Origin of the sequence: Paenibacillus sp. MER 180 (assembly GCF_023713665.1) — a bacterium.
GTDB classification, from domain to species: domain Bacteria; phylum Bacillota; class Bacilli; order Paenibacillales; family Paenibacillaceae; genus Paenibacillus_B; species Paenibacillus_B suaedae.
This window is the reverse complement of sequence record NZ_JAMAVT010000031.1, coordinates 1-41,103: the sequence shown is the minus strand read 5'-3', so window position 1 is coordinate 41,103 and position 41,103 is coordinate 1. Positions and strand designations below refer to the sequence as shown.

Below are 41,103 nucleotides of genomic sequence, written 5' to 3'. Positions count from 1 at the left end.
TTCTCTTGCCTGTAGATTCATTCCAGTCGGACTGATCTGCATACTTCTTTGCCGTCCGCCAGTGGATGCCCATCTGTCTAGCAATATCTCTGACCGAACACCCTTCTGCTTCACGTAAAAATCTGATGAGGCATTTTCAGCATCCTTCCATCTCCTTTGTTAAGTTCTCAGCAAACCTAACGATAGGAGGATTTTAAGGGGCTGACAAGTGCCTTTTTGCATTCAGCTTGAGCATTTTTGCGCTGCAATTTTAGGCACTTTTAGTATGCAATAAACAGCCTTGTGCCTTCATGATACGGCCAATTCGTCTCCTGGATACGATAAGCCCACGATCATGAAGCTTAGCTTTAAGCTTTCTAGTGCCATATACTCTCCGATTTTTATCGAATATTTCAATGATGGGTTCTGTGATGTCGTCTTCCTGCTGCTTTGGTTTTACTTGCTTCTAGCGATTTGCAGGACGTCACACATTGCTGATACCGAGTATTTGTCAAGATTTCGTCTGATGACACTTACTTTCGTCCCATGATCAGCGCTGCCTGCTTTAAAATGTCAACCACCATTTTAAAGCGTTCATTTTCTTTACGTAATGCAATAAGTTCATTCTCTTCAGCAGAGCGATTGTCTTTCTCTAAGAATGAACCTGACTGCTGATATTGCTTGATCCAACGATCTAAGGCAGATCGCTTAGTTCGTACTCATCTATAATAGCTGCTCTTGGCTTTCCATTCTGGTATAACTGAACCATTTGTTTCTTAAACTCATGAGTAAAGGTACGTCTTTGTTTTGGCAAATAGATCCGCTCCTTGTCGTATTGCTCTTATTCTACTAGCCCTTATTTTTTCTGTCCAAGTAAGTGTAGCCGATCCAATACACAATTTGATGAGGTGTTTATGAGATCAATTAATTTTAATCCAATTTAAGAAAATCCGAACAAACATAGAAAAAGCCGCTGTAAGAGCACTAAATACGTGCCTTTAAATCAGCGGCTGCATATGATGAGGCCCCTTTTCGGGTAATATGCATTATTGCATAGGTAAAGAATATCTGCAAAAAGAGCGAAATTACCGACTGGATTTCGCTAGATGGCATATTTAGAGTCGGTTATCCATTAAGGCAGCATCTAATAAATTTTTCATGAGAACCATGTCTATTTTCACGCTGTTATGTTTTCAATTAAGGGATATATGAGTCGTAAGTATTTAACTAACGAATCTGGTGTTGATGCATATTGACTTAATTCCGAAATTAAATTCTTCTTACTTTGATTGATTTTTACTCCTACATGTTTTTTAATCAGAGGAGTCTCCGATGTAAATTCCATTTTTATTGACTCAATAAATTCAAAAAGAAAATCAATTTCAAATTTCCCACGAAATCTTTGTTGTGCTTTTAAACCAGTAACCTCTTTTTGTTTTAACAAATAATCGGCCTCTGGAATGTGCTCAGCTCTAGGAAAAATTTCCATTAATTTTGGAATGTCGTAATCAGCTGTAATTTCACGCAAAGAAATCGATTGGACTATTTTTTTCAAGTTAAAACTATCTAGATTTAGCCTATGAGCGGACCCTTCTTTAAAGCGGTCTCTTTGACACCACAACCAAATATTCAGGGCTGCTGTCTTTTTGTGAAACTCTTCTTGTCTTGAGATAAAAAGTGATAATAATACTTTATAATCTTCATTATCTTCTGTCATATTAAATTCATATTTTAATATTTTCTTGAAAGTTGTAAGTGTAGTATAGAAATTTTCTATAGAATAGCAAGGAGTTTGATATACCTTCGGGTGGAAGCGCTCTGGTATATCAGAGTCATAATCCCTATCTACAAAATAAGCGATTTTTACAGAGCTATAGTAGCTATCTTTATTTATCATTTCAAAAAGTTTGAGTACTTCACTTTTCCCTCCACAATTTAAGAAATGAACATTATCAATATCAATATTCAATATATGTTCTATCCTTAATCCATAATACTTTACATCATCACCTTCAAAACAACAAAATAAATCTGTATCATGTCTAGCTTTCAAACGTGTAAATGTGGTGAAAGCCACAGTTGCTCCTTTTCTACTCTCTTTTAGTCTTTCCATTCTCGTCATATATTCTATCCCTCACATATCTGTTCATATCTTCTGCTAATAAATCTAATTCATTTTCAAAGATAAAAGGTGAGTGGGTTACAGAAAGCAACATAGAGCACTTTCCAGATTTCAACACATCAGGCAGCAACATTCTTTGCCATTCAATAGAAAGAGAAAGCTCTGGTTCATCAAATAAAACTATTACATCATTCTCAGATTCCAAAAAGATTTTTGCGAATAGTGAAATTATTTGCTTCTCTCCTGAAGAAAGGTTCTTTAATCCTATTTCCTGCCCATTTTTTTGAACTACACTTATTTCAACCTTACTCTCATTGTAGTCAACTTTCTTTGCATTCAAATATCCGTTACAAACACTTGCAAATCCCTTAATGAGATTATCTAAATTCTTTTGCTGATCGTAACTTTTTATCAAATTAGATAAGAAATTAATTAAGTACTTGTATTGCTCCTCCTTATGGAAAATTTCCTTGGAGTTTACAAGATCAATTATTCGTTCCTTGTATGTTGGGTCAATATTTTTTCCTACACGTTCTAAGATAATTTTCAAAATATCTGGTTGGATTCTATTCTTAATTTCCTCATCAATTTCATTTAAGCCATCAACATACTGACTCAACATTTCCCCTGTTATAGACGAAAATCCATCAAGAGCAGAGTTTTTTATATTTAGTATCACTTTATTAAATGTTTCTTGAACATCTTCCATACCAAATTGGATTAGTCGCTTATCATCCTTATTGAGCTCAATTTTTCCGGTACCCAAATTATGTAGTTCTTCTTCAATTCTTCTATAGGTTGGAAAGTATAAAACGTCACTTTTTATTTCTTTTCTTATTTTTAGTTTAATTTCTTCTAGCTGGCGATTATTACTCTCAAACATTGAGAGCAGCGCTCGGTGAATCATGCTTGGCGCATATGGGGATTTCTCACTAATTCTATAAACTAACGTTTGGAATGTTTTTCTATGCTTAACATCTTCACTCTGGTAATGATAATGATTATATAGTGCCTCTTTCTCACCTTCAGATAGATGTTGCTCAATATAATCAATAACTCCATTGCTGTGAAATCGATCATTGATTTCACTATCCATATAATAAGATAGATTCTCCTTATTTATTTCTACTCTTTGTCCTGATGAAAATTCGATTCGAATTCTTTCAAACTGAATCGATCCCAGTCTATAAAATTTACAGGTTAGTGTATAATAGATTGCATTTAAAATTGTTGTTTTACCCAAGCCATTTTCGCCAATCAGAATATTAACGTTTGAGTTAAACGGGATTTCCACATCTCGCGAACCAAACAGCCCAAAAATTGAAAACCTTTTTATTGGTACCTTCTTGTCTTGTGTCAATCAATACACCACCCTTAAGAATTTTTAAAACTTACTATCTAAAAAACAATAACTTTCTTCCCCACCAGTTACACATATTAGAGATAAATCCCCCTATAAATTCCTTTTTTATAACCACACCATATCATGGAAGTCAGCGGTATTTCTAGTTAAAAAGAACTGCATCTGAGTCTTTGGAATTAAAAATTTTAATATCAAAAGTGATTAACCATATCAACAACAATATTTTTCGCACTACTTATGATACGGTTCAGTGCGAATGATCTTCATCTTTCCTGCCTTTTAGATTTAAATTAACTAAGAATGAATTGTTTTAAAATTTACAGATTCTACACTAATATCTTGTACAATATATTTACAAACTTCGCAATTCCCTCACCAATTATCTCTCTCACAGAACTATTTTTCCATGTAATTTATACCATTTATTTGACATACTTATAAAAATCATTATCTCCTTACCCTAAAATAGCCCCCATCTCCTATCCCAACACAAAAAGACACGCCAGCAGCTAGGGACATCCCCCTAACATCTAGCGTGTCTTTTGACTCATCCATAATTCTAACCTTTTATCTTATCTTCTATTTATCTTCTCTATATCTATTTATCTTTTAAACTTACTTATATCTAAACTGAAGCGATAGCCTCAGATAGTAACAATCACCTTACTTCTGATCACTAATCCCAACAACGCCTGTTGGATCAACGCCGAACTTGGCACCGAAGACGTCTTGCATGGAGTCGAGTGGCATGAAGAGCTTGCCGTTCTTCACGACTGGTGCTTCCTTCAGCTCGACGAACATTTTAGCAACAGAGGCTTTCTTGTCGCCTTCTTTCAGCGCAATCCATCTTGCTCCGCGCATGAACTCGTATGCGCCTGTCTTCTCGTTCTTTTCCACTTTGTAGCCCAGCGCCTTGCCGATCTCTTCGATTGGCACCATGACGTTGTGTTCAGTCGTGAACACTTCTTTCGATATTTCTCCAAGACCTTCACCGTTTACGACAAGCACCCAGTGCATGCCGCCGAAGGAGTCCTGTGGAGTTTGGTTTGGATCTTCTTTCCCTTCTGTTCCTTCACCAATCCCGATTACGCCAGTCGGGTCGATGCCGAACTTCACGCCGAATACGTCGCCAAGGGAATCAACTGGCATGTACAGCTTGCCATTCTTCACAGCTGCTGCTTCCTTCAATTCGACGAGCATTTTGCCTACAGATGCCTTCTTGTCGCCTTCCTTCAGCGCAATCCACTTGGCAGCGCGTGTGAACTCGTATGCGCCAGTCTTCTCGTTCTTCTCTATCTTGTAACCGAGTGCTTTGCCGATTTCTTCAACAGGTACCATGACGTTGTGTTCGGTTGTGTATATATCCTTCTTATCTACGCCCAGTCCTTCGCCATTCACGACGAGTACCCAATGCATGCCGCCGAAGGAATCCTGCGGAGTCTGGTTAATTTGAAGAATATCAATATGCCCATTGGCATCCATCGTCACACCTGCATGCAGCACATCTGTTACAAATTGCAGTGGAACATAGATTTGCTTATCCTTGAGCAATGCTGCTTTTCCCAGATGAAGGACATCCTTCGCTTGCCCATACTCATCCTTGTTCAACACGGCCGTAACCTTCTTGTCTCCCTTAACTGCAGTGATCGATTTGTCTTTGTTATTCCAATCCAGCTTGTAGCCCAGTCCTTCTGTTACCGTACGGATTGGTACGAGAATATGGTTGCCGTCCACCTTCACTTGGCTGGATACCTTTTTACCGTTAATGGTTACCGATGTTTGAGAGCTGACGTTATGTACCCATTTTTTATCCAGAGAAGCACCACGTGTTGTACCTACGATGTCGCCCTTCTCGTTATATACGAACTGCTTCACATATTTATCGTAGAAATTCGTGCCCAAGTCTTTCACTTCCATGTTCGTTGCAACAGCCTTCGTGTCGACTGGTTGTGTCGCTGGGGCTGCATACGCTTGTGCGCCCATCAATCCAAGAGCTAATGCTACGGTAGTTGCAATGGTTGTCTTCTTCATAGGTGTCTACTTCCTCTCGAATGGTTCGTTGTGTGGTGACGCATTGCGCAATGATATCTCAGCTGATTCACACACTCAGACGGGACACTCGATCGAAAGGTTGCACAGAAGGTTATCTCCATTTTTTACTAACTCATTTGTTCATACCCACATATATGCATGTACTAGACCATGGTTCATCCTAGCGATTTACGACAGCATGCCTTTCATCGCCCAAATCCAGATTCCAACGAATCCGAGCACAATTCCGATTAAAAACAACATAAACATCTCTGAACCTAAAAGCCTTTTCACCATACTCCCGACCAAGGCCACGATCCCGATAACGCAGCCGATAAACAACACGATCATGGACGGTCGAGTCAAGAACATATCCTGAACAGAGGGCTGCAGCAGCAAATAATAACTTCCCCCACCGACCAGTACTCCCACTGCGAAAAGGAATGCCAGCAGTACACAAACCGTTGATTTTCTCATGGCCGCTACTCTCTACTTATCCTGGCTAGGCCAGCTCTTCTTGAGCAATTTCCGTCTTGCGGCCGCGCGAGTTCACGATTGTGATACTGATCGCGTCGTATCCATTGCGCTTCGCCTCAGCGAAGTCGCACTTCTCTCCGCTTATCAGCTCCAGCTTGCCGTCCTCATCCACTTCTTCTTCGAATTCCTCGTCCCAGTCGACATTGTAATAGACGGTTACGAATACTTCGAATACATCCTCTCCGTCCCCATCGACATAAGGAAGCAGCGGCTTCCGTTCATTATGCTGCTCCACAGTATACGTATCGCACAGCATCGCATCATATCCATGCTTGCATCCATCGAACAGCACATAGCGCTTCCCCGTTGCTGGATCTTCAGCAAGAATGAGCGGTGGTGCAAAGTCCGTCGACGCTATCAGATCATCGATAAGCTCTCCATAATAGAAAATATGGAACCTCTTCGCTCCACCATCAATAGCCAGCCTTCCTGTCCATTCTACCTCATGCCATGCCGCAGGCTTCTCTGGGATTGCAATCCCGTCCAAATAAGCAGGGCCTTGTCTGCATTCATTCTGATTCGTCACTATCCTCACGTCCTGTCTCGTGTCATCACGATCGTTACAATACGATTATCATCGTCAACCTTTAGCTTTACCGTAATATCTAATTTATCCTTGAACAGCTTCGTCACATTGATGTAACGATCGACGGCCTCCGTAGTTCCCCCACCTGCCGATGTCCGCGACATGCCAGCATGAATAATATCCTTCACATAATCCGTGTCCATGGGAGCGGACGGATCATAGGTATATACATGATTTCCTTTGTCATCGAAAAATTCATACATATTCGTGTAGTCATTGGCATTTTCAAACTTCGGAACTGTTTTGATATACGCATGTACACGCTCGTTATCATACTTAATTTTGCCGTCTAAAAAGGGATTCTCCTCAGAGGACTTCACCTCATATTGGCCGTACGCCAGCATAAACAATTCATCCAAGTCTCCTGTATCTACCTGATAATAAAACTGCCGCTCTTCTCCCTTCTTATCCATTGCGGAATTAAAGTTAAGAAGAGGCCATGCATTATACCTTTTGCCGTCCTTCTCAATCGCTAACGCATACTTGCTTAAGACGACCTCGCCTTGAAACACACCAAATGATCGGCCAATAAAGTAAGCAGGAATGCTCAGAATAACAATAATGACTAGTGCAATGGTCAATTTAAGCTTGAGTTTACTCATGATGCCTCCTTATCCAATTACATATCTATACGCTGCAGCTTATGAAGCAGCTTCACGATAGCTTCTCGGTTCTTCGCTTCTTTCATATATTTGGGCACCGAGTGTGAAGCCGTGCGCTTGATGACAGCAGCTGGCTTCTCACGCAGTTCTGCCGATATGTAGCTGATCAAATAATTCAGATGCTCTCGGTTGGCCGCCCATACCGGTTTCCCACGGAAATAATCCAAGTAGTACAGCTCCAATTGAAAGATCGGATCCCGTTCATTTCGAAAATCCAAGTAGCAGCCTGAATAGGCCGCAATCTTACGTATAGGCACTTGATTCACAACTGAGCAATGCGGGCATGCGATACGCACTGCCTTATGTGTCTGCTGCTTGTGATCGGTAACCTCTTCATTGAACCATCTCTCGCACACCGTGCACATTCCGCTGGCTGTATACCGATGAGCTTCCGGTTCCTTCTCTTGATGGAAGCATGCCGTGCAGTTCACTACGACTCCCTGCTCTCCTCTAGAGATGTAGGCCAAGCCAGTGCATTTCGGGCACTTCACGGCAACCTGCTCTTTCCGACGCAATATCGCATAAAACCCAAAAGGAAGGCCAAGGGGATCTATAAAACGCTCCATGTTGTCGTTCTCCTCCCGCTTTTTTACCAAATCATTACCAAGTATAGGTATTATACGATGAACAATCAATGGACTACCTGATTATCATTACAGGTCTTACGTCCCATTTCTGTTCGATTACTCACAACTAGCTGCCCATACCCACACATGCGACATTTCATTTGCTAAATCTACTCATAAAAGCGAATCTTATGACCTACTGCTATTCAGGCCGGACATAGGCGTATCAAAGATCGCAATAAGGATTTACAAAATATACAAGCCTATTTAATTTTCCAATTACATTTATTTACACAATCGCTAACAATCCTTGACTACAATAAAAATGTAAATTACATACTTGGTTGGAGGGATTTCGGTTGAATAAAATGTTACGCAAGTCGCTGGTGACGACTCTGGCGCTTCTCATGCTGCCATTCGGAGCTATGCAATCCGATGCAGTACTCGCTAAGGGCGCAGCGAAGCCACAGCCCACTTCAAAAAATCTCATCGTCCTTATCGGTGACGGCATGGGACCTGCACAAGTATCTGCCGCACGAATCTACTCCAAGAACAAGCTGAAGCGTCCATCCTTATATATGGACAGCCTGTATGTGGGTCAAGCAACAACCTTCGCTGACAAGGGCGAAGACGGAGACACGATCGTATCCGGTGAAGTAACAGACTCTGCATCTGCGGGTACTGCATTTGCAACAGGCAACAAAACATACAACGCTGCAATCAGCGTATCGAATGAAGATATCTCGAAGCCATTCGCTTCCGTAATCGAAGCTTCCAAGGCTGTTGGCAAATCAACTGGTCTTGTAACGACAGCTCGTATTACACATGCGACACCTGCCGTCTATGCATCCCATGTTCGCAATCGCGACAATGAAAATGCTATCGCATCCCAATATTTAGAGTCAGGTGCAGTTGACGTTCTGCTCGGAGGCGGCAAGCGTCAATTCGTAAGCAAGCAGGAGAAGGGCAAGCGCGAAGACAAGACAATCATCCCTGATTTTGAGAAAAAAGGCTATAAAGTTGTTTACGACAAAAAGGGCCTGCAATCGTTAACTTCGAAAAACGGCAAGGTTCTTGGCCTCTTCCACGACTCCCATGTGGACTACGTGCTCGATCGCAAGCCTGAGACTCCAAGCCTTGCAGATATGACATCTGCAGCAATCAAGTCTCTCTCTACGAATCCGAAAGGCTTCACGATGATGATTGAGGGCGGACGTATTGACCATGCAGGCCACGCGAATGATCTGGGCGCTATGATTCAAGAGACGCTTGATTTCGATGCAGCTGTGAAGGTTGCTCTTGATTTCGCGAAGAAGGACGGCAACACTTCCATCGTAATTACAGCCGATCATGAGACAGGCGGATTCTCTCTGTCCCGTGACAACATCTATGAACTGAATGTAGATACTTGGGACAAGCAAAAGATCTCCTCCGAGCTTCTTGGGCCACAGCTTGCAAAAGCTGCATCCACCGACGAAGTGAAGGAATTAATCAAGAAACATACAGGTTTCACAGATATCACGGATGAAGAAGCTCAATACATCATGCAAGGCGACGGTTCCTCCTACAAGCAAGAAGGCGCATTCAATCAGGTGATGGCGAAGCGCTACTTGGTAGGCTGGTCTGGACACGGCCACTCTGCGGTAGATGTAGGCGTATGGGCATACGGTCCAATTGCGGAATATGTAAAAGGTCAAATTGATAACACAGCAATTGCGACAAGCATCGCGAAAGTGCAAGGCTTGGATCTCAAGAAAGCAACTGCCGGGCTGCAAAGCAAGCACTTGTATCCGAAATTCAAGGTAAGCCGTGACGGCAAGGTTCTCTTCCCTGCTGTGAAGCTGGCACAAGCATTGCAAATTAAAGTAACGAATGATAGCGCGTCGAAAACGACTACATTTACGAAGGACAAGGCGACGTTGAAGGTTCAAGACGGATCTTCCGTTACATTGAACGGCAAAGCGGTTTCGATTCCAGCAGAATTGGATCGCAATGTCCTCTACGTGGATCTTGACGCATTCAGCAAGCTGACTGGCAAAGCATTGAAGTGGGATTCCTTGTCTGAGCGCATCATTTTGAAATAATCAAATCGATACGAATGTGAACGGGTGGGGTGACAGTGTCATCCTGCCCTTTCCTTACTAAATGAGGTGATTCTATGATACAGCTTCATCAGGTCCGCAAGTCCTATCGGAATCAACAGCAGCTTCTTCCCATTCTCGATATTCCACATTGGCATGTTGCACAAGGAGATCGAATTGCGCTGCTAGGCCCTAGCGGCAGCGGCAAGAGCACTTTGTTGTACCTGCTGTGCGGCGTACTCGCTCCAGATGAAGGAACCTGTAAGGTCGGCAATGAGCCTCTGCACCAGATGACAGAACTGGAACGCGACCACTTTCGTGCGAAGCATGTGGGCATTATTTTTCAGGACTTCCATCTCATCTCTTCCCTATCTGCGAAGCAAAATATTGAGCTGGTTTACGATGGCAGCTTGCATGGACGGGCACGGCATTCGCATATTCAGCAATGGTTCGAGCGTGTCGGCTTGCAGGATCGGTTGAATCATCTTCCAGGGCAGCTGTCGAGAGGTCAACAGCAGCGGGTTGCAATTATTCGTGCCCTGATTAATCGCCCTTCCCTTCTCCTAGCGGATGAGCCAACCGGAAGTCTCGATTACGATACGGCACAGCTTACGATGAATCTCCTGCTCCAACTGGCGCAGGAAGAAGGTTCAACCTTGCTGACAGTCACCCATGACCAGCACTTGGCTTCACAGTACCCGAAGCAGCTTCATATCTCCGCCATTAACCGGCTTGCTGTACATCCTTTTTGGGCTTCTTGCTCTAGTCATTAGTTCATCACCACCACCCCCATTATTGGTTAGTGTTGTCTTGTAGCTACTCGTTACGTGCGATAGAGGCGTTAGCCCACATCATCGCTTGTTCTAGGTTAGTCATTGCTAATGACTTCTCCCGGCTGTTTGGACAAGTTCGTCAATCACGTTCGTCAATTCTTTTGCCTTCTCTCGGATAGCGTGTACTTTTCCGGTTGCCCTTCCTTTGGCGCGTGCTTTGGCGCGTGGTAATTGAGTTGCTCTCTATTACTGTCCTTTTTTGGCTGAAATGAAAAAACCGCCCCATAGGAGCGGCATTAAGTTTATTTGGTCGTATACTCATTCACTTCAAACGTTAAAATCTTATCGAAGATAACGTAGTCTTTACGGGCACTGAATGGCCCTTTGTTATTGTTGTGCTTGTTGATTGCATAGGAAGCTGTTCCCGAGCCAGCTTGTTTATTTTCATACCATGCGATAAAGGCATTAACCTCATCCATGCTTAGATCAAACTCTTTCTCCAAACCAGTTGTCATGGTAACTACTAATAATGCTCTGTCTCCATTAGTAGGCGTTGGATCTGGTTTTTGAGGTTTTTCTGGATCAGGTACTTCATTTAATTCGTATCCAAACGTAATTTCTTTAATAGCAACCCAAGAACTATAACCGTTAACAGTAATTTTTATTTTCTCATAATTGCCCGGAGTTACGCTGATAGGATCAGTGGCATTGTCACTTACCCATCTTTCTTCTTTCTTACTTATTGCTTCCCATGTTCCATTTTTATAAGCAAATATTTGATATGTTACATTATCCATTGGAGACGCATTTCCTGCAACTTGTACAAACTTCAATGTTAGTGCTTGAGGAAACGTGATTTCTAAACTTCCAGAAAAGAAGTCGGATGTGGGGCCCCATTGAGTGTTTAAATCACCATCAATCACTCTCATAGCTGTTTCATTATCAAGGTTATTACTATCTACTACCGTCGTACCTTTAGGCGGCATTAAACCTTCCATAGTGTCGACTTTACTGCTAGCAAATGCCGAGATTGGGAATACTACTAACAAGACCAATACCAATAAAACCGTTAGATGTTTTTTCACTTAATAATCTCTCCTTAATATCAACTGCTACGAGAATACAATGATTATGGATGAATGTCTAAACATATGTTTACTTATTATTTAATTTATTACAAATACTTCTATAAAAAAATAAAGTCGGCAATTAACCGACTTAAAAAAATCATTTGTAGACTATTATATTTAATGCCACAGCAACTCTTCTTACAGCGTTCCACCGTAACTTCCTATATGTTTTCTCGCTAATTGGTAGGTCAACAGGTTTTGCATGATGTGCTGAAAGAATCAGAGCTTACTCATGCGTATGCGATGACGGCTGGCGACTCCTATCAAGGATATCCAATCGTCGGCATTATACGAAGACCGGTGAAGCACTAGCACCGACAAAGCAAATGCAAACAACAGCACCACCGGCAGTAACGCCAATAAAGCGAATTCCAGCACCACTGCTTCAAAATCGAAACCTGCCTATTCGAGTACGCTGCAGTGGTCCGAATTTTTCGATAATGAGAAGCAAAACACGCCGTCGGACAAATTCTGGGATCTCTCCGGTCAGCAGGTTACGATTAAAGGATATATGGGAGAAGTGCTGTCATTCGATAAACACTGGTTCTTGCTCATCCCGGCACCAGGTGCAGAATGTCCCTTCGACAATGGCGACGAAACGTACTGGAACAAAATCATGATGGCATTCGTTCCTTCCGACACCAAACTTCGTTATACGTCCGGCGCATTGGAACTGACGGGTACGCTGGATGTTGGCATTAAGATCGATGAGTCCGGCTACAAGACGATGTTCCGGTTATACGATACCTCTTTCAAAGAAATCAAAAAATAATGAAACGTACTTGGACAGCTGCCCCAAAGCAAATGGTAGGTCATTCGACCTTGTCCGATGTAGTCGGCCAGATGGATTTCATGCTAAAATAGTCATGATCTTCCTACTGTTGAGGAGCCATGTGCATGAATGAAATGAACCAGCTGTTCGAACAGCATTTTGACAGCTTAGAAGCAGTTGCGGATTTGGTCAGTGATCTGCTTCATTGCCCTGTCACAATTGAAGATGCCGGACATAAGCTGCTTGCCTACAGCACGCATCAACCCGGCACGGATCCTGCAAGGATCGCAACAATTATCGGACGGCGCGTCCCTGAGCAAGTCATCAGCGCATTATGGAGAGACGGCACGATGCAGCGGCTCATGTCCAGTCTAGAACCGATACGTATCCAACATATCGACGAGGTTGGCCTCGGCAATCGCTTGGCGGTTGCCATCCGTCATCAACAGGACATTATCGGCTATATATGGGTGCTCGACAGTGAACAATCGCTGCCAGAAACAGCTCTCCAGACATTGTCACAAGCTGCTCAGGCTGCCAAGGCCAAGTTAATGCAGCATCAGCTGCACAGCAGACGCCAGGATCAGCATAAGCATGATTTCTTCTGGCAGCTCTTAACCGGACACCACACCTCAGAGCAAGCCATTCGGGAGCATGCGGCACGACTCGGCATTTCGTTCCCTCCTGAATATTTCATATGGATGATACAGTTCAGTACACCTATCCAAGAGAAGTTATATCGTCACATTCATTACACGCTCAAAACAACTCAGCATATGCGCATGCTGCTTCATGTCATTGATCATGATCGGCTTATTATGATGTCTGCGCCCGTGCTGTCATCACATGTAAATAGCTCTGCCAATCTGTACAAGGAACCGTGTCAACAGCTTATACTGCATATGAAGCAGCGATTCGGCGCCTCACCAGTTCGCAGCGGAGCAAGCACTCTATCCTCCTCGTTCCTGCTCGTATCACGGTGCTATGAAGAAGCCATGACAACGCTCAATCTAAAAAAAGCATTCTCCGATGAATTAGATTCTGTACATAGCTATGGCGAACTCGGTTATTACCGTCATTTGCCCTTATTGATCGAACAGCATACTGCACATTCTGCCGCACGAGGAACACAGCAGACATTTCAACATATAGGCTTAGAGAAGCTGCGCATGTATGATGCCGAGCATGTAAGCGGACTCGTGCATACCATTGAACAATTTCTTCGTTATGATTGCAATGTGAAGAAGACAGCGGAAGCCTTACATATTCATACGAATACCCTCATGTACCGATTAAAGCGCATTGCAGAAGTCGGCGGTGTCGATGTCGACAGCATGGATGAGAAGATGTCGCTATTTTTGGAATTAAAATTGCATCGATTGGCAACGATAAACAAGGACAACGAATCTACGTAACACGTCATCCGTTGCCAACCTTCCCTGCGATCGATTACCCGATACGCAATTGTCCCTGGCTTTGTGGGAATTACACAAGGACAGGGTATTTTTTTTGGAGCTGACGACAAAGCGCTGACGGGAGCTACGAATTATACTTTAATTGGATAACCAAACAGGTTCAGGATATTTGAGGAGGATAAGCAATGATTATCGGAGTTCCCATGGAGATCAAAAATAATGAAAATCGCGTTGCGCTCACCCCTGCTGGTGTAGCAGCATTCCATAAAGCTGGCCACCGTGTCATCATTGAACATGACGCTGGAATTGGAAGCGGTTTCGACAATGCCTCATATGAACAAGCAGGTGCTACTATCATTCCTAGTGCTGCTGAGGTATGGGCGCAGGCCGATATGATTATGAAGGTGAAGGAGCCCTTATCATCCGAGTACGGTTACTTCCGCCCGGGGCTTATCTTATTCACATATTTGCATCTGGCGGCTGAGCCTGAACTGGCTCGCGCATTAATCGAACATAAAGTTACTGCAATCGCCTATGAGACGGTTGAAGTCAATCGCACGCTGCCTCTGCTCACACCAATGAGTGAAGTGGCAGGCCGCATGTCAGCCCAAATTGGGGCACAATTCCTCGAGAAGCCGCATGGCGGCATCGGAATCCTGCTTGGCGGAGTACCTGGCGTACGACGCGGCAAGGTTACGGTTATTGGCGGCGGTGTTGTCGGAACGAACGCTGCCAAGATCGCAGTAGGTCTTGGAGCAGATGTTACCATTATCGATATGAACGCAGATCGCCTGCGCCAGCTGGATGATCTATTCGGCTCGAGTGTGAATACCTTAATGTCGAACCCACTCAATATTGCCGAAGCGGTAGCCGAATCCGACTTGGTCATCGGTGCAGTTCTTATACCGGGCGCTAAAGCGCCGAAGCTCGTAACGGAAGCGATGATTCGTTCCATGCAGCCTGGTTCTGTTGTCATCGATGTCGCCATCGATCAGGGCGGTATTTTCGAAACGGTTGATCGCATTACCACTCACGACGATCCGATATACGTCAAGCACGGTGTCGTTCATTATGCTGTAGCGAATATGCCAGGTGCTGTTCCACGCACATCAACGATGGCGCTCACGAATGTTACCGTACCTTACGCATTAAGCATCGCGAACCTCGGACTTGGCAGAGCATTGCAGAACAGCCAGCCGCTTATGCGCGGCGTCAATACTGCAGGCGGAGCGATCACATACGAAGCTGTAGCCCGCGACCTCGCACTTCCGTACGTGCCTGTCGAAGAGGCGCTCCATAATGCAAGTGTGATTTAATAGCAGGATTGTACGGCAACAAATGGGTTTCCTCTCCCCCTCAGGAGATATCATATTCCATGTTCTGTATGTGGGACGCTCAGCAATTGGGCGTCTATTTTTTTTGGAAATGAACAAGCCTATACAAGCTTAGAAAACACAAGAGATCAACAACCAATGCATAATTGGCATGTTGACCTCTTTCATTTACGTATTTCATATTTCATTCATTATGCATTACGCTAAGCCGAATCCATGCACCAGCCCAAAGCCTAGCAGGGACAACAGAATGGAACCAATGAATCCCGCCGCGAACGACTTCATCCCAAGTCTGCGGAACGAGACAAGATCGACATTCAAGCCGAGCCCCGCCATCGCCATGGCAATCAGCATGTAGGCCGCAATGACGATATATCCTGCAATCTGTTCTGGAACGATCCCTAGTGAATTAAACCCGCTGACGAGCAGGAATCCAAGGATGAACCATGGAATCGGTACTTTGGCTTTCTCCGTCCGAGCACCTGCTCCTGCTTCCTTGCGGCTCTCACGTGACGACCAGATGCCGATCAGAATAGCGACAGGAACTAGCAAGGCTACACGCGTAAGCTTAACAATGACCGCCATATCGACCGCTGCGCTGCCCCCTGGATCTGCTGCTGCAATGACATGAGCAATTTCATGCAATGTCGCACCGGCAAAGATCCCATATCCGTTATCCGACAAGCCAAGTACCGGAAACAAGAATGTATATGCTAATGTAAAAATAGTGCCCAGTATCGCAACCATCGCTGCACCGATTGCCGTTTCTTCGTCCTTGGCTTTAATTTGCGGCGCTATCGCTACCACAGCCGCCGCACCACAAATCGCGGTTCCACACGCTGTCAATATACCGAGCCTTTTATCAACCTTGAACAATCTCGTAAGTCCATATACGACCGACAAGGTAAATACAATGACGATTACCGCCATCATGAATACTTTAGGGCCTGCACGTACTATATCCATAAGGTCTAAGCGCATCCCGAGCAAGATAATGCCGAGGCGGAGCAGCTTTTTACTGGAGAAATTCGTTCCTGCAACAATCTCCTGCGGCACCCCGATGGCAGCACGCCACGCGATACCGATCAGAATGGCGATCACAAGCTGTCCCATGATACTAAGGAAAGGCAATCCCGCAAGCAGCTTCGCTGCAACCGCAATAATGAGCGTTAGCGCGATGCCGAGCGCAAATCCTCTATATTGTTTATTTCGCTTCGGCTTGGTGGCCAGAAGAACTTCCCCGTTATTCATATCCATCCCCCGTCTCTAAGCAGGTGTAACCTGATGCTTACGATGAATACTATATATGGCTTCGCTCGTGAGGGGAAATACGGATATGCAATCCCTAGCATAAGGAAAACTTATTGTCGGTATATTTATCTATAACATGAGGAGCAATTTGGTGCCTCTATGTGCCGTCCGACATTAACCATTCGCCAGGCATACTTAAGTTACATACAAAAATACCCCCAAGGCATTCTTTATATCATCCGATATAAGAACTTGTCCTTAGAGGTGCTTGAATGGTCTCATATTAAGGGTAGTCTAGACTACTGTGTTCGAATGAATGTTCAAATATATATTCTGACTGTAGCAAATTATGGTATGATACTTGAGTACAATTGATTCGGCATTAAGGGCGGTCGGCTAGTCTCCCTGACGGGAGGTGATCCCCTTGACAGTATTCGAAGCACTAACGCTAATGATTAGCTTTGGTACGCTTATCGTGATGCTGTTATCGTTTCATAAACGGAAATAGACCGCCCCATAGCAAGGTATCGGTCTATTTCATGTCCGCCTTTGCAGCCGACCGTTCTTACATGCGGCTGTTGTACAGGGATCGTGTTGGTAGCACGATCCCTGTATTCATTGTATCGCTGTTATTACATATTATACCTGATTGCTGCAGCTTAGCAACTTGAAATATAACACCTACCATTTAAGAACTGCTTCTGCCCAAACTTATGCTGTCAGGCTATGATCAGGTAAACGTATAACTTCGACATCAAGAATGGAGGATCATGAACTGAACATGAGCAAAGCAATCTTACATTTAGAAGGGTTGTCCGTATTGTTAGGATGCATCTATTTTTACGATTACTATCATTTTAGCTGGCTGTTGTTTTTTGTTTTGCTATTTGTTCCTGATGTATCCATGATCGGATATATACTAAGTAATAAAGCAGGGGCAATTATTTATAATGTATTTCATACCTACTGTGTGACGCTCGGAACCATGATGTGTGGAATCCTCTTATCCAGTCAGACTCTCTTAGCAGTGGGGATCATATGGACGGCCCATATTGGAATGGATCGCATGTTTGGATTTGGGTTAAAGTACACGACAACATTTAAAGATACTCATTTTAACCGACTATATAAGTAAAGAATCAACGGAGGATCGTTAGCCAAATGATCGTAGATACAATGAAGGTATATGTAACGGTCGTGGAGCAGCGTAATTTCTCGCGGGCCGCAGAACTGCTCCATCTCTCACAGCCTGGCGTCAGCCAGCATATCCGCAACTTGGAGCAGGAATTCGGAGTGCAGCTCATCCATCGCTCGCCTAAGCATGTTAAGTTGACCGAAGCTGGAGAGATATTATATAAGCATGCGAAGGAGATGATCGCCCGCTATGAAGCGGCACGCGAGGATATCGGGCTGCTGCGGGATGAGGTGACCGGATCGCTGCGCATCGGAGCCAGTTTCACAATCGGAGAATATATATTGCCACGCATCGTGGCTTCATTCGCACGCCAATACCCGAGCGTAGATGTTCAAGTAACCGTAGCCAATACGGAGCAAATTGCACAGTCCGTACGTGCGAATGAGCTGGACATCGGACTCGTAGAAGGCAAAATCGAATATACAGATCTTCAGCTCGGCACTCCGTTCATGGAGGATGAGATGGTGCTCGTTGTACCTCCAAACCATTCGTTTGCTTCCATGCCCACCATCGAGCCCCGCATGCTGCATGACGAGGTATGGGTGCTGCGTGAGCAAGGCTCGGGTACAAGGGCGTACAGTGATCAATTCATGAGCGATCTGAAGCTGCACATCAAGCGTTCCTATGTATTCAACAGCAGTCAAAGTGTCAAGGAAGCTGTCATGGCCGGACTCGGGATTGCAATGCTCTCTTATTGGGTCATTCGCAAAGAGCAAGAGCATGGTGATCTACGCTTGGTGCATGTAAAGGGCAAGAGCGTCAAGCGAGCGTTCCACATTCTTCAGGACAATAACGCTTCTGCCACGATGGCCATGACGATGTTCATCGACCAAGTAAGGCATTTCCAAATGCGGTAATCCGATCTTATCTGGCCGCTAATGCAGCTAAGCATGCTGGAAGCTCAATCATGCTGTGGATGACGAAATCAGGTCTAATTTGCGCCGGCAGTACTGTACACTCGTCATCCCCGAACAGCTCCTTGTGTAAGCTCTGACATTCCCGCTGAAGCTGCTGCCTGCATAGCGTCAAGAAGATCTGTTCATGCACGCGCTGTTCAGGAGCGAGCTGATGCAGTTCCTGTGGAAGCTTACGGTTTACCAGGATAGAAGCTGCTCCAGATTGATTCGCCATGTACACATCATGATCCAGCCGATCCCCAACATGTGCAGCGATTGCACCATGCTGACGGACAGCACGAAGCATATGCGCATCAGGTTTGCCGCCGCCCGCAATCTCCGGTGTAACGATAAGCTCGAAATATGCGGCAATGCCAAGCGCTTTGAGCACAGGATATTGATATTTATAGTATCCGTTCGTCGCAACCGCCAATCGATAGCCATCCTGTTTCAACTGCTCCAGAACGGTCTTCACCCCTTCTTCGAGCAAATAGATCTTCGTCGGCGGCTCTGCATGCTTGCGTACGAGTTGTTCTACTTGAATATCTATACTTGGAGACACACCGAGTTCAGCAAGGACTACTCTCACCATATCGTCCCAATCGTAGGCTGCAACTGTCTCACCAGCTTCCATTCGCTTCCGATGTTCCGCATGAATAAGCTTCCCCATATCGAAACTCGTGTCATCGTACGCTTCCAAATCCGTACGCAATTGCAATTGTTCCCGTACAACATTTGTAATCTCCGGAAAGATCCATGCAGCAAATGGATTCTGCATCAATGTCCCATCTAAATCAAAGGTAACCCAGCTGCTCATCCGCTCGCTCCTTCCCTATCCCTTGCCCAACAAGCATAACAAGCCCCAAATGCCAACACTTCGTTCACTCTACTGCTAGGTGCTAACACTAAGTTTACTCTACTGCTAGGTGCTAACACTAAGTTTACTCTACTGCTAATTGCTAATACAAAGCACACTAAGTTTACTCTACTGTGCTAGTATGCTAGCTGCTTTACAGCCCTCAGCCTTGCGCAAAGTAAATATGAATATAAGGATATAATGATTCCTTTGATAAAAAGGCAACCGCTAAACCATTATCCGAACCAAACCTTGCTCAGCCGCTCAACACCTTCTCTTATCTGGTGCAGACTGAGTCCACCGAAGCCAATGAGCAAGGAGGGCATCTCGTCTGCTTCTTGCTGAATTCGATAAGTCGAGGTCGGATACACCTTGACTCCAACAGTTCTTGCCGCATCAATTAATTGCTGCTCATGATGTTCGTGCTTCACTTGAAGCACGATGTGAAGTCCAGATTGCTGACCAATTACGCGGACTCGATCGCCCATTGCTTTTTTAAGGGCTGTCAGTAATGTGCTGTGCTTCTCTTGATACAGCTTGCGCATTTTCCGCAGATGCTTGTCCCAATGCCCTTCTGTCATGAATCGCTCCATTGTCATCTGATGCAGCTTCGAAGCCGTCTGCTCATAAGCAGAGAATTCAAGCTTATACCGCGTTAGCAGCCATGGAGGAAGCACCATATAGCTTAGGCGTATGGAAGGAAGCAGAGACTTGGAGAACGTTCCAACGTAGATGACCCGACCATGCCCATCCAGCCCTTGCAGTGAAGGGACAGGCTTCGCACCGTACTTGAACTCTCCATCATAATCATCTTCGATAATAATGCTTCCTCTCTCGTTCGCCCATTGCAGCAGCTGCATCCGCTTCGCAATAGACATCACCATGCCTTGTGGAAATTGATGCGACGGCGTGACATATACCGCACCAGCATTCCGTTTCCTTAGCTGCTGTACAGATATGCCTTCAGCCTCCAGAGCAATCGGGTCTATCTCGAAGCCATGATGATAGAATATGGCCCGCGCCCCGTCATATCCCGGCTCCTCCATCGCAATCGAACGCGTATCTTGACGAATCAGCTGACAGATAAGCATGAGCAGCTGCTGGATGCCGGCTCCCATCACAATCTGCTCCGGCGTGCAGCGCACTCCCCTTGATTGGTACAGATATTGAGCAATGGCCCTCCGCAATCCCGCTTCGCCCTGACGGTGTCCGTACTGCAGAGCTTCATCCTGCCTATGTCGAAACAAATCATTCGCTAACTTCCGCCATACGATTAACGGGAACTTATCCCTATCTACATTGCCATGGCGGAAATCAATCTCAATTTCTGCATCCTTATCAGATCCATCCCTGTCCTCCAGCGAAACAGAAGTTGGTAATGGCTGCGTCAGCTCTCGTTCAAGCGCTCCTGTGAACCCTCCTGCTAGCTCTCGGTCATATCCTCTATCCCTACACTCTGCATGCTTCACATCCCCTTCCATCGGCATGACAAACAAGCCAATTCGGGAGCGATTCTCCACATACCCTTCTGCTATCAACTGCTGATAGGCTGCCTCAACCGTATTGCGGCTCACCTGCAAATGAACAGCCAGTGTTCGGATCGAAGGCAGACGCGTACCTGCTACTAACGTTCCGTTCACTATTTGCTTCGCAATATAACTGTACAGCTGTGCATACTTCGGCTCTGTTGCATGATCATCGATATGCGGTGTCAGTTCAAGCATATACATTTCACCTCTGTCCCCATCCAAATCTATAAATCTGCCACTTATCAACAGGACAGATAGTCAGTACAATAATACCATTATTTCGTAATGACAGGAAGGAAGATCAGATGGCTAGCGTATGGTTCAGCTATGTATTACTCGGGCTGTCTCTCTCAGCCCCCGTCGGCCCAATCAGCATTGCACAGATTAAGGCTGGGTTAAAAAACGGATTCTGGAACGCTTGGTTCTTAGGTCTTGGCGCAATGAGCACAGATGTCATCTTCATGCTGCTTATCTATTATGGAGCCACCTCGTTCCTAACAACGCCGCTCGCCAAACTGATTCTATGGATTGCAGGGTTCATATTGCTGCTGTATCTTGGATATGAGAGTATTCGCGAGGCTAAATCTACAGTACAGATCACAGATTCTGATGCCAAGAAGGAGCATGTCGGTTCTTCTTTTTTATCGGGCTTCTTGCTGGCGTTATCCAACCCGCTTAACATCGTATTCTGGATTGGCATATACGGCTCGGTAATGGCATCGACCATAGATGTAATAGGCAAGCAGGATACCTTGCTGTACAGCAGTGCGATCATTATCGGTATTCTCATATGGGATCTGTTCGTCGCAATCGTGACTCATGTCAGCCGCAAAGCCGTCACGCCACGCCTTATGCAATACGTATCGATTGCCGCAGGGATTGTGTTTATTGGCTTCGGCATCTATTTCGGCTATTCCGCCGTCCAACAAGCCCTCTCATTCTTTTAAATGCTTATCACTTCCGCTAAATCAACTAGCGATTATCTTATACATACAAAGGAGACAATCACACATGCACTTCATTTTCGATATCGATGGTACAATTTCATTCAAAGGACAGCCGGTCTCTGCACCAATTATGGACTGCTTGGCACACATTCAAGAAGCTGGACATGTCGTCGGCTTCGCGTCTGCCCGCCCGTGTCGGGATATGCTGCCCGTGCTCGATGAACGCTTTCACCAAAACCTGCTCATCGGCGCCAACGGTGCCATGACCTATTTCAAGGGAGAGCGTCTGGCAAGCAGCCCGCTTCCCCAATTAGCTTCAGATACAATCATGAGCTTGCTGGAGCAATATGGGGCTTCATATCTCGTAGACGATGAGTGGAACTATGCACATAACTTGGAGGATTCACATCCCTTCCTGTTCAATGTCGATCCCCTGCGATTGGCAGCTCATGTACCGATGAACAAAATTCAAAGCACCATTAAAATTCTCGTTCTAGGCAGCAATCGCTTAGAGGAACTCACAGAAAAGCTTAAGTCATTGGAGACAACGCTTCACTATCACTCTGCGGAAGGCATTCTGGACATGACCAACGTTGGAGTTAACAAAATGGCTGCTCTGCGTTCATTCGGGATTAATCCTGGTCAATTCGTCTGCTTCGGCAACGATATGAACGATATTCCGATGTTCGAGCAAGCTGGATACGCTGTTGCCATTGGCAGCTTCGATAAGCTGCTTCCACACGCATCGTGCAGCATTCCAGTTGGCGGCGATACCGAAGATCGCATTATCGCTAAGCTCGAAGAGCTGGCGTTCGGGAATGGGATTCCTCTTCGCGTATAGCAAGGTATAGCTTGTGATTGATAAGTCGCGCTAGGAGTTCCCGCTATTCGAATAAAACAAATAAACAAAAGGCCGAGTCCAAGGAGAATTGGTTTTCCCCTTAACTCGACCTTTTTTTCATAACCAGAGCTATCTCACTATTCGTATAATAATCTCCTATAATGCACAATCCCATTTCTAATCCTTAGTTAATGTAACGTGCATTCCATCCTACTTCAACAAATAGGAGACATATTCCTTGACACTGTTCTGAATCACAGCTTCTTCTGCGCCCATCGCACCATGGAATACAAATGCCGGCAAGTATGTCGTGCCTAGTAAATTGCTCGTTGCTTGGAACGGCTTCAGCAGCTCACTCATGGAGTAATGATTGAAGCCGCCTGCTTGATACTTCTCTTGCGGACTTCCCGTCGATACAGCCAGCATCAGCTCTTTGCCACGCAAGCGACCGCCACCGGGGCCATATGCCCAGCCATATGTAAGCACACTGTCCAGCCATTGCTTCATCAATGGCGGCGAGCTGTACCAATAGAATGGGAACTGCCATACGATACGATCATGGCTTTCACACAATGCCTGCTCCTTCTCGACGTCGATCTGTCCATTTGGATACGCCTTATACAGCTCGTGTACGGTGATGTTATCATGCTTGCGAAGCTCTTCGGCCCAAGCACGGTTCACGTTGGATGCGTCCAAGTTGGGATGTGCAACAATGACAAGTACCTTCATGACATTCCTCTCCTTCTGACTCTAATATCACACTTATTTTATCATACATACGTCATTCATTACATAATCTGCGAGTGCCTAACATCCTTGTATTCCTCCTTGTTCTTCAGTTCGATTGATTTCGGAAAGATATCGGATGGCCATGCTCTGCTATCGGATGTGAATACCCCTTTTCGAGCAATTCATTATGGATGTCTTCATAACGACTGGCACATTGGCGATATCATATGAATTGCACTATACTAAATGAAGTGTACACACGAAGGGGGATATATATGTCAACTCCAGAGCAATCGACAACTATACCTTGCCAAGAGGGAACATTACAATCTACTGCCTCCCCAAACACTATACTAGATCACTTAGAACACGAATCTACTATAGGGACAACTCCAACCACTGCTTGTCCCATCGAACATACGATGGATATCATTGGAGGCAAGTGGACTTTTCTTATACTGCGTGAATTATTCTACGGTACGAAACGGTTCGGAGAGTTGGAGCGCTCGCTTCACGGCATTAGTCCGCGCACACTGTCACTCCGATTGAAGGAACTGGAACAGCGGCATATTATTCAACGAACTGTATACTCCGAGATCCCACCGCATGTTGAATACTCGTTAACCGAGAAGGGGCTAACGCTTCGTCCTATTTTCGATGCAATGAAAGACTGGGGAACCACATGGAATGTGATGAGAGATACTCACGAGTGAATGCTACCAATATCGCACATGACCAGAAAGCCTGCCTGTGTGGCCCTTGGGCATGTATCTCGTATCGATGCATCGGTTAACTAACGCACCATACATCCACAACCTTCCAATATACATATGGGAATGCGAAGGTGTGATCTTGTCCATGCGTTCGAGTATAATAGAGAGGCAGACATAGGATCTGTACAAATGAACATCAACACCATCATGCACACAGGAGGCGATAGCATGTTAGTCGTTACGAACACAATCCGAATTCAAGAGGGATTCGGCAAGCAAGTGGCAGAGCGATTCGCGCAAGCCAAGGGCGTTCAGCAAATGAGCGGATTCATTCGCATGGAGGTATGGCTTGGAGCGGGTCAAGAGGGCGAAGAGGAATTGAAGGTATGTACAGTGTGGGAGAACGAGGAGTCATTCCGCAACTGGACTTCTAGTGATACCTTCCGCGAATCTCACCGGGGTGCGAGCGACAGCAAGCAGTACATGCTCGGCGCTTCCTTGAACAAATATGAGCTTGTTGTTAGTCATAACGGACAAGCATAAACATCTGAAGGAGATTATTGAATATGAAATTACAAGATCTTACGAACAAAACCGCACTGATTACGGGAGCAGGCAAAGGAATTGGCAAAGCGTTGGCTGAATCGCTGGCACAAGAAGGTGTGCACCTTGGTCTCATCGCTCGAACTAGCGCTGACCTTGAAGCACTTCAAGCTGAACTGACTGCAAAATATGATATTCGCGTCGCAATCGCTACAGCTGACGTTGCGGTACAAGATGATGTAAACCGCGCTGTTGCCTCACTTACGGAGCAGTTGGGTGCCATTCACATCGTTGTCAATAATGCAGGCATTGCGAAATTCGGCAAACTTGTCGACATGGATCCACAAGAGTGGGAACGCATCATTCAAGTTAATCTGATGGGAACTTACTATGTAACTCGTACTGTGCTGCCTGCGATGATCGAGCAGAATGAAGGCAGTATTATTAACATCTCTTCAACAGCTGGCGAACGCGGCTTCGCTACTGGATCTGCTTACAACGCTTCTAAGTTCGCAGTGATGGGCTTAACCGAAGCGCTCATGCAGGAAGTGCGCAAGCACAACATCCGCGTAACTGCACTGACGCCAAGCACAGTGAATACAGATCTCGCAGTAAATGCAGGTCTTAACATTGGCGACGAAGATCGCATGATGCAGCCAGAGGACGTAGCGGAACTGGCCCTTGCGGCTCTTAAGCTTCCACAACGTGTATTCGTGAAGACTGCTGGCATTTGGACAACCAATCCACAGTAATTCGAATTATCCATTTTCTATTTCATTGCAGCACTTGCAGGCTGGTCGTGGAGAATACTCCTATGACCAGCCTTTGTTATGCATGAAGCCAGCATATCTGCGCCGCTTCCACTCGCCATTTAATCCCGCCCTGCCTCAACAAGCTTCTCCGCAACGAGATGCGGATGAACATGGAATGGAGTCATATGATCGCCATGCGCTGTAATAAGCCGGAACATCCCAAGTCGGCTTGACATATGAGGGTGCCAGCCATACTGTTCTCCTTGCGGAAGTGCGGTATCATCCGTCAAATACAAGTAGCTTTTGGGCATAGATAAACGATAGAATTCCGTCAGATCCAGCTTCTCGAATAATGGCCCCGCAGGCTCTGGTGTAACGGTACAATAAATTTGAAACGCTAATTCAATACTTGCATTGTTCATAAAGGTCTCTCTCCATACGGCGAAGGGCAGCATGATCGTATTATCAGATGACTGCTGCGCCAACTGAATCCACTCCTGCTTGCCTTGGGGAGGAATCTCATCTGCCGTGCTGTATCCATTGCGTACCACGAATGCATCCATATATACAAGGCGCCGAACACGGTCAGGCACAAGCTCCACTACCTTGCTAATCACCGTTCCACCGAAGCTGTGACCAACAAGAACAATATTCGTAAGCTGATGATGAATAATACATTGAATGACTGTGTCCACATACATGGCGTGGGTTACATTCTTGTTCCGATCCATTCCATGCCCTGGTAAATTCGGCGTATAGACGGTATGCCCCATGCCATGAAGAACTTCAGCCGTCTTCCACCAATAACTCGAGTCCCCCCACGAGCCATGAACGAGCACAAATGTTATGGATGGACTACACCAGTTCATATCCCTTGCACCATCGAATGCATACTTCGTCTGTATATTGGCATAAGATGACTGGCTCCCTGCCGCAACTCCCCCGTTCATCTCCTGATTCATTGCCGTTCCCCTCTCCCCTCGTTGATCAAACATCGATTCCTTACCTACAAAAGAACCCTATTTCCATATGTATGAGCAACAGAAGGTAATAAGCCTATATGCCGATACTTGAAGTTTAGCCCTTGTAACACCAACCTGTGATCGTATTAGAGATATGAAGAAGCTTCATAAATTCAGCACAAACCGAGGATGAACAAACAAAGACCGCGTTCAACAATCGTGAACGCGGCCTTCTCTGAACCTTGTATCCTATTTCGGAGAACCCACCAAAATAGTTCCGCCCTTGCCCGATACAATGAACTTCTTTCCGTTACTGTCCCATACAATGTTGGTGAGATCCACCGCAGTGGAAACCGATCTCTCTTCCCAGCGCACGCCATCCGTGGATTCCAGCAGTGTTCCTTTATCACACGCAATGAGAATTTTGCCACCTCCATAAGCAATTGCATTCATTCCATACGAATTGGAAGTCGATTTCCAATCAGCCCCGTTTTTCGATGTGATGATCTGACTGTCTGCAATGGCAATGAACTGGCGGCCATCCCATACAGCTCCCCGTACGATATTTGCAGTATGCTTGCTAGCTGCCCATTTGGAGCCATTATAGATCATAAGAACATTGCTGAAGCTCTCTGCATCAACCTGTCTGCCAATGGCGATTCGCCCATTGCTCGCGAGCTGTTCCACATATGGAGTCGATACCGATTTAGTCGACCATGTTGATCCATCTGTTGATACAGCGGTTCCTTCCAACAGCTTAACTACAAGCTGCTTATCCCCTGCGTACACTTCACGGGGCTTACTCGTAAACTCACCGCCAGAGTGCATCATCCATACACCATGCTGATTGGAGGAATAGATGAACGACTCCAACTTTCCATCGACATTATCAATTCCTCGTACCGCGAATACATTCTGCACAGCAGCAGTTGAATAAAAATAAGCTCGTTCAAGCTCTTTCGGGTTATGTACATCCCAATTCACTCCGCCATCCCGCGATTCCACAATTACACCTTCTCCAAATGCGACAATGCGGCTTCCCGATGCCTTTACAGAACTGAGATCCCTGACTTTTCCTTCAACAACTACCTTCCATTCCCGCATATCTGGCAGGGAGGTTCGAATGGTACCCAGACTACCTACTGTGACCACACGTTCTTGATCTGCATACAGTCCGTTACTATTCGCAAGCATGCCACCATATTTCTTTTTAAAAAAGGAACCGGTACTTGCATCTGATTCTGCTTGCTGATTCGTATCCACAAATGTCCATCCTAGACCATCCGTTGATTGGGCAAACCCGCCCTTTTCGATCCCTGCAATAAATCGATTGCCATCCCAGCTTACTGCGCCAACAGACAACCTGCTAAGGCCAAGCTTACCCGCAGCGGAGTTGCCTTTTGCATTAGGGTCTCGGTTCAACTCCTGCCAATGAAGTCCATCTGTTGAGGTGTAAATAATCCCTGTCATTCTCGGTTGCTTCACGTCACTGCCCTGCAGCCTTCCATCCCATCCGACGGCCACCAGTCTGGTACCATTCGTCGCAATTTTATGAACCGTTACCCCTATGCCGGACTTCTGCACATTCCATTTCTTATAGTCAGATGAATACGCAACGTATTTATCCTGCAAAATGAACGCGGTTCCCTTATGCACGAAGAGCTTTCCTGCCTCCAGTCCTCCGATCAATTCCGACTTCCATACCGGATACATGGACCAAGATACTCCATCTTGAGAGACGATAAGTACAGAAACAGGATAGGATATTTCCTCAACTTTCACACTCATGATCCCGTACGCGAGGAACTTGCTTCCGTCCCAGACCACACTTGTCAGCGCGACATCTTTCTGCGTATATTTGACCTTCATCGCTGCCCGATCCTTGCTGCTTCTAACGTTTTGACCGCGGAAGTCGCCAACCGTATAATCCAGCTTGATCTTGCCTGCTGTCCATTGCTTGCCATTCGTTGACGTAATAACTGCCCCTCTGTCGCCCACTGCTACATAGCGCTTCCCGTTCGCCGCAATCGCTCGTAAATTCGCAATAACTGGAGAGGGGGTATAGTTCCAATTATCACCGCTATCGCTATATGCGATCGTACTATCATCGCCTACAGCGACCAGGTTGCCCTTTCCACTTCGTACAATGTCATGAAAATCGCTAGATCTCAACTGCACCCGCTTCCAGTCTATCTGTGTTGCTGCTGCAGACGCTGGGCTCTGGTTACCGAGTACACTGCCCCATAATACGATTAACGCTACGAGTAGACCAAGCCTGCGCCGTGATGTGCTATTCATCCAAACAACTCCCCCACCTACAAGTATCTGCTCTTTACACACTGACCAGTTCCATGGAACTAGCATGAAAGAACTATTACTGTATTCTTTCTTTTGACATGAATTCCTTGTATTGAATCACAATATCAAAAAGAAATGTAGGGGAACCCTCTCATTACTTCTTATTACTACATAGAACAAGTTAATCTGACTCATTTAACGCTGCTCTCTTATAAAGATGGTACGGATACGATCGGCAAAAGGAGATGTGAGGGGAAAGCGTCGTAACGATACACGGTCTGAGTCGCAAGTGCTAGATCAGATATCGTCACATCCCCAGGCGGGATCATACTGTTTGGGTTCCGATCGTACGTTGGGAACAAGGAGCTCGTAATTTCTAACCGAATCGCATGCCCTTTTTGAAAAACGATAGCGGTTGGTCCGAGAGAAATGTCATATGCCACCACCTCTCCAGGAACTACTGGCTCTAGATGATCCAACGAATGTCGATAAGCTGTACGTACAATGCCTTCAGCAATGTTGTACGCCCTTCCATCTGGATAGACATCAATCAATTTAGCAACGAAGTCGGTATTGACTGCTGTCGTCGCCGCATACACCCTAGCGACAACTTCCCCAGCAACGGTTACTGATCTATCAAGAGGCTCTGTCGTATAGACAAGCACATCATTGCGGACTTCATTCGCTAGCTGCAGCTTTGGCCCCATCGGGGTTAGGTCGGGCACTGCACCCGATCGTCCTCCAAGCGCAGGAACAGGTATGAGAGGATCATAGATGTATGTATCTGCAAGCAGCGGGCCATCAGATGGCGATTCCTGCGACAGTCGACCGTCTCCATTTATGGAGTTGGCTCGATCTCCATGCAAATAATATTTCGTTAGCTCCACCTGAGGGGGCGGCCAAGTCTGAGTATGCTTCCACTGATTCGATCCCATCTCAAAGTAGCTAATCTTGTTCCACGATTGCAGTGCATGCTCATCCCCCTTCAGCCACCTATCAAACCATGTCAGTTGCCACTCATTTACTCGATTCGAAGCCTCAATGCCGAAGTCAAGCTCACTGACATATCGTGACCACGGCATGTGATACCACGGTGTGATTCGCAAGTATTGATTCTCCCTTGCTTCTTCACTCGCCCCCTGCTGCTGAACCCCTTTGTAATTGCGAATGGTTCCATCTACAAACGGATCATACCAACCACCGATATGCAGGACGGGCACTTCAATGCGGTCATACCGCTCTTCGATGGACAGTGCTCTCCAGTATTCATCTCGTGTCGGATGCTGCAGCCACTCCTGATAGAACGGTGCAAACTCACCATTCATGAGCGGCATATCCCGAAGCGGCAGCGTGCTGTACAAGCCGTGTATGACAGATCCCCCACGCGCCAGCTCCCGCTCCCATTCGGGACGTCCATGTCGTCTAGCCGTGTTCTGAGTAAGGAACATGATCCACGACTGATTGCAGGCGAGGGCAAATGCCCCATTGCGGTATACACCGCCCTGATAAGCGTCTGATCCAGTCATCGCGGGCGTCATACAAGCCAAGTGCGGAGGCCGTGCCGTTGCCGCATGCCACTGAGCCGCGCCTGCATAAGAAAAGCCGTACGTTCCTACTTTCGGGATCACATCGGGCAAGGCTGCTGCCCATTCGATCGTGTCATAGCCATCCCAAACTTCGTTGCGGTAAGGCTCAAACTCGCCTTCCGACTTCCATCTTCCTCGTACATCTTGGACAATCACCACATACCCATGCTGTGCATACCAGGATGGATGCGCATAATTCATCGTCTGTGCATCTTCCTTATTGTACGGGGTGCGCAATAGAAGTACGGGGTGGACTCCTACTTCTGGACGGTAAATATCGGCGTATAAGATCACCCCGTCTCGCATCGGGATCGGAACATCTCTTTCGACGATGACAGCGAGTCTTGTGGGGGTTGTTTGGGCTGTGGTTGTTTGGGCTGTGGTTGTATGGGCTGTGGTTGTATTGGCCGTGCTCATCGCAGCGCTGCCTCCCCTGAACCATTCCCCTTTCGCTCTTTCGCTAGAATGGCAGGATTTACATCTCTGCAAGCCAAATCTCTGTAAGCCAATACCCCTCCAGCACGAACCGCCGTGCGAACTCCCCGTGCAATGGCTTCTGCAACCACATCGGCGGCAAGTGTTCCGACGAGATCCACGGTGGCCTCAATTGAGCCTGTGGAGGCAGCAAAGGCAATATCTCCATCGTACATCGTATGAACCGGATAGATCGCTCGCGCGAACCCATCATGCGTCATTTCAGCTACCTTCTTCAACTCCGTCTTCGTCAGCCCTGCATTGGTGGCTACAATGGCTAATGTCGTATTTGTCCCTGTAAATGAAAATGGCTTCTCCTTCAGCCAATGCAGGCTTGCACCATCTTGAAGTTCACCTTCATCACTGAGCGGCCCCGCAAGCAGTTCTCTAGTGTCTGGATCTCGAATTTCCCCAAGCGCATTCACCGCTACGATCGCTCCTACAACCAGTCCATTTGGCAGCTTGATCGAAGCCGTTCCAATACCACCCTTCATCGCACGCTCGAATCCGCCGATCTTGCCTACAGAGGCTCCGCATCCCGCACCTACATTACCTTCGGCAACATCCCCCGATGACGCATCAGATGCTGCTGCGTATCCCATATCGCGATCTGGCCGAGCATTCGGACTGCCTACAGATAAATCAAATAGAACAGCCGCTGGCACAATCGGTACAATCCCGTAGCCTACATCGAATCCGATATTTCTCTCCACCAAATAGTCTGACACGCCAGATGCCGCATCGAGACCGAAACTCCCGCCACCACTCAATACGATGCCATGTATGTGATCCACGAGATTGGTGGGCTGGAGCAGATCGGTCTCTCGGGTTCCTGGTGCAGAGCCTCGTACATCAACGCTGCATACCGCGCCTTCTTCCCAGATCACCACTGTGCATCCTGTCATTCCTTCCTCATCATGTGCTTGGCCAACTCGTGTACCAGGTACATCCGTAATCTGCCCGGGCATTATCCCTCCACCTCCTCGCTCAGCAGCTTCGCCTTCTGCTTCCGACTCGGCGTGAGCTTCTTCCATCCAGCAACGACAGCAGTTGTAATAATGACGGAGACAATCGCCTCCGGAATTCCGTTGGTAAGCCCCACACTAACCGCCACTTCTAAGGACAAGTAGTTGCGAAGCACAGCCGCCGTCAGTACGAGTACCGTGTTCGTTATAGAACCTATAAACCCTGCCGCACCGATGGCAATGTACTCGTTCTTTCGCTTTAGCGCAGCATAGATCAAATAAGCAATTAGGCCAATAAACAAGCGCGGAACGATCGCGACAAGCGGATCTTTAAATAAAGGAATGGTAGACTCCAGTAAGGAGGTAACGCCGAAAATCAGACCAATGGCCGTGCCGACTCCCCAACCCTCCAATACGGCTCCAACGATGACAGGGATATGTACAATGGTTACCGTTCCCGCTGCGGTCGGAACAGGAATAAAGCCTAATTGGGTGACGCCAAGCAGGATGGCAATAGAGCCGAGAACACCAGCAATTACAATTTTGCGAATACCTGGATTTGAACTCATAGGGGTTCCTCCTTGTTCAGCTGTGTTAACAGTATGTGAGGCACTTCATCGTCCATTCCATTACAGCCAAATCAACAGATAGGCTGCTCCTACCGCCACAAACAGCAGCAGCACATCAGCAGTTCGAGCTTCAAACGAACGAAACGAGGTTCTGCCATGCGATCGGTATCCTCGCGACTCCATTGCTGCAATTAATTGCTCCGCACGTTGAAGGGCTAATTGAAATAACGGAATGATGAGAGGGAATACCGATTGTGTTCGCTTCATGATCCGCCACCATGGGATCGTACCGAAGGATGCGCCGCGAGCAGCCTGCGCCTTGCGAATCTTATCCATCTCCAGCGCGAACGTTGGGACGAAGCGAAGGGCAATCGTAATCATCATGCAGAAGGCATGAACAGGTACCTTCAACTTCTCCAGCGGGTGCAATAAGCTGTGCATGGCCCGTGCAAGCTGGGTTGTGGTGGTGGTCAGTGTCAGTACACTCACGAGGAGCATCATTTCTACGAACCTCATCGTGGATACAATGACAAGCCTTATCCCGCCTTCTGTCAGCCAGATGAATCCATACTGCCAGTACACCTGACCATTCGCATACACTTTCCCATTGAACAATAATTGAAGAAGGGCCAGAATTAGGAGAAAAGGAAGTGCAGGCTTCAATCCCTTCAAGGCATATCCGATTGGAATGCGCGCAAGGAAGACGATGAACAGACTTATTGCGAGTCCAGCTATATTACCTGCATAAGATTGACAGAAGGCTACGGCGCCTATATATAAGGTGAACGCCGCCAGCTTATACCGTGAATCCCATTGATGGATGAGTGAACGTCCCGGCATGTACTGCCCTATCGTAATATGACGAGCCGAATCAAATGCTTCTGCCATCGTTCTACCCCACCTCCTGATGAAGTAATTTACTTACTTCCGCTACCGTCTCCTCAACCCCGAATGTGCTGCTGTTCATGTCATATCCATTCGCAATCAACGTATGAACAAGCTCCACACTTTGCGGCGTTCCAATGCGATAGCGATGAATGAGCTCCCGTTTAGCAAAGATTTCACGTGTCGTTCCATCAGCGACATTGCTCCCATCCGCCAGTACATACACTCGATCGGCGAGCAGGGCTACTTCTTCCATACTGTGGGTGACAAATATGATGGTTCTCCCCTCATCTCGCGACAATCGCTTGATCTTGTACAGCAGTTCCTGACGAGACATCGGGTCAAGTCCCGCAGTCGGTTCATCAAGCACAAGGACTCGCGGATCCAGAGCTAGCAGTCCTGCAAGTGCGACCTTGCGTTTCTGTCCACCGCTAAGCGCATAGATAGGTCGGTTCCTCATTGTTTCGAACGGAAGCCCAACGAAATCCATCGCGTGCTTCACGCGTTGGATGACCTCCTTCTTCGACAATCCATATTGAAGCGGGCCGTAAGCGATATCATCAGCTACATATTTCTCGAACAATTGATCCTCTGGCTGCTGGAATAGAACCACAACTTGCCTCCGTATTTCGGACTGTAAGTGCTTCGATTTGGACAATTCGTAGCCAAGCACGTTGACTTGCCCGGTTTGGGGAAGCAGTAAGCCATTCAGATGCTGGATGAGCGTCGACTTGCCTGAGCCCGTATGTCCGATGATTGCCACACATTCCCCTGACCTAGCATGGAAATATACATCGTAAAGTGCATCATGCTGAAATGGCGTTCCCTTCATATACGTGTAGGATAACTGCTCAACCTGTACTGCAAATTCAGGCAGACTCATGAAGATAACGCCTCCTTCCGCTGCTGCCACCTCACCACATGCTCGAACTCTTCTACCATTTCAGCTACCGTTAACCGATCTGATCGGAACAATTCCTCATGCCGATGAACGCCCTCTGCTATTCGATTCATTTCTGGCGGCTCCAAATAATAGGCAGCAAGCTGCTCGTGATTCGTGAACAGCTGTCTCGGAGTGCATTCTCGTACAATACGGCCTTCTTGAAACACAATGACACGATCGAAATGAACGACCTCTTCCATATGGTGAGTAACCGATACGATGGACACCCCCTGATTGCGCATCTGCTGGATCACCTCCATCACTTCCCGCCGACCATAGGTGTCGAGCATACTCGTTGACTCGTCAAACACAATACACGAAGGCTCCATCGCCAGTACCCCTGCAATCGCAATGCGCTGCTTCTGGCCCCCTGACAAGCGATGTGGCGGTCGGTCTCGAAATGCCGACATTCCCACCACTTCCAACGCCTCATCTACACGGCGACGAATTTCATCTTGGGGCACACCGATATTTTCCGGCCCGAATGCAATGTCATCTTCTACAATCGTCTCCACCAACTGATTGTCTGGATGTTGAAACACAATGCCTACTGCCGAGCGGAGTCGCTCCCTTGCTTGCACATTTTTCGTATTCGTACCGGAAACCCATACCTCTCCACTTGAGGGCAGAAGCAATCCATTCAGCAGCTTGGCGAAGGTTGATTTGCCCGAACCGTTATGTCCGACGATGGCCACCGCTTCCCCCTGTGCCAGTTCGAAATCAACACCATAGAGAACTGGAATGCGCTCTTCACTTTCTCCATAATGAAAAGAAGCTCGTTCTACCCGAATGATCGGAACCACATAAATTCCCTCCTTCTCGAAGTATTTAACAACTGTGTCTCAGGAACGAAAAAAGACGTCATTCCCCATGAAGGGAATAACGTCTCCGGTCGTCCGGTCAACATCAACCTATAATTCCGATGTGATTATAATGATTTGAACAGAATCTTATCACCGCCGTATGTACCTGTCAACGATTGTTTTACGCTCTTTTCCATGTGAACGGGATTAATGTTGATAATTCCTATTGACATTTACGCATATAGTGGAATATGATACATCGTAACATACAGGCGAATACGCATCGGCGGTTCGACCAGTCAACTGGAGACACCCGATCCTTCTAACGGATTGGAGTGTCTCCTTTTTATTTTCCGATTAAAAAGGAGGCCTTCTACTTGTCTGTTCAAACCCATCATCATATTGATGAACAAACCCTTCAGGATTTGCTGCAATATCCACTGCTCGACGCCTTATTCGGACGACGCTCGCGCCGCTTCTTCAGAGGTGCTGAAATTCCAGACGGAGCTCTGGCCTATACGTCCAAGCATGAGTCGCTTCCCTTGGATGAAATAGAGAAAATTCTTATCCTCCTGGCAGTTGGCGGTGTCACCGGCTGGCATCATTCCGTCACCCGTCATGATCGATATAAGCCACATCTATCCAATTATTCAGGCTCAGCCTCAGGTCGAACGTTTCCATCAGCGGCTGGCTTCCATACCTCTCAGATTTTCTTTACCGACGACACAGGAACGTATCTGTTCGACACGCGAGACACACCTCCGCTTACGGAACGGAATTCAGAGGGCAACCATCGGCTCATTGACCTGATTCAAGCTTATTCCAGCAATATTCGCCGCATTTCCAATCAACGTCTACATATTCCGAATTATGAGCCTTATATGGAGGGGCATAATTCATGGGTTGCGAACAAGCCAGGTACGCTGCTCGTCTTTCCAGTAGGAGACTTGGCTCAGCATACAATTGCGAACCTATGCTTCTATGTCCAAAATGGGCTGTGCATTTACGATGATGTGAACAACCGACCTATTCCGGGCATTGAGCAGTTCCGTGACATTGTCGATGTTGACAATCCGCTTCCGCTTACATTCCTTGATCAATATTCATTGGCAGAACTATCGGCTGAGTTGTCGACCGCGACCTATGCCGGCATGCTCATGCAGCAGGCACTCGGATTAGGCGGCTGGATGTTCGACGGCATTGACCGACTTACTGTGCTTGGAGCTAGCGGGGATCCGAATGTACCTGGACTTGGATTCCGCTATGATACTGACAAGCGGTGGTCGCTCCCTAATCCAACCGGCCTTGAAGGCGTGTTCACTTCGTTTACACCGCCGCATTTTGCAGATATGCGCGCAGCTGTGGATGCGTTCTGTGATCGCAAGTTTGGCAAAAACGGCCCCTTCCATCCCGATACGCCAGGCCCATGGAAGGATAGCCGCAAAGTACGAGGCAGCGCACAAATCCACGATGAACAGTTCCGGGATGCAGTCAGCCATATGGCGCAATACGTTTATGACGCCTTCGGCAAATTTCCGGCTACGGTTCCATCCGTCTTTTCACTTATGTATTTGCAGACCCACCATTTGGATTTGGATTATTATGATCAATTTTTTGGCCCACATGCTTATTTGCGCTCTCATGCGGAGCACCTTGCCAAGTGGCATGGCATCAAGTAATCCGGACATTACAAAGAGGCTCTCCTTATCAAGGGGAGCCTTGTGGTGTTTCCGTTTATTTTAGCAGCTGATTACGCAGCATTGACATCTGCTCGTCCATTTGGAACGCGGATTTGGATAATTCATAGAGTTGGTTGCGCGCATCCTCAGGCACTTCGCCGCCTTCATATTTATAGTTCAGCTTATGTTCTGTCGCTGCCCAGAAATCCATGGAAGATGTGCGCAGCTGAATTTCAGCAGGTACCCACAATACTTCGTGCGAGAGAATGACCTGCGTCTTCACCACCATGTGCAAGCTTTTATAGCCGCTTGGCTTCGGGTTTTGGATGTAATCTTTTACTTGAAGCACTTGGATATCCTCGCGCTGCTCAATGTGCTCTTTCATCATATATACGTCATCCAAAAATGTGGTAACGATCCGCAGTCCCGCAATATCACGAATATTGTTCTGAACCGCATCCATGGAGAACGGAATCCCTTTGCGTTCAATTTTTTTGAGCAAGGACAGTGGATTCTTAACCCGTGCCTTCATATGTTCGATCGGGGAATATCCGAATTTGGTCTTCCAATCGAGATCAATGATTTGAAAATCACTCTGAAGCTCGTTCAGAGCCATTTCATATTGACGAAAAAAACCACCCCAATGCTTCTGTATCGCCTCGAACAATTCAAATTTATTTAAGATAGGCAAGTTCATGCTGTCTCCTCCATCCGATATGTGAACAATGTAACAATACTATATAACCAAGATTACCTCCTCTTGACGCTGAGATCAAATGTACAGGATTGGAAGGAGATGCTCCCCCATTTATTTTAGGGTGATAAAGAAGGAAAAGCGTGAGACTCTCTCGTCTGCACGCTTTTCCTTACTTTTTATATTTGCGCCAATCCAGGCTGCTGTTATTCAATAAATATTCGAAGTTGTTGTCCAGCTTCTTCTGCTCGGCACGGCGGGCTTCTTCAGCCTTCTGGCGCTCTTGTTCCTTGCGAGTGTCTTCTTGGACTTGCAGTTCCTTGGCTTGAGTCTTCAGCTTGTTCAAGACATCGGGACTTAACAAATCCTTCAAGGTAGCCGGCTTCTCCGTGGCAGCCTGAGTCGGAGCCGCTGCTGTTCTGCGTTTTTTCCCCATTCTGATCACCTCGATTTCCCTTTCATTATAGCAGTATTCCTCATGAAGCACCATCTTCCACACAGACAACCCTAAACTGTAATACGATTGATTGCTGATTCGTGTTGCGGATACACATTCATCTACATACATTGTGGGTATTGGTAGAAATGTCCCTATGAAAACTAGTCTGTTTCCAATACATCGTCTCTGTCCATCCAACTTATTCTGAAGGAAGGAGCATACACCATGGATGGGGATCTAAGGAAAAATAGCTACAGCAACCTAGTCCGGTCTAATATTTTCCCTCCGCAAAGTTGTGCAAATGTATTTCCACCCCCGTTTGTCCCAATCCCACCTCATACTGGCCCAACGAGCCCGACTGGCGTACCTACAGGTATAACAGGGCCAACGGGTCCGACCGGCCCAACTGGCGCGACGGGTGCCAACGGACAACGAGGGGCTACTGGTGCCACTGGCTTCACGGGCGCTACTGGTGCTACGGGTGCTACCGGCGTTACTGGCGCTACTGGCGTCACCGGCGCGACGGGTGCTACTGGCACAACCGGTGCGACTGGCGCGACTGGTGCCACTGGCGCTACCGGTGCTATTGGCGTCACTGGTGCCACTGGCGCTACTGGCGTTACTGGTGCCACTGGCGTTACTGGCGTTACTGGCGTTACTGGCGTTACTGGTGCCACTGGCGTTACTGGCGTTACTGGTGCCACTGGCGCTACTGGCGTTACTGGCGCGACCGGCGTTACTGGCTCTACTGGCTCTACCGGCGCTACCGGCTCTACTGGCGTTACCGGCGCAACTGGAGTTACCGGCGTTACTGGCTCTACTGGCTCTACCGGCTCTACTGGCGTTACCGGCGCAACTGGAGTTACCGGCGTTACTGGCGCTACCGGCGCTACCGGCGTTACTGGCGTTACCGGCGCAACTGGAGTTACCGGCGTTACTGGCGCTACCGGCGTTACTGGCGTTACTGGCGTTACTGGCGCTACTGGCGCTACTGGCGTTACTGGTGTTACTGGTGTTACTGGCGCTACTGGCGCTACTGGCGCGACTGGCGCTACTGGCGTGACTGGCGCGACTGGCGATACCGGAGCCACTGGAGCAACTGGTGTTACTGGTGCCACCGGCGTTACTGGTGCGACTGGTGTTACTGGCTCGACTGGTGCCACTGGCGCTACCGGCGCGACTGGGGCGACCGGTGCTACCGGCTCTACTGGTGCAACCGGCGACACTGGTGCCACTGGCATTACTGGTGCCACTGGCGTTACTGGGGCGACTGGCGTTGCTGGTGCTACGGGCGCTACCGGCGTTACGGGCGTTACTGGCGTTACTGGTGACACTGGCTCTACCGGCTCTACTGGTGCGACTGGCTCTACTGGTGCTACTGGTGCCACCGGCGCGACTGGCGTTACTGGTGCGACTGGTGTTACTGGCTCGACTGGTGCCACTGGCGCTACCGGCGCGACTGGGGCGACCGGTGCGACTGGAGCTACTGGTGTTACTGGTGCCACTGGCGTTACTGGTGACACTGGCGTTACTGGTGACACTGGCTCTACCGGCTCTACTGGTGCTACTGGTGTTACTGGCTCTACCGGCTCTACTGGTGCCACCGGCGCGACTGGCGTTACTGGCGCGACCGGCGTTACTGGCGTTACTGGCGCTACCGGTGCTACAGGTGCTACCGGAGCAACTGGTGTTACTGGGGCGACTGGCGTTACTGGTGCTACCGGCGCTACTGGAGCTACAGGCACTACAGGCACTACTGGCGACACAGGCTCTACTGGTGCTACTGGTGCTACTGGTGCTACTGGTGCTACTGGTGTTACTGGCGACACTGGCGCTACCGGTACGACTGGAGCTACTGGCGTTACCGGCGTTACGGGGGCTACTGGCATTACTGGGGCGACCGGCGACACTGGTGCTACTGGCGTTACTGGTGCCACTGGCGCTACCGGCGTTACCGGAGCCACTGGGGCGACTGGCGTGACTGGCGTGACTGGCGTTACTGGCGTTACTGGCGTTACTGGTGATACTGGTGCCACTGGCGTTACTGGCTCTACTGGCATTACTGGTGCCACTGGTGCTACTGGCGGCACTGGGGCTACTGGTGTTACTGGCTCTACCGGCGTTACTGGTGCTACTGGCTCTACTGGTGCTACTGGCGCGACTGGCGTTACTGGTGCTACTGGCGCGACTGGCGTTACTGGTGCTACTGGCGCGACTGGCGTTACTGGTGCTACTGGCGCGACTGGCGTTACTGGTGTTACTGGCGCTACCGGTGCTACAGGCGTTACTGGAGTTACTGGAGTTACTGGAGTTACTGGAGTTACTGGAGTTACTGGAGTTACTGGAGTTACTGGAGTTACTGGAGTTACTGGAGTTACTGGAGCCACCGGCGCGACTGGCGCGACCGGTGCCACTGGCATTACTGGTGCCACTGGCGTTACTGGCGCTACCGGTGCTACGGGCGACACAGGCTCTACTGGTGCTACTGGTGTTACTGGTGTTACTGGCGCTACCGGCGTTACTGGCTCTACTGGTGCTACTGGCGTTACTGGGGCGACTGGCGTTACTGGGGCGACTGGCGCTACAGGCGACACTGGCTCTACTGGTGCTACCGGTGCTACCGGTGATACTGGCTCTACTGGTGCTACCGGTGATACTGGCGCTACAGGCTCTACTGGTGTTACGGGTACTACTGGCGTTACTGGGGCGACTGGCGTTACTGGAGCTACGGGGGCTACTGGTGTTACTGGTGTTACTGGTGTTACTGGTGTTACTGGTGTTACTGGTGTTACTGGTGTTACTGGTGTTACTGGTGCCATTGGCTCTACTGGGGCTACGGGTGCGACTGGCGTTACTGGCGCTACCGGGGCTACTGGCGACACCGGCGCTACCGGGGCTACGGGCGTTACTGGCTCTACCGGCTCTACTGGCGTTACCGGTGCTACTGGTGCTACGGGCGACACCGGCGCTACTGGCACTACTGGCACTACTGGCGCTACCGGGGCGACTGGCGTTACTGGTGCTACCGGCGCTACTGGAGCTACAGGCACTACAGGCACTACTGGCGACACAGGCTCTACTGGTGCTACTGGTGCTACTGGTGCTACTGGTGTTACTGGCGACACTGGCGCTACCGGTACGACTGGAGCTACTGGCGTTACCGGCGTTACGGGGGCTACTGGCATTACTGGGGCGACCGGCGA

At 47.5% G+C, this 41,103-nt stretch carries 37 protein-coding genes and 2 pseudogenes; 15 read left to right on the top strand and 24 right to left on the bottom strand.

The window, feature by feature from the left end; genetic code table 11:
* Positions 1 to 277: 277 nt before the first annotated feature.
* The 8 genes and pseudogenes from M3661_RS30920 to M3661_RS28745 all read right to left on the bottom strand — a co-directional run.
* Positions 278 to 748, bottom strand: a pseudogene (locus M3661_RS30920) (IS3 family transposase); the annotation flags it as partial.
* A 408-nt stretch (positions 749 to 1,156) separates the two neighbouring features.
* Positions 1,157 to 2,101, bottom strand: a complete 945-nt coding sequence (locus M3661_RS28775; RefSeq protein ID WP_251490626.1) for a DUF4435 domain-containing protein — start codon at positions 2,099 to 2,101, stop codon at positions 1,157 to 1,159.
* Positions 2,070 to 3,461 carry an AAA family ATPase gene (locus M3661_RS28770; RefSeq protein WP_251490623.1) on the bottom strand — a complete coding sequence of 464 codons (1,392 nt, stop codon included), beginning with the start codon at positions 3,459 to 3,461 and terminating at the stop codon, positions 2,070 to 2,072. The genes M3661_RS28775 and M3661_RS28770 overlap by 32 nt, the downstream gene beginning before the upstream one ends.
* A gap of 666 nt (positions 3,462 to 4,127) precedes the next feature.
* Positions 4,128 to 5,495 carry a stalk domain-containing protein gene (locus M3661_RS28765; RefSeq protein ID WP_251490620.1) on the bottom strand — a complete coding sequence of 456 codons (1,368 nt, stop codon included), beginning with the start codon at positions 5,493 to 5,495 and terminating at the stop codon, positions 4,128 to 4,130.
* A 189-nt stretch (positions 5,496 to 5,684) separates the two neighbouring features.
* Positions 5,685 to 5,972 carry a hypothetical protein gene (locus M3661_RS28760; RefSeq protein WP_251490617.1) on the bottom strand — a complete coding sequence of 96 codons (288 nt, stop codon included), beginning with the start codon at positions 5,970 to 5,972 and terminating at the stop codon, positions 5,685 to 5,687.
* 25 nt (positions 5,973 to 5,997) lie between these two features.
* Positions 5,998 to 6,558: a hypothetical protein gene (locus M3661_RS28755; RefSeq protein ID WP_251490605.1), complete on the bottom strand. Its 561-nt coding sequence runs from the start codon at positions 6,556 to 6,558 to the stop codon at positions 5,998 to 6,000.
* A 5-nt stretch (positions 6,559 to 6,563) separates the two neighbouring features.
* Positions 6,564 to 7,220 (bottom strand): hypothetical protein, encoded by a 657-nt coding sequence (locus tag M3661_RS28750; protein ID WP_065293264.1) that lies wholly within the window; start codon positions 7,218 to 7,220, stop codon positions 6,564 to 6,566.
* 17 nt (positions 7,221 to 7,237) lie between these two features.
* The gene (locus M3661_RS28745; protein WP_251490602.1) at positions 7,238 to 7,846 is read right to left on the bottom strand and encodes a hypothetical protein; all 609 of its coding nucleotides are present in this window, start codon (positions 7,844 to 7,846) and stop codon (positions 7,238 to 7,240) included.
* A gap of 368 nt (positions 7,847 to 8,214) precedes the next feature.
* Here M3661_RS28745 and M3661_RS28740 point away from each other — a divergent pair, with 368 nt between their 5' ends.
* On the top strand, positions 8,215 to 9,930 hold the full coding sequence (locus tag M3661_RS28740) for an alkaline phosphatase (protein WP_251490632.1): 1,716 nt from the start codon (positions 8,215 to 8,217) through the stop codon (positions 9,928 to 9,930).
* A 74-nt stretch (positions 9,931 to 10,004) separates the two neighbouring features.
* Positions 10,005 to 10,700 carry an ABC transporter ATP-binding protein gene (locus M3661_RS28735; protein ID WP_251490599.1) on the top strand — a complete coding sequence of 232 codons (696 nt, stop codon included), beginning with the start codon at positions 10,005 to 10,007 and terminating at the stop codon, positions 10,698 to 10,700.
* A 43-nt stretch (positions 10,701 to 10,743) separates the two neighbouring features.
* Here the strand turns inward: M3661_RS28735 and M3661_RS31095 are convergent.
* Both M3661_RS31095 and M3661_RS28730 read right to left on the bottom strand, forming a co-directional pair.
* Positions 10,744 to 10,915, bottom strand: a pseudogene (locus M3661_RS31095) (Acb2/Tad1 domain-containing protein); the annotation flags it as partial.
* A gap of 87 nt (positions 10,916 to 11,002) precedes the next feature.
* Positions 11,003 to 11,785, bottom strand: a complete 783-nt coding sequence (locus M3661_RS28730) for a ran-binding protein 10 (RefSeq protein ID WP_251490596.1) — start codon at positions 11,783 to 11,785, stop codon at positions 11,003 to 11,005.
* A 565-nt stretch (positions 11,786 to 12,350) separates the two neighbouring features.
* Here M3661_RS28730 and M3661_RS28725 point away from each other — a divergent pair.
* From M3661_RS28725 to ald, 3 genes are all read left to right on the top strand, one after another.
* Positions 12,351 to 12,602, top strand: a complete 252-nt coding sequence (locus M3661_RS28725) for a hypothetical protein (RefSeq protein ID WP_251490591.1) — start codon at positions 12,351 to 12,353, stop codon at positions 12,600 to 12,602.
* A gap of 125 nt (positions 12,603 to 12,727) precedes the next feature.
* Positions 12,728 to 14,017 carry a PucR family transcriptional regulator gene (locus M3661_RS28720; RefSeq protein WP_251490588.1) on the top strand — a complete coding sequence of 430 codons (1,290 nt, stop codon included), beginning with the start codon at positions 12,728 to 12,730 and terminating at the stop codon, positions 14,015 to 14,017.
* A gap of 185 nt (positions 14,018 to 14,202) precedes the next feature.
* A complete protein-coding gene (gene ald, locus M3661_RS28715) occupies positions 14,203 to 15,333 on the top strand; it encodes an alanine dehydrogenase (protein ID WP_021255757.1) in 1,131 nt (376 codons plus the stop codon).
* 216 nt (positions 15,334 to 15,549) lie between these two features.
* On the opposite strand, the gene M3661_RS28710 is transcribed toward ald, so the two are convergent.
* Complete coding sequence (locus tag M3661_RS28710) at positions 15,550 to 16,602, bottom strand: YeiH family protein (RefSeq protein WP_251490585.1); 1,053 nt, start codon at positions 16,600 to 16,602, stop codon at positions 15,550 to 15,552.
* 415 nt (positions 16,603 to 17,017) lie between these two features.
* Between M3661_RS28710 and M3661_RS30915 the strand changes: the two genes are divergently transcribed.
* The 3 genes from M3661_RS30915 (at position 17,018) to M3661_RS28700 (ending at position 18,654) form a co-directional block, all read left to right on the top strand.
* Positions 17,018 to 17,110: a putative holin-like toxin gene (locus M3661_RS30915; RefSeq protein WP_397376566.1), complete on the top strand. Its 93-nt coding sequence runs from the start codon at positions 17,018 to 17,020 to the stop codon at positions 17,108 to 17,110.
* Between the two features lie 273 nt (positions 17,111 to 17,383).
* Positions 17,384 to 17,737, top strand: a complete 354-nt coding sequence (locus M3661_RS28705; RefSeq protein WP_251490581.1) for a DUF4260 domain-containing protein — start codon at positions 17,384 to 17,386, stop codon at positions 17,735 to 17,737.
* A gap of 26 nt (positions 17,738 to 17,763) precedes the next feature.
* Complete coding sequence (locus tag M3661_RS28700) at positions 17,764 to 18,654, top strand: LysR family transcriptional regulator (RefSeq protein ID WP_142547034.1); 891 nt, start codon at positions 17,764 to 17,766, stop codon at positions 18,652 to 18,654.
* A 7-nt stretch (positions 18,655 to 18,661) separates the two neighbouring features.
* Here M3661_RS28700 and M3661_RS28695 read toward each other — a convergent pair whose 3' ends face one another.
* Together M3661_RS28695 and pdxR are read right to left on the bottom strand one after the other, a co-directional pair.
* A complete protein-coding gene (locus tag M3661_RS28695; protein ID WP_251490578.1) occupies positions 18,662 to 19,510 on the bottom strand; it encodes an HAD family hydrolase in 849 nt (282 codons plus the stop codon).
* Between the two features lie 275 nt (positions 19,511 to 19,785).
* The gene (gene pdxR / locus M3661_RS28690; protein WP_251490575.1) at positions 19,786 to 21,273 is read right to left on the bottom strand and encodes a MocR-like pyridoxine biosynthesis transcription factor PdxR; all 1,488 of its coding nucleotides are present in this window, start codon (positions 21,271 to 21,273) and stop codon (positions 19,786 to 19,788) included.
* Between the two features lie 110 nt (positions 21,274 to 21,383).
* Here pdxR and M3661_RS28685 point away from each other — a divergent pair, with 110 nt between their 5' ends.
* Together M3661_RS28685 and M3661_RS28680 are read left to right on the top strand one after the other, a co-directional pair.
* Complete coding sequence (locus M3661_RS28685; protein ID WP_142547037.1) at positions 21,384 to 22,025, top strand: LysE family transporter; 642 nt, start codon at positions 21,384 to 21,386, stop codon at positions 22,023 to 22,025.
* A 64-nt stretch (positions 22,026 to 22,089) separates the two neighbouring features.
* Positions 22,090 to 22,866: an HAD-IIB family hydrolase gene (locus M3661_RS28680; protein WP_251490572.1), complete on the top strand. Its 777-nt coding sequence runs from the start codon at positions 22,090 to 22,092 to the stop codon at positions 22,864 to 22,866.
* A 210-nt stretch (positions 22,867 to 23,076) separates the two neighbouring features.
* Here the strand turns inward: M3661_RS28680 and M3661_RS28675 are convergent, their stop codons facing one another.
* On the bottom strand, positions 23,077 to 23,595 hold the full coding sequence (locus M3661_RS28675; protein ID WP_251490569.1) for an NAD(P)H-dependent oxidoreductase: 519 nt from the start codon (positions 23,593 to 23,595) through the stop codon (positions 23,077 to 23,079).
* A gap of 422 nt (positions 23,596 to 24,017) precedes the next feature.
* On the opposite strand from M3661_RS28675, the gene M3661_RS28670 reads away from it, so the two are divergent.
* The 3 genes from M3661_RS28670 (at position 24,018) to M3661_RS28660 (ending at position 25,603) form a co-directional block, all read left to right on the top strand.
* Entirely contained in the window at positions 24,018 to 24,308 is a 291-nt protein-coding gene (locus M3661_RS28670; protein ID WP_065293281.1) for a winged helix-turn-helix transcriptional regulator, read from the top strand.
* Between the two features lie 228 nt (positions 24,309 to 24,536).
* Entirely contained in the window at positions 24,537 to 24,851 is a 315-nt protein-coding gene (locus M3661_RS28665; RefSeq protein WP_065293276.1) for an antibiotic biosynthesis monooxygenase, read from the top strand.
* Positions 24,852 to 24,874: 23 nt separating this feature from the next.
* On the top strand, positions 24,875 to 25,603 hold the full coding sequence (locus M3661_RS28660; protein WP_251490566.1) for a 3-ketoacyl-ACP reductase: 729 nt from the start codon (positions 24,875 to 24,877) through the stop codon (positions 25,601 to 25,603).
* Positions 25,604 to 25,722: 119 nt separating this feature from the next.
* Here the strand turns inward: M3661_RS28660 and M3661_RS28655 are convergent, their stop codons facing one another.
* From M3661_RS28655 to M3661_RS28620, 8 genes are all read right to left on the bottom strand, one after another.
* The gene (locus M3661_RS28655; protein WP_251490629.1) at positions 25,723 to 26,472 is read right to left on the bottom strand and encodes an alpha/beta hydrolase; all 750 of its coding nucleotides are present in this window, start codon (positions 26,470 to 26,472) and stop codon (positions 25,723 to 25,725) included.
* Positions 26,473 to 26,814: 342 nt separating this feature from the next.
* The gene (locus M3661_RS28650; protein ID WP_251490563.1) at positions 26,815 to 28,863 is read right to left on the bottom strand and encodes a beta propeller repeat protein; all 2,049 of its coding nucleotides are present in this window, start codon (positions 28,861 to 28,863) and stop codon (positions 26,815 to 26,817) included.
* Positions 28,864 to 29,072: 209 nt separating this feature from the next.
* A complete protein-coding gene (locus M3661_RS28645) occupies positions 29,073 to 30,866 on the bottom strand; it encodes a CocE/NonD family hydrolase (RefSeq protein ID WP_251490560.1) in 1,794 nt (597 codons plus the stop codon).
* Positions 30,863 to 31,891 carry a P1 family peptidase gene (locus tag M3661_RS28640; protein ID WP_251490557.1) on the bottom strand — a complete coding sequence of 343 codons (1,029 nt, stop codon included), beginning with the start codon at positions 31,889 to 31,891 and terminating at the stop codon, positions 30,863 to 30,865. Before M3661_RS28640 ends, M3661_RS28645 begins: the two co-directional genes overlap by 4 nt.
* The gene (locus tag M3661_RS28635) at positions 31,891 to 32,457 is read right to left on the bottom strand and encodes an ECF transporter S component (protein ID WP_251490554.1); all 567 of its coding nucleotides are present in this window, start codon (positions 32,455 to 32,457) and stop codon (positions 31,891 to 31,893) included. Before M3661_RS28635 ends, M3661_RS28640 begins: the two co-directional genes overlap by 1 nt.
* A 60-nt stretch (positions 32,458 to 32,517) precedes the next feature.
* Positions 32,518 to 33,345 carry an energy-coupling factor transporter transmembrane component T family protein gene (locus tag M3661_RS28630; RefSeq protein WP_065294274.1) on the bottom strand — a complete coding sequence of 276 codons (828 nt, stop codon included), beginning with the start codon at positions 33,343 to 33,345 and terminating at the stop codon, positions 32,518 to 32,520.
* Positions 33,346 to 33,349: 4 nt separating this feature from the next.
* Positions 33,350 to 34,225, bottom strand: coding sequence for an energy-coupling factor transporter ATPase (locus M3661_RS28625; RefSeq protein ID WP_065294275.1), 876 nt, complete (start codon positions 34,223 to 34,225; stop codon positions 33,350 to 33,352).
* Positions 34,222 to 35,088 carry an energy-coupling factor transporter ATPase gene (locus tag M3661_RS28620; RefSeq protein ID WP_065294276.1) on the bottom strand — a complete coding sequence of 289 codons (867 nt, stop codon included), beginning with the start codon at positions 35,086 to 35,088 and terminating at the stop codon, positions 34,222 to 34,224. Before M3661_RS28620 ends, M3661_RS28625 begins: the two co-directional genes overlap by 4 nt.
* 377 nt (positions 35,089 to 35,465) lie before the next feature.
* Between M3661_RS28620 and M3661_RS28615 the strand changes: the two genes are divergently transcribed.
* Complete coding sequence (locus M3661_RS28615; protein ID WP_251490551.1) at positions 35,466 to 36,767, top strand: hypothetical protein; 1,302 nt, start codon at positions 35,466 to 35,468, stop codon at positions 36,765 to 36,767.
* 55 nt (positions 36,768 to 36,822) lie between these two features.
* Here the strand turns inward: M3661_RS28615 and M3661_RS28610 are convergent, their stop codons facing one another.
* Both M3661_RS28610 and M3661_RS28605 read right to left on the bottom strand, forming a co-directional pair.
* Positions 36,823 to 37,464 (bottom strand): GTP pyrophosphokinase, encoded by a 642-nt coding sequence (locus M3661_RS28610; RefSeq protein ID WP_021262317.1) that lies wholly within the window; start codon positions 37,462 to 37,464, stop codon positions 36,823 to 36,825.
* Between the two features lie 169 nt (positions 37,465 to 37,633).
* Positions 37,634 to 37,897, bottom strand: coding sequence for a YqkE family protein (locus M3661_RS28605; protein WP_028532639.1), 264 nt, complete (start codon positions 37,895 to 37,897; stop codon positions 37,634 to 37,636).
* A gap of 228 nt (positions 37,898 to 38,125) precedes the next feature.
* On the opposite strand from M3661_RS28605, the gene M3661_RS28600 reads away from it, so the two are divergent.
* On the top strand, positions 38,126 to 41,103 hold a 2,978-nt coding region (locus tag M3661_RS28600; protein WP_251490548.1), incomplete at its 3' end, for a collagen-like protein.

Coding starts and splice junctions, on each gene's coding strand:
- M3661_RS28775 (WP_251490626.1), bottom strand. CDS start 2,101: ATGACGAGAATGGAAAGACTAAAAGAGAGTAGAAAAGGAGCAACTGTG.
- M3661_RS28765 (WP_251490620.1), bottom strand. CDS start 5,495: ATGAAGAAGACAACCATTGCAACTACCGTAGCATTAGCTCTTGGATTG.
- M3661_RS28760 (WP_251490617.1), bottom strand. CDS start 5,972: ATGAGAAAATCAACGGTTTGTGTACTGCTGGCATTCCTTTTCGCAGTG.
- M3661_RS28750 (WP_065293264.1), bottom strand. CDS start 7,220: ATGAGTAAACTCAAGCTTAAATTGACCATTGCACTAGTCATTATTGTT.
- M3661_RS28745 (WP_251490602.1), bottom strand. CDS start 7,846: ATGGAGCGTTTTATAGATCCCCTTGGCCTTCCTTTTGGGTTTTATGCG.
- M3661_RS28740 (WP_251490632.1), top strand. CDS start 8,215: ATGTTACGCAAGTCGCTGGTGACGACTCTGGCGCTTCTCATGCTGCCA.
- M3661_RS28735 (WP_251490599.1), top strand. CDS start 10,005: ATGATACAGCTTCATCAGGTCCGCAAGTCCTATCGGAATCAACAGCAG.
- M3661_RS28720 (WP_251490588.1), top strand. CDS start 12,728: ATGAATGAAATGAACCAGCTGTTCGAACAGCATTTTGACAGCTTAGAA.
- ald (WP_021255757.1), top strand. CDS start 14,203: ATGATTATCGGAGTTCCCATGGAGATCAAAAATAATGAAAATCGCGTT.
- M3661_RS28710 (WP_251490585.1), bottom strand. CDS start 16,602: ATGAATAACGGGGAAGTTCTTCTGGCCACCAAGCCGAAGCGAAATAAA.
- M3661_RS28705 (WP_251490581.1), top strand. CDS start 17,384: ATGAGCAAAGCAATCTTACATTTAGAAGGGTTGTCCGTATTGTTAGGA.
- M3661_RS28700 (WP_142547034.1), top strand. CDS start 17,764: ATGATCGTAGATACAATGAAGGTATATGTAACGGTCGTGGAGCAGCGT.
- M3661_RS28695 (WP_251490578.1), bottom strand. CDS start 19,510: ATGAGCAGCTGGGTTACCTTTGATTTAGATGGGACATTGATGCAGAAT.
- pdxR (WP_251490575.1), bottom strand. CDS start 21,273: ATGCTTGAACTGACACCGCATATCGATGATCATGCAACAGAGCCGAAG.
- M3661_RS28685 (WP_142547037.1), top strand. CDS start 21,384: ATGGCTAGCGTATGGTTCAGCTATGTATTACTCGGGCTGTCTCTCTCA.
- M3661_RS28680 (WP_251490572.1), top strand. CDS start 22,090: ATGCACTTCATTTTCGATATCGATGGTACAATTTCATTCAAAGGACAG.
- M3661_RS28675 (WP_251490569.1), bottom strand. CDS start 23,595: ATGAAGGTACTTGTCATTGTTGCACATCCCAACTTGGACGCATCCAAC.
- M3661_RS28670 (WP_065293281.1), top strand. CDS start 24,018: ATGGATATCATTGGAGGCAAGTGGACTTTTCTTATACTGCGTGAATTA.
- M3661_RS28665 (WP_065293276.1), top strand. CDS start 24,537: ATGTTAGTCGTTACGAACACAATCCGAATTCAAGAGGGATTCGGCAAG.
- M3661_RS28660 (WP_251490566.1), top strand. CDS start 24,875: ATGAAATTACAAGATCTTACGAACAAAACCGCACTGATTACGGGAGCA.
- M3661_RS28655 (WP_251490629.1), bottom strand. CDS start 26,472: ATGAACTGGTGTAGTCCATCCATAACATTTGTGCTCGTTCATGGCTCG.
- M3661_RS28650 (WP_251490563.1), bottom strand. CDS start 28,863: ATGAATAGCACATCACGGCGCAGGCTTGGTCTACTCGTAGCGTTAATC.
- M3661_RS28645 (WP_251490560.1), bottom strand. CDS start 30,866: ATGAGCACGGCCAATACAACCACAGCCCATACAACCACAGCCCAAACA.
- M3661_RS28640 (WP_251490557.1), bottom strand. CDS start 31,891: ATGCCCGGGCAGATTACGGATGTACCTGGTACACGAGTTGGCCAAGCA.
- M3661_RS28635 (WP_251490554.1), bottom strand. CDS start 32,457: ATGAGTTCAAATCCAGGTATTCGCAAAATTGTAATTGCTGGTGTTCTC.
- M3661_RS28630 (WP_065294274.1), bottom strand. CDS start 33,345: ATGGCAGAAGCATTTGATTCGGCTCGTCATATTACGATAGGGCAGTAC.
- M3661_RS28625 (WP_065294275.1), bottom strand. CDS start 34,225: ATGAGTCTGCCTGAATTTGCAGTACAGGTTGAGCAGTTATCCTACACG.
- M3661_RS28610 (WP_021262317.1), bottom strand. CDS start 37,464: ATGAACTTGCCTATCTTAAATAAATTTGAATTGTTCGAGGCGATACAG.
- M3661_RS28605 (WP_028532639.1), bottom strand. CDS start 37,897: ATGGGGAAAAAACGCAGAACAGCAGCGGCTCCGACTCAGGCTGCCACG.